General features: G+C 42.6%; 53 protein-coding genes and 3 pseudogenes (1 of these 56 only partly in view). 33 read left to right on the top strand and 23 right to left on the bottom strand.

Going from position 1 to position 57,671, the window contains the following annotated elements:
- The 4 genes from V7K48_RS19930 to fabI all read right to left on the bottom strand — a co-directional run.
- Positions 1–1,449 carry the 5' portion of an SLBB domain-containing protein gene (locus V7K48_RS19930; protein WP_335074931.1) on the bottom strand. 24 nt of this gene lie to the left of the window's left edge, so only the first 1,449 of its 1,473 coding nucleotides appear in the window; the start codon lies at positions 1,447–1,449; its stop codon lies beyond the left edge, outside the window.
- 506 nt (positions 1,450–1,955) lie between these two features.
- On the bottom strand, positions 1,956–2,939 hold the full coding sequence (locus V7K48_RS19925) for an ABC transporter ATP-binding protein (RefSeq protein ID WP_335074930.1): 984 nt from the start codon (positions 2,937–2,939) through the stop codon (positions 1,956–1,958).
- A gap of 214 nt (positions 2,940–3,153) precedes the next feature.
- Complete coding sequence (gene hisB / locus V7K48_RS19920) at positions 3,154–3,795, bottom strand: imidazoleglycerol-phosphate dehydratase HisB (RefSeq protein WP_335074929.1); 642 nt, start codon at positions 3,793–3,795, stop codon at positions 3,154–3,156.
- A gap of 88 nt (positions 3,796–3,883) precedes the next feature.
- Positions 3,884–4,660, bottom strand: coding sequence for an enoyl-ACP reductase FabI (fabI, locus tag V7K48_RS19915; protein WP_335074928.1), 777 nt, complete (start codon positions 4,658–4,660; stop codon positions 3,884–3,886).
- A 379-nt stretch (positions 4,661–5,039) separates the two neighbouring features.
- On the opposite strand from fabI, the gene ntcA reads away from it, so the two are divergent.
- From ntcA to V7K48_RS19900, 3 genes are all read left to right on the top strand, one after another.
- Positions 5,040–5,711, top strand: a complete 672-nt coding sequence (gene ntcA, locus V7K48_RS19910; RefSeq protein ID WP_094347373.1) for a global nitrogen regulator NtcA — start codon at positions 5,040–5,042, stop codon at positions 5,709–5,711.
- A gap of 168 nt (positions 5,712–5,879) precedes the next feature.
- Positions 5,880–7,370 (top strand): DUF3084 domain-containing protein, encoded by a 1,491-nt coding sequence (locus V7K48_RS19905; RefSeq protein WP_335074927.1) that lies wholly within the window; start codon positions 5,880–5,882, stop codon positions 7,368–7,370.
- Between the two features lie 137 nt (positions 7,371–7,507).
- Positions 7,508–7,960 carry a pre-16S rRNA-processing nuclease YqgF gene (locus V7K48_RS19900; protein ID WP_335074926.1) on the top strand — a complete coding sequence of 151 codons (453 nt, stop codon included), beginning with the start codon at positions 7,508–7,510 and terminating at the stop codon, positions 7,958–7,960.
- 121 nt (positions 7,961–8,081) lie between these two features.
- Here V7K48_RS19900 and V7K48_RS19895 read toward each other — a convergent pair whose 3' ends face one another.
- A complete protein-coding gene (locus V7K48_RS19895) occupies positions 8,082–8,345 on the bottom strand; it encodes a DUF3146 family protein (RefSeq protein ID WP_069070640.1) in 264 nt (87 codons plus the stop codon).
- Positions 8,346–8,504: 159 nt separating this feature from the next.
- Here V7K48_RS19895 and V7K48_RS19890 point away from each other — a divergent pair.
- A pseudogene (locus V7K48_RS19890) lies at positions 8,505–8,711 on the top strand (RNA-guided endonuclease TnpB family protein); the annotation flags it as partial.
- A 143-nt stretch (positions 8,712–8,854) separates the two neighbouring features.
- Positions 8,855–9,144, top strand: a pseudogene (locus V7K48_RS19885) (hypothetical protein); the annotation flags it as partial.
- A 215-nt stretch (positions 9,145–9,359) separates the two neighbouring features.
- Here the strand turns inward: V7K48_RS19885 and V7K48_RS19880 are convergent.
- Entirely contained in the window at positions 9,360–10,121 is a 762-nt protein-coding gene (locus tag V7K48_RS19880) for a hypothetical protein (protein WP_335074925.1), read from the bottom strand.
- Positions 10,122–10,282: 161 nt separating this feature from the next.
- Between V7K48_RS19880 and V7K48_RS19875 the strand changes: the two genes are divergently transcribed.
- From V7K48_RS19875 to V7K48_RS19855, 5 genes are all read left to right on the top strand, one after another.
- Positions 10,283–11,149 (top strand): aldo/keto reductase, encoded by an 867-nt coding sequence (locus V7K48_RS19875; protein ID WP_335074981.1) that lies wholly within the window; start codon positions 10,283–10,285, stop codon positions 11,147–11,149.
- A gap of 91 nt (positions 11,150–11,240) precedes the next feature.
- Complete coding sequence (locus V7K48_RS19870; protein ID WP_335074924.1) at positions 11,241–11,792, top strand: GNAT family N-acetyltransferase; 552 nt, start codon at positions 11,241–11,243, stop codon at positions 11,790–11,792.
- An 84-nt stretch (positions 11,793–11,876) separates the two neighbouring features.
- Positions 11,877–12,221: a hypothetical protein gene (locus V7K48_RS19865; protein WP_335074923.1), complete on the top strand. Its 345-nt coding sequence runs from the start codon at positions 11,877–11,879 to the stop codon at positions 12,219–12,221.
- A gap of 382 nt (positions 12,222–12,603) precedes the next feature.
- Positions 12,604–12,930: a DUF433 domain-containing protein gene (locus tag V7K48_RS19860; RefSeq protein ID WP_335074922.1), complete on the top strand. Its 327-nt coding sequence runs from the start codon at positions 12,604–12,606 to the stop codon at positions 12,928–12,930.
- The gene (locus V7K48_RS19855; protein ID WP_335074921.1) at positions 12,930–13,271 is read left to right on the top strand and encodes a DUF5615 family PIN-like protein; all 342 of its coding nucleotides are present in this window, start codon (positions 12,930–12,932) and stop codon (positions 13,269–13,271) included. The genes V7K48_RS19860 and V7K48_RS19855 overlap by 1 nt, the downstream gene beginning before the upstream one ends.
- 28 nt (positions 13,272–13,299) lie before the next feature.
- Here the strand turns inward: V7K48_RS19855 and V7K48_RS19850 are convergent, their stop codons facing one another.
- Together V7K48_RS19850 and V7K48_RS19845 are read right to left on the bottom strand one after the other, a co-directional pair.
- A complete protein-coding gene (locus V7K48_RS19850; protein WP_335074920.1) occupies positions 13,300–14,013 on the bottom strand; it encodes a Crp/Fnr family transcriptional regulator in 714 nt (237 codons plus the stop codon).
- 2 nt (positions 14,014–14,015) lie between these two features.
- On the bottom strand, positions 14,016–15,419 hold the full coding sequence (locus V7K48_RS19845) for an amidase (protein ID WP_335074919.1): 1,404 nt from the start codon (positions 15,417–15,419) through the stop codon (positions 14,016–14,018).
- Positions 15,420–15,685: 266 nt separating this feature from the next.
- Here V7K48_RS19845 and V7K48_RS19840 point away from each other — a divergent pair, with 266 nt between their 5' ends.
- From V7K48_RS19840 to V7K48_RS19830, 3 genes are all read left to right on the top strand, one after another.
- On the top strand, positions 15,686–17,110 hold the full coding sequence (locus tag V7K48_RS19840) for a hypothetical protein (RefSeq protein WP_335074918.1): 1,425 nt from the start codon (positions 15,686–15,688) through the stop codon (positions 17,108–17,110).
- A 284-nt stretch (positions 17,111–17,394) separates the two neighbouring features.
- Positions 17,395–18,957 carry a cytochrome P450 gene (locus V7K48_RS19835; RefSeq protein ID WP_335074917.1) on the top strand — a complete coding sequence of 521 codons (1,563 nt, stop codon included), beginning with the start codon at positions 17,395–17,397 and terminating at the stop codon, positions 18,955–18,957.
- Positions 18,958–19,330: 373 nt separating this feature from the next.
- A complete protein-coding gene (locus tag V7K48_RS19830) occupies positions 19,331–19,522 on the top strand; it encodes a hypothetical protein (protein ID WP_335074916.1) in 192 nt (63 codons plus the stop codon).
- A gap of 110 nt (positions 19,523–19,632) precedes the next feature.
- Here the strand turns inward: V7K48_RS19830 and map are convergent, their stop codons facing one another.
- The 5 genes and pseudogenes from map to V7K48_RS19805 all read right to left on the bottom strand — a co-directional run bounded on the left by map (position 19,633) and on the right by V7K48_RS19805 (position 25,020).
- Positions 19,633–20,460, bottom strand: coding sequence for a type I methionyl aminopeptidase (gene map / locus V7K48_RS19825; protein ID WP_335074915.1), 828 nt, complete (start codon positions 20,458–20,460; stop codon positions 19,633–19,635).
- A 280-nt stretch (positions 20,461–20,740) separates the two neighbouring features.
- Positions 20,741–20,926, bottom strand: a pseudogene (locus V7K48_RS19820) (sulfocyanin-like copper-binding protein); the annotation flags it as partial.
- A 30-nt stretch (positions 20,927–20,956) separates the two neighbouring features.
- Positions 20,957–23,782, bottom strand: a complete 2,826-nt coding sequence (locus tag V7K48_RS19815) for a M16 family metallopeptidase (protein WP_335074914.1) — start codon at positions 23,780–23,782, stop codon at positions 20,957–20,959.
- A gap of 142 nt (positions 23,783–23,924) precedes the next feature.
- A complete protein-coding gene (locus tag V7K48_RS19810; protein WP_335074913.1) occupies positions 23,925–24,368 on the bottom strand; it encodes a VOC family protein in 444 nt (147 codons plus the stop codon).
- Between the two features lie 142 nt (positions 24,369–24,510).
- Positions 24,511–25,020 (bottom strand): TIGR02652 family protein, encoded by a 510-nt coding sequence (locus V7K48_RS19805; RefSeq protein WP_442945058.1) that lies wholly within the window; start codon positions 25,018–25,020, stop codon positions 24,511–24,513.
- Positions 25,021–25,262: 242 nt separating this feature from the next.
- Here V7K48_RS19805 and V7K48_RS19800 point away from each other — a divergent pair, with 242 nt between their 5' ends.
- From V7K48_RS19800 to V7K48_RS19790, 3 genes are all read left to right on the top strand, one after another.
- Positions 25,263–25,790, top strand: coding sequence for a gamma carbonic anhydrase family protein (locus V7K48_RS19800; RefSeq protein ID WP_335074912.1), 528 nt, complete (start codon positions 25,263–25,265; stop codon positions 25,788–25,790).
- Positions 25,791–26,048: 258 nt separating this feature from the next.
- Positions 26,049–26,174: a photosystem II protein Y gene (locus V7K48_RS19795; RefSeq protein ID WP_334689941.1), complete on the top strand. Its 126-nt coding sequence runs from the start codon at positions 26,049–26,051 to the stop codon at positions 26,172–26,174.
- Between the two features lie 173 nt (positions 26,175–26,347).
- Positions 26,348–27,658 carry a bifunctional folylpolyglutamate synthase/dihydrofolate synthase gene (locus V7K48_RS19790; RefSeq protein WP_335074911.1) on the top strand — a complete coding sequence of 437 codons (1,311 nt, stop codon included), beginning with the start codon at positions 26,348–26,350 and terminating at the stop codon, positions 27,656–27,658.
- A 161-nt stretch (positions 27,659–27,819) separates the two neighbouring features.
- On the opposite strand, the gene V7K48_RS19785 is transcribed toward V7K48_RS19790, so the two are convergent.
- From V7K48_RS19785 to V7K48_RS19780, 3 genes are all read right to left on the bottom strand, one after another.
- Positions 27,820–28,011 carry a DUF6887 family protein gene (locus V7K48_RS19785; RefSeq protein ID WP_335074910.1) on the bottom strand — a complete coding sequence of 64 codons (192 nt, stop codon included), beginning with the start codon at positions 28,009–28,011 and terminating at the stop codon, positions 27,820–27,822.
- Positions 28,008–28,163, bottom strand: coding sequence for a DUF6888 family protein (locus tag V7K48_RS35080; protein WP_442949452.1), 156 nt, complete (start codon positions 28,161–28,163; stop codon positions 28,008–28,010). Before V7K48_RS35080 ends, V7K48_RS19785 begins: the two co-directional genes overlap by 4 nt.
- A gap of 360 nt (positions 28,164–28,523) precedes the next feature.
- Positions 28,524–29,822, bottom strand: coding sequence for an ABC transporter substrate-binding protein (locus V7K48_RS19780; protein ID WP_335074909.1), 1,299 nt, complete (start codon positions 29,820–29,822; stop codon positions 28,524–28,526).
- Positions 29,823–30,023: 201 nt separating this feature from the next.
- Here V7K48_RS19780 and pilM point away from each other — a divergent pair, with 201 nt between their 5' ends.
- The 4 genes from pilM to V7K48_RS19760 all read left to right on the top strand — a co-directional run bounded on the left by pilM (position 30,024) and on the right by V7K48_RS19760 (position 35,336).
- The gene (gene pilM, locus V7K48_RS19775; RefSeq protein ID WP_335074980.1) at positions 30,024–31,130 is read left to right on the top strand and encodes a type IV pilus biogenesis protein PilM; all 1,107 of its coding nucleotides are present in this window, start codon (positions 30,024–30,026) and stop codon (positions 31,128–31,130) included.
- Between the two features lie 4 nt (positions 31,131–31,134).
- Positions 31,135–31,911 (top strand): PilN domain-containing protein, encoded by a 777-nt coding sequence (locus tag V7K48_RS19770; RefSeq protein WP_335074908.1) that lies wholly within the window; start codon positions 31,135–31,137, stop codon positions 31,909–31,911.
- A complete protein-coding gene (locus V7K48_RS19765) occupies positions 31,908–32,672 on the top strand; it encodes a pilus assembly protein PilO (RefSeq protein ID WP_335074907.1) in 765 nt (254 codons plus the stop codon). Before V7K48_RS19770 ends, V7K48_RS19765 begins: the two co-directional genes overlap by 4 nt.
- A gap of 219 nt (positions 32,673–32,891) precedes the next feature.
- Positions 32,892–35,336, top strand: a complete 2,445-nt coding sequence (locus V7K48_RS19760) for an AMIN domain-containing protein (protein ID WP_335074906.1) — start codon at positions 32,892–32,894, stop codon at positions 35,334–35,336.
- 425 nt (positions 35,337–35,761) lie between these two features.
- Here V7K48_RS19760 and V7K48_RS19755 read toward each other — a convergent pair whose 3' ends face one another.
- Positions 35,762–36,337 (bottom strand): Uma2 family endonuclease, encoded by a 576-nt coding sequence (locus V7K48_RS19755; protein WP_335074905.1) that lies wholly within the window; start codon positions 36,335–36,337, stop codon positions 35,762–35,764.
- 279 nt (positions 36,338–36,616) lie between these two features.
- Between V7K48_RS19755 and V7K48_RS19750 the strand changes: the two genes are divergently transcribed.
- The 7 genes from V7K48_RS19750 (at position 36,617) to V7K48_RS19720 (ending at position 41,580) form a co-directional block, all read left to right on the top strand.
- A complete protein-coding gene (locus V7K48_RS19750) occupies positions 36,617–37,261 on the top strand; it encodes a Uma2 family endonuclease (protein WP_335074904.1) in 645 nt (214 codons plus the stop codon).
- A gap of 4 nt (positions 37,262–37,265) precedes the next feature.
- Complete coding sequence (locus V7K48_RS19745; protein WP_335074903.1) at positions 37,266–37,496, top strand: DUF433 domain-containing protein; 231 nt, start codon at positions 37,266–37,268, stop codon at positions 37,494–37,496.
- Positions 37,493–37,672 (top strand): hypothetical protein, encoded by a 180-nt coding sequence (locus tag V7K48_RS19740; protein WP_335074902.1) that lies wholly within the window; start codon positions 37,493–37,495, stop codon positions 37,670–37,672. The genes V7K48_RS19745 and V7K48_RS19740 overlap by 4 nt, the downstream gene beginning before the upstream one ends.
- Positions 37,657–37,815, top strand: a complete 159-nt coding sequence (locus V7K48_RS19735) for a hypothetical protein (RefSeq protein WP_335074901.1) — start codon at positions 37,657–37,659, stop codon at positions 37,813–37,815. Before V7K48_RS19740 ends, V7K48_RS19735 begins: the two co-directional genes overlap by 16 nt.
- 695 nt (positions 37,816–38,510) lie before the next feature.
- Positions 38,511–38,795 (top strand): HU family DNA-binding protein, encoded by a 285-nt coding sequence (locus V7K48_RS19730; protein ID WP_010998076.1) that lies wholly within the window; start codon positions 38,511–38,513, stop codon positions 38,793–38,795.
- 26 nt (positions 38,796–38,821) lie between these two features.
- Positions 38,822–39,991, top strand: a complete 1,170-nt coding sequence (gene cobD, locus V7K48_RS19725; RefSeq protein WP_335074900.1) for a threonine-phosphate decarboxylase CobD — start codon at positions 38,822–38,824, stop codon at positions 39,989–39,991.
- A gap of 137 nt (positions 39,992–40,128) precedes the next feature.
- Positions 40,129–41,580, top strand: a complete 1,452-nt coding sequence (locus V7K48_RS19720) for a dihydrolipoyl dehydrogenase family protein (RefSeq protein WP_335074899.1) — start codon at positions 40,129–40,131, stop codon at positions 41,578–41,580.
- A 94-nt stretch (positions 41,581–41,674) separates the two neighbouring features.
- Here the strand turns inward: V7K48_RS19720 and V7K48_RS19715 are convergent, their stop codons facing one another.
- Positions 41,675–42,382: a diacylglycerol/polyprenol kinase family protein gene (locus V7K48_RS19715; protein WP_335074898.1), complete on the bottom strand. Its 708-nt coding sequence runs from the start codon at positions 42,380–42,382 to the stop codon at positions 41,675–41,677.
- Positions 42,383–42,562: 180 nt separating this feature from the next.
- A complete protein-coding gene (locus tag V7K48_RS19710) occupies positions 42,563–44,332 on the bottom strand; it encodes a DUF3685 domain-containing protein (protein ID WP_335074979.1) in 1,770 nt (589 codons plus the stop codon).
- Between the two features lie 143 nt (positions 44,333–44,475).
- Between V7K48_RS19710 and V7K48_RS19705 the strand changes: the two genes are divergently transcribed.
- Positions 44,476–47,511 (top strand): pentapeptide repeat-containing protein, encoded by a 3,036-nt coding sequence (locus V7K48_RS19705; RefSeq protein WP_335074897.1) that lies wholly within the window; start codon positions 44,476–44,478, stop codon positions 47,509–47,511.
- 411 nt (positions 47,512–47,922) lie between these two features.
- Here the strand turns inward: V7K48_RS19705 and V7K48_RS19700 are convergent, their stop codons facing one another.
- On the bottom strand, positions 47,923–48,369 hold the full coding sequence (locus tag V7K48_RS19700; protein ID WP_335074896.1) for a Fur family transcriptional regulator: 447 nt from the start codon (positions 48,367–48,369) through the stop codon (positions 47,923–47,925).
- Positions 48,370–49,490: 1,121 nt separating this feature from the next.
- The gene (locus V7K48_RS19695; RefSeq protein ID WP_335074895.1) at positions 49,491–50,837 is read right to left on the bottom strand and encodes a glutamate-cysteine ligase family protein; all 1,347 of its coding nucleotides are present in this window, start codon (positions 50,835–50,837) and stop codon (positions 49,491–49,493) included.
- A gap of 187 nt (positions 50,838–51,024) precedes the next feature.
- Here V7K48_RS19695 and V7K48_RS19690 point away from each other — a divergent pair, with 187 nt between their 5' ends.
- Positions 51,025–51,495 carry a CRR6 family NdhI maturation factor gene (locus V7K48_RS19690; RefSeq protein ID WP_335074978.1) on the top strand — a complete coding sequence of 157 codons (471 nt, stop codon included), beginning with the start codon at positions 51,025–51,027 and terminating at the stop codon, positions 51,493–51,495.
- Between the two features lie 115 nt (positions 51,496–51,610).
- Here the strand turns inward: V7K48_RS19690 and V7K48_RS19685 are convergent, their stop codons facing one another.
- Positions 51,611–52,570 (bottom strand): glycosyltransferase family 9 protein, encoded by a 960-nt coding sequence (locus V7K48_RS19685; protein ID WP_335074894.1) that lies wholly within the window; start codon positions 52,568–52,570, stop codon positions 51,611–51,613.
- Positions 52,571–52,639: 69 nt separating this feature from the next.
- On the opposite strand from V7K48_RS19685, the gene ispD reads away from it, so the two are divergent.
- From ispD to V7K48_RS19670, 3 genes are all read left to right on the top strand, one after another.
- Positions 52,640–53,323 (top strand): 2-C-methyl-D-erythritol 4-phosphate cytidylyltransferase, encoded by a 684-nt coding sequence (gene ispD / locus V7K48_RS19680; protein WP_335074893.1) that lies wholly within the window; start codon positions 52,640–52,642, stop codon positions 53,321–53,323.
- A 182-nt stretch (positions 53,324–53,505) separates the two neighbouring features.
- Positions 53,506–54,036 carry an SMC-Scp complex subunit ScpB gene (gene scpB, locus V7K48_RS19675; protein ID WP_335074892.1) on the top strand — a complete coding sequence of 177 codons (531 nt, stop codon included), beginning with the start codon at positions 53,506–53,508 and terminating at the stop codon, positions 54,034–54,036.
- A gap of 303 nt (positions 54,037–54,339) precedes the next feature.
- Complete coding sequence (locus V7K48_RS19670) at positions 54,340–54,687, top strand: DUF760 domain-containing protein (protein WP_334971045.1); 348 nt, start codon at positions 54,340–54,342, stop codon at positions 54,685–54,687.
- A gap of 385 nt (positions 54,688–55,072) precedes the next feature.
- Here the strand turns inward: V7K48_RS19670 and V7K48_RS19665 are convergent, their stop codons facing one another.
- On the bottom strand, positions 55,073–56,281 hold the full coding sequence (locus V7K48_RS19665; RefSeq protein WP_335074891.1) for an HhoA/HhoB/HtrA family serine endopeptidase: 1,209 nt from the start codon (positions 56,279–56,281) through the stop codon (positions 55,073–55,075).
- Between the two features lie 466 nt (positions 56,282–56,747).
- Between V7K48_RS19665 and V7K48_RS19660 the strand changes: the two genes are divergently transcribed.
- On the top strand, positions 56,748–57,641 hold the full coding sequence (locus tag V7K48_RS19660) for a M23 family metallopeptidase (protein WP_335074890.1): 894 nt from the start codon (positions 56,748–56,750) through the stop codon (positions 57,639–57,641).
- The last annotated feature ends 30 nt before the right edge of the window (positions 57,642–57,671 follow it).

Below are 57,671 nucleotides of genomic sequence, written 5' to 3'. Positions count from 1 at the left end.
ATTAAGGATAATCCCTAGAGGTCCAGTTACAGTGTTTATGGTATCACCAGTCTTAGCTGCACCAGATCGGTTGACTACCACAACATCATTATTACGGAGTATGGGATTAGTTTGCTCATTAATTCCAGCGGAGAAATCCACTTTTACTATACGTTTAGTGACAGAACCATTAGGGTTGAGGCGAATCAAATCAACAGCACTACTACTAGCTCTGGCATCATTAAATCCACCAGCAGCGAGTATAGCTTGATTTAAAGAGCTATTCGGCTGAACGTCTGTTAATCCTGGTTTTTTAACTTCGCCTACTACACCAACTTGAATGCGTGTTGGAGACAGAGTAGTAGTAGCTAATTGAGTAGCTTCTGCGGGGTTGATTTCAGTTGCTGTCGGAATAACAATTGTATCTCCGTCTTGGACGATGATGTCTTGATTGGCGTCACCACTCTGCAATAGTTGCCAAAGATTAATATCTATAGCTTGTTCTGAGCCGGATCGTGTAGGTCGGCGTAGCCTGAGATTACGAACATCAGCCTGTGCTGTAATTCCCCCAGCTAGTTGAATTACCCGCGTCACATTTGGTAGACCAGCGGGATTGGCAGTGCCACTATTAGTAGCTGCGGTGCCCCCCTGTGCATCTGTGTTACCTGAAGTGACAAGATACGAACCAGGACGGTTAACTTCACCAATAATTGTTACAGTGCGGGGTGTGGTTTGGCTGGCAGCAAAGTTAGCTGCAAATAGATTGCGGGATTCTGCCACGTTGAAGTTGGTTGCTGTTGGTACAACTATGGTGTCTCCATCCCGCAAGGTAATATCCTGTGATAATCTGCCTGTTTGAATGAGTTCCTTCAAATTGACACTGACGGCTTGCTCTGAGGAGCGTCCTATTTTACGCCGTAATTGAACTTGAGTCACATCCGCAGCCAGGGTTACTCCCTGTGCTGTTGTCAATGCTGTTAATACAGTGGGGTATTGCACGCCTGGATTGTCTCCCGCGCCTCCGCTTAAGCTGAGAGTGTAAGCTCCTGGACGTGTCACCTCTCCAGCAACGAAAACATTGATGGGACGAGGCGATAACAAATTGATTGAGATTAAGGGACGTTTGAGGAAGCGAGCATATCTTCTAGCAATTTCGTCAGCAGCCTGTTCAGTTGTTAGACCGAGGACTGACACACTGCCAATTAAAGGCAGGTTGATTGCTCCACCTGGAGGAATTTGGTATTCACCTGTATATTCAGGTACTTCAAATACATTTACACGGATGCGATCGCCGCCTCCTAATGAATAATTAGTATCTATTGGTGTTTGTGTGGTTGGTGATTGTGTAGTTGGTGGTAATGGTCGTCCCTGAGCTAGACTGATACATGGCACAGCGGCATTGACAGCAGTTAACAAAGCCACACCCACAACTGGCTGATTTAGGAATTTAAACAAACTTCTGTTAAGCATATTTACCTGAGACTCTGAAACTACGATCAATAATGTACTGTCTAAACATTTTTATTTTGACTATACCTAAGTATTCAAGTTCCCCGTCACTCTTATTTTCCTCGAAAAGTGTGATTTTCCGGAGGAAATTTGTTTATTGAATTTGAATTTTTAGTGAAGTTAATTTAAAGTTAACATTGCTTGAATAGAGCAATTATCAAAAAATAGATAATTTACGCAACTAAAAGCAGTTTATACAAGAAATTGTCTGTTAACCAATAAAGTACTTCCGAATAAAATTTTCTTGCAGAAGTCAATTTTATAACATTTAAACTGTGATTTTAAATCTGCTATGATTAGCAAAATTATCAACAAGCTCATTAAATAAATACAAATAACCTTAAAAAGAGATTGGAATTTGATTTTGTATGGGTTGGCTTGAGAAAGATAAGCTTAAAAAAGCAGAATTTTTGGGTTTTGTTCCTCAAAGTAACCCAAAATTTACTGTTTGGCAAGAAGCAAGAAGATTAATTCAGTGAGTTATTTTTTCTTTGGATTTGTTGAATAAAAAATTCTTCTAGGGAGTGACGCGACAAGTTCATGGCAATGATTTTACCCTCCATGAGACGAAGACTGGCGAAGAAATCATAGTAATCATCTTGTAGTGTACCTTGCCAGGAACCATCAGGCTCAAATCTGAGAGTGGGTATCCATTTTTTGAGAATTTCCCAGTCACCACCTTGGCCTTTAACGTGATATGTGTTTTTTCCGCCTAAGAGTTCATTGAGGGAACCAGAGCAAATTAATTGGCCTTGAGTGAGGATGGCAATGCGATCGCAAATCTGTTCTACTTCACTAAGAATGTGGCTGTTGAAAAAAATCGTCTTGCCATCTGCTTTTAGCGCCAAGATAATTTCCCGCATTTGGTAGCGTCCTACAGGATCAAGACCAGACATTGGTTCATCGAGAAAAACCAATTCTGGCTCGTTAATTAGCGCCTGTGCCATCCCAACACGCTGTAGCATTCCTTTAGAGTAGCGGCGTAGGAGTTTTTTGCGGGCATCGGTCTGCGATAAACCCACTAATTCCAGCAGTTGGGGAATGCGTTGGCGTTGTACACGATTGGGAATTTGGAATAGCCCAGCCGCTAGCTGCAAAAACTCCCAGCCAGTGAGATAGTCATACAAATAAGGATTTTCCGGCAGATAGCCGATATGTTGCTTAACACTGCGATCGCCTAGTGGTTCACCCAATAATAATCCCCGTCCAGAAGTAGGACGAATAATTCCCAGCAACAATTTTAAAAGGGTGGTTTTACCCGCACCATTTGGCCCCAGCAACCCAAAGGTTTCCCCTTTATAAACTGTTAAAGAACAGTTTTTCAGAGATACGAGTTTTTGATTTAGCCAAAAACCAGTGCGATAGACTTTTCGCAACTCAGAAGTTAGGACTACTGGCGGAGTGTCGATTGTATTAAGTTGAGAATCAGGGTCATCTGCAACAGACTTCATCTCGATTAAATCGCTATTTCCCAGCTTGGTATTAATTACAAGTTATCCGATAGGCTGATAATAACCATCACCACGCAGTGTGTCAATTATCGCAAACAGAGTGAGTGCTGAGTTAGGAGACGCGATTAATCGCGTCTGTACAGGAGTTAAGAGTTTTTTCTTCCTCATCTCCCTCATCTCCCTCTGCTTCCCTTGCTCCCATGTTGCTTGCCTCCTACAAGACGCCCTTAGAACTAGGAATCACGCCAGCCCGACGGGGGTCGATTTCCACTGCCAGCCGCGTTGCCCTCGCAAATGCCTTAAACGTTGCTTCAATAATGTGATGGGAATTAATGCCATCCAGTTGTCGAATGTGTAATGTCATTTGGCTATGGTTCACCAGTGCCACAAAGAATTCTCGGACTAACTGGGTGTCATAGGTTCCTACACGCTGGGTAGGAATTTGCAAGCCGTAGCTGAGGTGAGGGCGTCCGGAAAAGTCTAGCGCTACCTGAACTAAGGCTTCATCCAATGGTGCGAGAAAATTACCAAAGCGGACAATACCTTTTCTGTCGCCTAATGCTTGGTTCAAAGCTTGGCCCAAGGTAATGCCTACATCTTCGTTGGCGTGGTGGTCATCAATTTCCCAGTCTCCCGTGGCTTGGACACCTATATCAATCAGCCCGTGGGAGGCAATTTGGTGCAACATATGATCCAAAAACGGAATACCAGTTGCTGCCGTGCAAGTTCCTCTACCATCCAGGTTGATGGTAACTTGCACATCAGTTTCACCGGTGGTGCGATGAACAGTGGCAATCCGAGGGGTTTTAGTTGACTGGTCGTAGTTTGAATTAACTTGGCGATTGGTTGTTTGCATAGGGCATGGAAAGAGTTAGAAGTTAGGAGTGAGCAGTTGGGAGTTAAAAATTCATAATTCATAACTCATAACTCCTAACTTTATCGCGTCACATTCCCATAATTTCATATCCTGCATCTACATAAAGAACTTGTCCGGTAATACCGCTGGACAAATCACTACACAAGAAAGCCGCAGCATTGCCCACTTCCAACTGAGTGACGGTGCGTCGTAGGGGAGCTACTTCTTCTACATGATGAATCATATCCAAAATCCCGCCTACTGCTGAAGATGCCAAAGTGCGGATGGGGCCTGCGGAGATCGCATTCACGCGGATATTTTGCGGCCCTAGTTCAGCGGCTAGGTAACGCACACTAATTTCTAACCCCGCCTTGGCAACTCCCATAACGTTATAGTTAGGGATTGCCTTGACACCGCCTAAAAATGTCAGGGTGACGATACTACCTCCCTCTGTCATCAAAGGTTTAGCCGCACCACTTAACTGCACCAACGAGTAGGTACTGATTTCTAAGGCAGTGTTGAAGCCAGAACGAGAGGTTTGGCTAAAATCTCCACTCAAATCATCTTTGCTGGCAAAGGCTAGACAATGAATCAGGATGTCTAGCTTCCCCCACTGATCACGAATTACCTCAAAAGTAGATTGAATTTGTTCGTCATTTTGGACATTACAGGGAAGAAATAAGCTGGGGTTGAGAGGTTCTACCAATTCCGCAACTTTTTTCTCCATCTTGCCGCGTTCATCTGGGAGATAGGTAATACCCAGGTTTGCTCCAGCTTTGTGTAGCTGTTGGGCGATGCCCCAGGCGATCGAGCGGTTATTGGCAATACCTGTAACAAGGGCATTTTTTCCAGTCAGATTCAGCATAGAAATTATTAATGCGATCGATCATTAGGAGCATACTAGAATCTGAGGCACGTTTTGTCTTTGTTTTACACAGGATTTGCAAAAATGAATATTGGGAAGAGTGTTTGCTGTGACAAAATTCTTGATTTTTCCTAAAGATATTCTCAAGATATCTTTATTTGTTCTTTAAAAAACCTTTTAAATACAGCAATTAGAAGTACTTATCAACAATTAGTAGCTGAAAGGATCAACAATTATGTATCATTATAAACAAAGAGTTATGAAGCGATTAGTTTGAGTATAGGAAAGTACAAAAAGGTTGACGGTGCTTTATTCATTTTTCGGGTGTATTCTTAGGTAATCAGTTTTTGTTTTTCCGGCATTGGGTAGGGGAAGGGAGATGATCGTGACACAAGATAAAGCCCTAGCAAATGTATTTCGTCAGATGGCGACCGGGGCGTTTCCGCCAGTTGTGGAAACGTTTGAACGCAATAAAACGATCTTTTTTCCTGGCGATCCTGCCGAACGAGTTTATTTTCTTTTGAAAGGTGCTGTTAAACTTTCCAGGGTGTACGAGGCAGGAGAGGAAATAACGGTAGCGCTGCTGCGGGAAAATAGTGTTTTTGGTGTATTGTCATTGCTGACGGGAAATAAGTCGGATCGGTTTTACCATGCGGTTGCATTTACTCCTGTGGAATTACTGTCAGCACCAATTGAACAGGTGGAGCTAGCACTCAAGGAAAATCCAGAATTATCAATGTTAATGCTGCGAGGTCTGTCTTCGCGAATTTTACAGACAGAGATGATGATTGAAACTCTTGCTCACCGAGATATGGGTTCTAGGTTGGTAAGTTTTTTGTTAATTCTTTGTCGGGATTTTGGGGTTCCTTGTGCAGATGGGATCACTATTGATCTGAAGTTATCTCATCAAGCGATCGCAGAGGCAATTGGTTCAACTCGTGTTACCGTTACTAGACTACTGGGGGATTTGCGTGAAAAAAAGATGATTTCTATCCACAAAAAGAAGATTACTGTGCATAAACCTGTTACTTTAAGTAGGCAGTTCACATAAAAGCAATTGGAGAAAGGGGAGTCGGCGCGTGTTGTGTTTTGAAAAATGACACTAATAGCTAAAGGTAAATCTAAAATTGAGCAATTTCAGCTATTGCCAATTTCCACTTCTCCACAGACAATGGTTAAAAGTAGTAGGCTGTATCTGGAAGGATTTCGGTAGCTAAAAATGACCACCGGATACATCCTCATCGCAGCAATTTTAATTTTGGGAGGCGTAATTGCAACCGTGGGCGATCGCATCGGCACACGAGTTGGCAAAGCCCGCCTCTCACTTTTTAACCTTCGTCCGAAAAATACTGCTGTACTGGTAACTATTTTTACGGGTGGTTTGATTTCAGCATCAACCTTGGGGATTTTATTCGCTGCTGATGAAGGCTTGCGAAAGGGAGTTTTTGAGTTAGAGGATATTCAAACAGACCTCAGGCAAAAGCGGGAACAGCTAAAAACCGCAGAAACTCAGAAAAGTCAGGTAGAGAGTGAGCTAAACCAAGCAAGAATTGCCCAAGCCAAAGCACAACAAGACTTGCAGATAATCAATCAATCCTTGCAGGCGGCGAATGCTAAACAACGCCAAACCCAAGTTCAGTTGAACCGCACCATTAATCAACAAACCCAAACTCAAACTCAACTGCAAGGCACTCAAGGTCAGCTAAAACAAGTTGTAACTCAGTACCAAAAAGCTATAGCTGAACTCCAAAGCGTTTACAATCAGAGAAAGGAGTTACAAGCGGCAGTTGGACTACTGAAGACAGAACGTCAACGACTGTACGCTGAAGCTAAAAAAGCCATTGACGAAGCCAAAACAGCTATTGAAAAACGCGATCGCGAACTTGCTAACCGTCAACAAGCTATTGAAGCGCGCGATCAAAAAATTTCCCAACTCGATCAATTGATTCAAAAGCGTAATCTAGAAGTTGCAACGCAAGAGCAAGTGATTGCCAAACGGGAATCGCGCCTCAAAGAATTGGAAGGACAACAGGAGCAACTAGAATTGGAAGTTGCAAGGCTGGAAAAATATTATCAGTCCTACCGCGACCTGCGTCTAGGTAAGCTGGGCTTAGTTCGCGGTCAAGTTCTGTCTGCTGGTGTAATTCGTGTTCTCCAACCTGCTGCTGCTCGCCAAGCAGTGATACAACTTTTGCAAGAAGCCAATCGCAACGCCAACCTCGAATTAAGTGAGCCTGGGGCAAATCCGGCAAATGTGGAGCTACTGCGCGTCACCCAGGATAGGGTTGATCAATTGAGCAAGCAGATTGAGGATGGTCAAGAATACGTGGTGCGAATTTTCTCGGCTGGTAATTACGTCAGGGGAGAAAAGCAGATAGAATTTTTTGCTGATACAGCCCGTAATCAACTGGTTTTTTCGGGAGGCGCAGTGCTGGCCACAACTACTGCTGATTCCCAAACCATGACATCCTATCAGTTACAGCAGCGGCTGGAAATACTGATTTCTGCTTCCCAATTTCGGGCCCGTAACGCCGGAATTGTCGAGAATGTGCAAGTAGACGGGACTTTTCTGCGCTTTGTCACCCAACTAAGACAGTATAATCAACCATTGGAAATCAAAGCGATCGCAGCAGAGGACACTTATACAGCCGGGCCATTGAGAGTAAAATTAGTGGCAATAGTCAACGGACAAATTATTTTTAGTACTTAAAAAATTATTTGTACACTCTTATTAGTAAGATTTAAAGATATTGAACAGCAGCCAAAATTGTTGCTGTGATTGCATTTATTCTTTAGAAGATGCTACGCGAAGATTTCTAATTCTTAATTTTTAATTTCAAATTTATTATGAATTTCCGTGAATTTTCACCAACGCAACCAGTCATTTTGGGGTTTGATCCAGGTCGAGATAAGTGTGGTTTAGCGGTGATGGGACTGGATCGGCAACTGCATTATCATCAGGTCGTGCTGGCAAAAGAGGCGATCGCTACGATTGAGAAACTGCGTCAAAAGTTTCCTATCTCCTTAATGGTCATGGGAGACCAAACTACAGCCAAGCAGTGGAGACAGCAATTATATCAGGAATTGACAGAACCGCTGAATATTATTTTAGTGGATGAGCGCTATACAACCTTAGAAGCACGCGATCGCTATTGGCAAATGTACCCACCCAAAGGGCTAATAAAGCTATTGCCGCAGGGTCTGCGACAGCCACCAAGGCCGATAGATGACATTGTTGCCATTCTCTTAATCGAAAGATACTTAAATCGCCTCACTGAATCAGCAGTCAACCAATTTTAGATTTTGGATTTTGGATTTTGGATTAAAGGAAAAATTTCAAATCTAAAATTCAAAATTGTTAGATTTTGGATTCAATCTAAAATCTAAAATCTAAAATCCCAAATTCAATGGCTTCTAACTTTTAAAGTTCTGCCCGAATAGTAAAAGCATAATCTCCTCCAGGCTCTAACTGATAATCTTGTTGCTCCAAAAATCGACCGAGGGGTTCTTTGATTAAGGCGCGACCCTGGGAAGGCTTGACAGCAAGTTCTCCCCGGCGAAAATGCCACTGGAAATGCCACTCAAACTCACCTGCACTCACTTCACCCTCAAGGAAGCCGTGTTGCCAGGATTGGCGAGTAATTCTGACATGGGCAATGGTTTCTGGCAGACGTTTTGCACTCACAATGCTTTATAAGAACTTTCAATAGGTGCTATATCCCCGCTTTGAAAAGACGGGGATGTAGCACCAATAGCGAATTTATTCGCCTGATTTATCTTACCCTGATCACACATCTTATTTAATCTACGGTAACATAATATTGTGGTAAACAAAGGTTGAGCCATGATAGTTTACGAGTTTAAATGCAAAGGGAAAGACAAGCAGTATAGTGCCATTAACGATGCTATTCGGACATCGCAATTCATCCAAAATAAGTGCTGACGTTACTGGATAGATAACAAAAATGTGGGCAGATACGACCTTACTAAATACTGTGCAGTATTAGCTGAGGAATTCCCTTTCGCTAATCAACTTAACTCAATGGCTCGATAGTCTGCTGCTGAACGTGGATGGTGTGCGACTCGCTCAGTTTTACGCTTAGGACTTACGCACACTCTACGAATTCTCGGCGCTCTTCTCTACGAGAGGCTCCGCCAACGAGACGCTGTGCGTTCACGTAGTGTCTCGCAGAGAAGGCGGTAGCCTGCGGCAAGCCACTACGTGTCTACGATAAATTGAGCTTTTGAGCAATTTTTGTGTAAGTCCTGACGCTAACTGCAAAAATAAGGTTAAAGGTAAAAAAGGTTTTCTTAAGTTTAAGAAAAACTGCCGTTCAATGGAATACAAAACAAGCGGCTGGGCACTTTCTGCCAACAGAAAAGCTATTACCTTCAGAGATAAAATAGGCATTGTCACCCTGAAAATCAAGGGAACTTATGACCTTAACTACTACGACATCAAACAGATTAAGCGTGTCAGGTTGGATTCAATTACCAAACATACAGCGTATTTCAGGTAAATGAAGTACATGGGTAGGGGCACAACATGTTGTGCCCCTACGATTATCTGTACCTTACCTTAGCGTAGCCTAAGAAGAGAAGTTGCCATCTGCTGTAGCTTAAATAGACATCTCAAATAAATCGGGGATCTGTGACTTCAGTCTATGAGCGCAGTCGTATGTAGTGCGGGTAGTATTTATTAATATCTTAGAAATGAATGTATTCTATAAATGGCATATTGGACGCTCCTTTCATCAGTATATAGTGGATTAATTGGGATTTCCTTGAAGGATTTCAGCACAATTACAACCCGATAAAGCTTAGAGTGTTTAAATTGCTTTTCTTGGATATCAAAACGCAGAATATTTTCTAGCGGATGTTCGATAACTTGGTTGCCACGGAGACTTTTACGTTCGATATATACCTTATTGATACTCTTATATAAAGTGCAGATAGTTACAGGTGATGTTGCAAAATAAGCAGCGAGCGCCATAATAATCAATATAAATAAACTTAAAAAAAATAGATAATTCCGCTGATTCTGCTGCACTAATAGGGAAGTTTGCCCAGAGTTGATAAAATCGTTGATTTGAAAGGCAACTTCCTGATTCTGTTGATAGCTAACATGTGACAGCAAGGCAAAGTCTCCAAATGGAGTCACAATCATAACTTGATAAGTTTTCGATCCTTTGCTACCAGTCTTTGTAAGAACGTATGCTTCCTGGAGATCAAACATTTTGAGTTTCTCCATACTTCCCAGCAAATTAAACCGCTTCAATTCACAGTTAATTTGGTTTGGTGAAGGTCGAGTACAACTGAGATTAACTGAAGCAGAATCAAAAACTAGGCAGTAAATCAAAAAGCTTAAACAGATAGTAAAAATGCACCATCCGCTGAACCAATATCTGAGTGGTCGATGCTTTAGCCGCAATCTGGTACGGGTTTCCTCTACAATTTTCATCAGTGCCTGTGTATAGAATACTCAACCCCTAAGTAGAGTATTCCCTTCGTAACCCATTCACTTATCGCCAAATCTAAGTACTAGGGAAGATTTCCGATGAATCCCTAAAAAATCTTTGGCTAGCTAGTAGATAATTGGGGCAGAAAGCTATGGCTAGAAGCATGGAAACCAAACAGCTAGGAAAAAGTGGTATCTTTGTGAGTGCGATCGGTTTGGGTGGTATGCCCATGTCAATTTCTAATCGCCCTCCCGAATCACAATCAATCCAAGTTATTCATCGGGCCTTGGATCTGGGTATTACATTTATTGACACTGCCGATTCTTACTGCAAAGATGAGTCAGAAAAGCATCACAACGAGCAATTAATTCACAAAGCACTTAGTAGTTACAAAGGCGATGTTAGCCAAGTAATTGTGGCAACTAAGGGCGGGTTGATGCGTCCCAATGGCAACTGGACAAGCAACGGGAACCCAGAACATTTGCGTCAAACAATTCGAGTCAGTTTTGAGGCGTTGGGTGGTGCTAAACCCATCGATGTTTGGCAATACCATTCTCCCGATACTAATTACACGATTGAAGAATCCCTTGGAGCAGTTAAAGAAGCAGTGGAGGCTGGTTTGATTCGGTTTGTGGGAGTTTCTAACTTTTCCGTTGAACAGATTAAGCGGGCGCAGGATGTGGTGGATATTATCTCAGTGCAGAATCAATACAGCCCTTGGCAACGACAGCCAGAAAAAGATGGCGTGTTGAAGTATTGTGAGCAGCAAGGATTGACTTTCTTGCCTTGGAGTCCCTTTGGTGGTAAGCGTCGCCATCAGGACTTACAAGATATCCCTGCGATCGCTCAGTTAGCTAAAGAAAAAGGCGTATCTGTGTATAATATCGTTTTGGCGTGGTTGCGTTCCAAGTCACCCGCTATTTTGCCAATTCCTGGGGCTAGCAAGATTTCCAGCATTGAAGACTCAGCACAAGCTATCAATGTGAAACTATCTGATCAAGAAGTGCAAAAAATTGATCAGGCAACTTAATCATTCCACTAGCTTACGTAGATTTAGCAGGGTGCAAAATGTAAAAGTTAAAATTCCTAGATTGCCTGCACTCAGCGCATAGAGAAAAGACATGATCTTAGAAACACACCGCTTGCTAATGCGTGACTTTATAGAGGCAGACTGGCAGGCGGTTTTTGCCTATCAATCTGATCCTTTGTACTTGCGTTACAACGATTGGACGCACCGGACACAAAAGGATGTTTGCGAGTTTGTCCAGATGTTTATTGATCAGCAAAATGAGCAACCACGGACAACGTTTCAGTTAGCTATTGTCCTTAAAGAAGAAAATCAGCTTATTGGTAATTGTGGTATCCGTGTAAACGACGCAAAAATGCGGGAAGCAAATATTGGTTATGAACTAAATACTCAATATTGGGGACAAAGTTATGCAACAGAAGCAGCACAGGCCATTTTAAAGTTCGGCTTTGAAGAACTGGGAATGCATCGTATCTGGTCATGGTGTGTTGTGGAGAATATTGCTTCTGTAAGGGTATTAGAAAAAATTGGTATGCTTCGTGAGGGTCATTTACGGGAAAAAGAGTTAATTAAAGGTAGATGGTACGACAATTTTATTTACGCTATCCTAGACCATGAGTGGAAAGCATCGCGGCTTTGTGTCTAGTTCTACTCCTTTCCTGCTAAAAGAATACTAAAATATTTAAGTGAAAATAAAATTAAGAGCCACACAGTGAGGTATACGTATATTTTGAGAATTAATTGTGGAAAAGACAAAATAAAAATAGTCAACGATATTTTGGGTATTGATACTAACTCTAATAATTGTTATTGGGAGCAAATACTTGTTAAAGAAGCTTTTAACTCTCCAGTAAATTTTGTAGATATATTTTTAAATCTTCTAGAAGACAAATATCAGAAGCTTTCTATACTTGAGGTTCACAAAGATGATATATCCGTCTGGATGTATTACAAATATGAGCAACAGTGTAATATATCATTTTCACCAAAAGATATGAAACGTCTAGGAGACAATCAAATTACTTTATGTATTTCATGCTGGGAATCGGATAGCAAAGCTGACTTTTCACGGTAAGTCCTCAAACCACGAAACAGCGTGGCTTTTTCCACAGTCTAATTCTCAATAACTCTAAGTTAATGAAAATAGGTAACGTAAAAGTTAGGGTTTGAGAAACCCTCAAAATAACCTTTTCCACATCCCGTGAAAAGTCAGGATAGCAAAGATGCTCTATAAGAAGCTTTTCAGATAAAAATGCAAGTTAGCGTATACGGAAAATCTGAAATGGTACGTTACGGAAGCCGTAATACAACACCAGTTGCTACAACGGAAGAAACCTCTGCAACGCACTGACTCCCCTACAGCTACAGCGGTTTTATATTTAATTCAACCCACCTACAGATTTGGCATAAGTTAAAATATTGAATACAGTCTTTTATTATGGGTTGGTAGTAATGCTATGACGCTTCAAAGGTTGGAACCAGAACTACTTGCCTTAACGCCAAACGAGAAAGCACAGGCAATTCAGATACTAGCTCAAAGCTTAGGCAATGCTTGGCGTGGAATTGAGAAAATTCCAGGGGTATGTGGTGGGGATGCGTGTATTACAGGAACCCGTATTCCTGTTTGGGTATTAGTGAATGCTCGCAAGTTGGGTATTAGTGAAGCTCAACTTTTAAAAGACTATTCAACTCTATCTGCAACTGACTTAACCAATGCTTGGGTTTATGCCACAGTATACCCAGAGGAAATCACAACAGCCATTAAGGAGAATGAAGAAGATTAATGGCTCGTTTGTATGCAGATGAACAGTTTCCCTATGAAACTGTAGAGTATTTACGTGATTTGGGGCATGATGTTCTTACTATTCAAGAAGCAGGAAACGCTAATTTAAAAATTCCTGATGATAAAGTTCTTGGATTTGCAAGTAGTGATAAGCGAGTTGTTTTAACCTTAAATCGCAGAGACTTCAAACGCTTGCATCGTTCACAGCCTACTTATGCTGGTATTATTATTTGCACAGATGATGCAGATAGAAGTGGATTAGCACAAAGGATTCATGTAGCAATTTTAGCAGCAGAACCGTTGGTAAGTAAATTGATTAGTGTAGTGCGTCTTGTGAGATGAAAAAGATTTTGGGATCGTTTAGAGCGGATTAGCTAATATGTTCAGGTGATATTGTACCAGAAGCGATCGCATCCAATTTCTCAGCATCAAGGATTATAATCGTTCCACCCCGACGATAGGCAATTACTAATTTCAAACTTTTAATTAACCGCACACATTCTTCATAAGTAATGCCACTACTCCGAGCCATGCGATAATAAGATAATTTTACTTTTAAACACTCACCTTGTAGACTTGATTCAGTTCCCGATTCAGCAGCAAAATATTGAATTAACCTGGCAAGGCGAACAATAGCTCTTTCAGAAACTAATCCGTGGACTGTTTCATGCAATTGCTGAATTCGACTGTTAAAAACCATTAGCATTCGTAACACAATTTCTGGATTTTGCCCAATAGTTTTTAATAAAGCATCTCGCTCTACAGTCAGAATTTCACAATCAAATTCAGCAGTTACAGTTGCTGGAGAAATTCCATTTCCTAATAAAGCAGGAGCCGCAAAAATTTCTCCAGCAGCTAAAGCGCGGAGAATCGTTTCTTTCCCCGTTATTGCTGTTTTGGTAACTTGAATTGCTCCACTAACAACAGCATAGAGTTTTGCTGGTAAGCGATCGCCCTCATGCAGAATAATCTCTCCTTTGCGATACCGTTGCACTTGAGTGTAAGGTTGCAAATTTACTTTATCTGCTGTTTCTAAACCTGCAAACACAATAATTTGTGAAAGTTGTTCCAGGGGTGCCTGCATGATTAGCCTGATATTGCAAAGGCTGGACGATGATCAATCCAAGGGTTAGCCGCTTCTAATTGTGCTGCTAGACTGATCAGGGTAGCTTCAGCCGCAGGTTTGCCAATTAACTGCACACTGATGGGTAAACCCTTACTATCAAAACCTACAGGAATTGCGATCGCAGGTTGTCCAGTTGCATTAGCAGGCGGACAAGGGGCAACCCATTGAATAATATTTTGGAATGTCTCTTCTGGACTCAGCGAAGCCCATTCCCCAACCAGGATCGGTGAATGTAGATAAACTGGCAATACCAGCACATCCACGGTATCGAAAAACGCCACAATCTGTCGTGCCACTATCTGCATTTGAGAAACTCCTTTGAGGTACTGGGCAACAGAACCTGTGCGGGTAAATAGCCAGCGATTTAATGGCTGCAAAGCTTCAACAGGAAGTCCTGATGCAGCCACCCCAGCTTGCCAGACGATTTGAAATGGTTCAATTAAACCGCTAAAATCTGGGGATTTCTGTTCAACTTGGTGGCCGAGTTGTTCTAATAACTGGACTGTTTGGCGGACACCTTGCTGACAGTTGGTGTCAGCTTCTCCCAAAGGAAAAATGCTAGTGTCAAAAGCAATTCGCAAACCACCGAGTTTTGTTTGAGTGGCGGCGAGAAATGATGGTTCGGGATCTGGCAACCAGTAAGGATCGCCTGTGACATAGCCAGATATAGTATCCAAAAGGGCAGCAGCATCAGCGACAGTCCGGGCGATTGGGCCGTTGGCGGCAATTCCAGCCAGGCGTTCGCCTACGGGTGCTTTACTCACTCTGCCCCTGGATGGTTTTAATCCCACCAAACCACAACAAGCCGCAGGCCCCCGAATTGAACCACCGCCATCAGAACCTTGAGCGATCGCACACAACCCTGCTGCTACCGCCGCCGCTGCGCCACCACTAGAACCGCCAGGGGTGTATTCTAAATTCCACGGATTTCTGGCTGGGGGAAAACCCGTAGGTTCACTGTAAGGTAATGAACCTAATTCGGAAGTCGCGGTTTTACCAAGAATAGTAAACCCAGCTTGCTTAATCCTCGTCACAACCCCATCATCATAGTTAGGGATATTGTTCAGTAATGCCGGATTTCCAAAAGTACAGGTAACACCTGCTACAGCGTTGAGGTCTTTAATCGAAATCGGCACCCCAAAAAATGGTGGTAGTTCTGAGGTAGTTGTCAATAATTCTGTTTTGGCTTTGGCATCTGCGATCGCCAGTTCTGCCGTCACTGTAAAATAACTTCCTAATTGGGGATTTAACTGCCCAATTCGTTCTAAATATATTTCCACTAACTCTAGCGGTGATACTTCCCGGCGACGGATTAATTGCGCCAACTCTAGGGCTGGGGTAAATGCTAAATCAACTTCATTCATACGTTAGTAAATGGGTAATTTTGTCTTTCTCTGGGATTTTAAAACTTAAATTGTTACTTTAGCAGGATTTCTGGGAACTATACATTTTATGGCTGCTGAGATTTATGACTCACTTAGGATGCTCAAGATGCAACAGGTGTGGTTACGTTCTTACTCAAGCCATTTTAATTGTTTCGCATAAACTTTCGACAAATCCCTAAGGGGCATTTATGGCTAACCTAGAAATACTTGTTAGTGAACTGCCAACACTGATTCAGAGTCTAAAATTGACTGTTGGCGATTCTAATCAGATTATGGAACAAATTATCCTGATCAATAATGCTCAGGAACAACTACGGAATCTGAAAAAATTAATTGCTCAGGAATTGAAATTTGATCACCTCAAAAATTTTGCGATCGCTACACTGCCTAGAATAAGTACAGTATCTGTTATTTTTATACCTAATATTGAATTAGTAGATCCAGCTATAGCAGAAAAATTTGGCAATTCAGAAACTAAAATTTCATTAACTGATTTACAATCAAAAATTGATTCTTGGATTGAATGGGGTTATTTTTTGCAGGCGATAGCCGCTGATATTCTCAGTGATATTCAGTTGGTCGATCAACTAAATTCTGATATTAATCATCTCAGCCTAACCGCCAATTTTCAGGTAATTGCTGAAAGCTTAAAGATTAACTTAATTTTTGGCAACTATAATCTTTTAGATCATCAAATTCAAAAAATCAGCAATTATCAAAATCAGCTATTGCAATTACAACAAAAATTAAATTATATTTTTAATACTATTAAAAATAGTCATAGCTTATTAAATATTTTATTAGGTGTGTCTGCTTTTTATGGTAAATCTGGCTTCGCCTTAGAGTGGTTAGATGACGACCACGAATTAATTATATCAAGTGATGGTAAATTTCAAGAATTGACAGATATTCTTAATGATTGTGATTTTTTCCAAGAACAAATTGCTGCTTTAATTATTCAGGGCGATACTTTAAGGAAACAGGCAGAACAAGCCTTGAAAAACATTGAACAAGAAATTAATAAAGAACCAATTATTAGCCAGCAAGTAGAAATAGTACCAAAGTTTTCGACACACAAAATAGTGCGTTTGGCTTTGATAGTAGCCTCAAGTTTATTAATTTTAGGTTTTGGTGGTTGGAAAATTAAAGAGCAAAGTCCACAATTGCAGCAAATAATTTTAAGTTTAACTCAAGAAGGAAGTGCGTTCGCCAAGTTTAAATCTGCTCAAAAACTCGGTATGGAGGCTGCTTATCTGGTTCAAAATCCACCGCATCCTCTAAAAGCTTGGCAACAAGCACAAAACAAATGGTATCAGGCAATAAACTTGTTAGATAGTATTCCTAATGAAACATCAATTTATAACCAGGCAAAGAAGAAATTAGCTTACTATCAGATTAACTATAACGCAATCAATCAAAGAGTCTTAATTGAAAAGAAAGCTGTAGCAAACTTAGAATCAGCCCAAAAACTAGCAATAGAAGCTAATTTATTTTTCCATAATTCGCCTCATTCACTACTAATTCGGCAGCAATCAAAAGATAAATTTGAGCAGGCAATTAATTTATTAGAAGCTATTCCAGATAGTACATTTGTCTCTATACAAGCTAAAGAAACGCTTCCTATTTATAAAACTAACTATGCGGCTATCAGTCAAATAATCCAAAAATAAAAAATAGACTATAGTAATCTTATTTTATTTGTGATAAGTAGGTAGGTGGGAAAATTTATAACTATGTCATTGCGTTAGTGTAAGCCTTCCCGTAGGGTACGGAGCGAACGCGAGTGTGTCTCATAGAGAAGCGAAGTGAAGCAATCACAAGAGCTTCAACCTTTTTACATTTCGTTAATATTATTAATTATTAATTTCCGACGATGAAAAGAGGCTGAACGAATTGGGAAACAATAAGGTAGTATCTGGGTAATCTGAAGTTTTTGGTGAACAAAGGCGGATTCATGTTTCAAAACATTACTGCTCAGATTACTTATTCTGACTCACTTCCATATTTAGCAACAGTCTTAGGCGTTACTAGCATAGCCGGAACAATTGGGTGGCGCTGGTGGAAACAAAAGAATACATACAAATCGCTACAATCACTCCCTTCTCCTCCCAAACACTGGCTGTTAGGAAATCTTCCTCAAATATTAGCAGCAGTGAAACAGAAGAAATTATTCCGGCAAATATTTGATTGGAGTCAACAGCTAGGCCCGATGTATGTTATTTGGAATGGCAACAACCCAATTGTCATTTTAAGTAAACCAAAAGTTATCGACAATACCATTGTCAATGGAATGAAAGATGGTAGCTTAATCAGGTCTGAGCGATTACGCAAAGCTTGGAACGATATCAGTGGCCCCATTCTGTTAGGAGAAACCGGGACTGAGTGGCAGTGGCGACGCAAGGCTTGGAACCCGGAATTCAGTTCTAGCAGTCTCTCGAAATATGTGGAAATTATTATCCAAGCCTGCGAACAAGTAATTGAGACACTGAAGGAAGTAGCGCCACCAAAAGAAGTTCAGGTAGATCCTCTGTTTGTAGAACTAACAATGAGGGTAATTTCTTGTCTAGTACTGGGCATTCCCGTGGATAGAAAGAGTACTAGTGATGAGGGGCCACCTTTAGAAGTTCTCAAAGTGTACGAAGCGATGTCTATTGTAGGCTATCGGTTTCTAAGACAAGCTACTGGGGAGAAGATATGGATTAAATATTTGCCAACTAAGAATTCACTTGATTATTGGGCAGCAAGGCGATATTTAGAGGAATTTCTAACTCCCCGTGTAGACTTAGCTTTACGGATAAGAGAACAAAACCAGACGGATTTACCACAGGTAAGTCCTTTGTTCCAGGAATCAATGTTAGTTAAAATCGCTGCCAAAGAACCAAAATACAATCGCAAAACATTAATAGCAGAATCTGTTGAATTCTTAATAGGTGGTACTGACACAACAGCCCATACTTTATCCTTTGCAGTAGGAGAGTTAAGCTTAAATCAAAGGGTTTTTCAGCAAGCACGGGACATCGTTGACCAAGCTTGGCAAACCTTTGGCGGTATTAATACCGAAAGTCTCAAAGAATTAGCTTATATTCGCGCAATTATCAAGGAGACGCTGCGCCTTTATTCAGTCGCCTCCGGCTCGACTTCATTGGAGACTCAACGCGACACTGTAATTGAGGGTCAAGTGATTCCTCGCGGTACAAGAATATCCTGGTCAATGCTTGCTGCTGGAAGAGATCCAGAAGTCTATACTAATCCAGAAGAATTTCTGCCGGAACGTTGGTTAGACAAAAGTAAGGAAACTAGTTCACTGCCAATGATAGATTTTGGTTCAGGGCCTCATCGTTGCTTAGGAGAGAATCTATCAATGCTAGAAGCAACTATGATGCTAGCATTATTGCTTCGGTACTTCGACTGGGAGTTAGTCAACGGTCGTTCTTCTCTGGAACAATTACAGCAAAACCTGTTAATTTATCCGTCCGATAAAATGCCCGTGCGCTTTCGGTTGAGAAATTGGGAGTAAAGCCAGAATAACTAACAAGACATTAGGACTTACGCAAGAACTCTCTGAAACTCTTATTTCCTTGTGTCCTTCTCTACGAGACGCTGCGCGTAGCTTGCTTCTCCGTAGGAGTAATGCGTCCTTCTCTAACGAGACGCTGCGCGAATGCGGTAGCCTGCGGCAAGCCGCTTCTCTACATTCGCGCAGCGTGTTGCAGACAGACACTACGCGAATACGTCTACGTTTTTTCATGATTTTGCGTAAGTCCTATTTAAGTCCTGTTAACAAAAATATGGCGAGTCAAAATACTCATCATTTCCCCAGGATTTGCAGTCGGAAAAAGTGGACTCCACTCACCAACCTCTGCAAATTGCAGGTTATGCAAGTGTGAATTATGCTAATCACCTCTCGACGAGAACCGATTACGAGAATTATGATAGATTATCTGCCAAAAATTGGATCTTCAGAAGCTTTAACAGCGATAGAAGCAGAGTTTGATTCCTCAACATTGCTAAAGCACTCCAAAGCATCAAACCAGCCGCTGCTGGCGAATTTATCAGCCTGTATGCAAGGGACTTCCTTCTAGATCAAAAAAAGTCCTACAACCTCTGCGAACCTTTGCTCAAAAAATAAAAAGGCAAATCGCCCTCTTTTGACGCTTCACCTCTGTTAACAACAGATCATTACAACTAACAATTACACTTTAGAACGGTCAGTCAAAATCTCATAACCAGTCTCTGTCACCAACACTGTATGCTCAAACTGAGCCGACAAAGAATTATCCACGGTGACTGCTGTCCAACGGTCAGATAATGTCCGCGTGTGTCTAGAACCCGCATTTAAAATTGGCTCAATTGCCAGCGTCATCCCCGCACGGAGTTTAACATTTGGCATCTCGCGGGTACGGTAGTTGAATACTGAAGGTTCTTCATGCAGGTTACGACCGACACCGTGTCCAGTGAATTCTTCGACTATACTAAAGCCGTTAACTTTCACATGGTCTTCAATTGCTCCAGCTAGGTCAAGTAAGTATACACCAGCCTTTACTTGTTCAATACCCTTATATAAAGCTTCTTCTGCTACACGAATTAATTTAGCAGCTTCTTGCGTCACTTCACCGACAGCAATTGAAATACAAGAATCACCATGAAAACCTTGGTAATAAGCTCCCGTATCTACTTTTAATACATCCCCTACGCGAATCACTTTCTTGGGACTAGGAATGCCATGCACTGCTTCATTGTTAATGCTGGAGCAGATAGAACCTGGAAAACCGTGATATCCTTTAAAACTAGGTGTTGCACCCATTTCGCGGATACGTTTTTCTGCATGAGCATCCAAATCAGCTGTTGTCATTCCTGGCTTTACTAGCTCGGAAATTTCTTTGAGGACAGTTGCCACAATTGTCGCTGATTGCCGCATGATATCAATTTCACGCGGCGATTTAATTTCAATTCCTCGGCGCTGTTTTTTCGATGTTGTAGGCTGAGTTGTTTGAGGAAGTAAGTTACTGAAAATGTTCATAGGAAATTAATAATTACTGGTGGCTCTGCCGCTGAAGTATCAATGCTTTCTCTAGATTACTTGAGAAATAATATCTATAATTTAAGTTGTTTTAATCCCTGATAGGGATTCTTCCAGTTTAGCCGCTAACGTATACAGAATAACACATTCGCGTACTCCTGATGTCTTGGACTTGAATCAAATACGCCATAACTTATTTTTCGCTGCACACTATAGCACTTAGTTTAATCATCTTTAATTGCAACATTATATAGATGCCAAATACTGAGTCAAATAATTTTTAATTCCTGATGGCAATCTCTCCAGTTATCCCTGCTTCCGTATGTCCCAGTATTGGACAACGCAAGCCATAAGTGCCAGATTTCAGGGGTACAAATACCCATTCTGCTTCAGCACCTGGCTTGAGTTCTAGTTCGTGAATGGCTCCTTTGATTTCTACTTTGCCTGCTTGGACTTTTTGTGTCCAGTTTATATTATCCATGCCCAGTGCCCATCTCTACCTAATGCTTTTCTCTGCTAATACAGATGGCCCAGCAGTGACAACCACGATTTGATCTGGGTGGAGTAACTCACGAGCCGCTTGATTAACTTGGTCAAGAGTGACTTTCTGGATTTTATCAGTGAAGGAGTGCAATTCTCCTTTATCTAGTCCGTACACCTCATTCATCAGAATTTTATCTGTTAATTCTTCTGGGTTTGCCAGGGAAACGTTGTAGTTACTGATGAAGGTGCGTTTAGCTGTTTCTACTTCCAGGGCAGTGACACCTTGTTGATGGATTTGCTGTAGTATTTGGCGGGTACTAGCGATCGCTTTACTGCTATCTTCTGGACTAGTTTGCATCTCAATCATAAATATGCCTGCATTCTTCCCGGTTTGGAAGGAGCTATAAATTCCATAACTCAAACCTTGGCGATCGCGCACTTCTGCACCTAGTCTACTGGATAGGGTATCGCCTCCCAAAATCTGGTTCAATACTAAGGCTGCATGAAACCGAGGATCATAACGGTTAATACTTGTGTAACCCATATAAGTAACAGCTTGGGCTTTACCTGGTAAAACTGGGTTGACACTGACCATTTTCTTCAGCATTGGCACCGTGGGATATTTTAATGTTGGTGCTTGGCCGCTAACTTCCCAGTTACCAAACTCATTTTTAATCAGCGATCGCACTTTGTCTAGATCAAAATCTCCTACCAGCGCTAGCACTGTCGTGTCTGGACGATAATGTTTAGCTTTGAAATCAATCACATCCTGGCGCTGAATCTGCTGTAAACTCTCCTCTGTAGGAAAGGTGTGTAAGGGATGTTTTTTCGGGTAAATTGACTGAACAAATATTCTTCTGGCTACTTCTGATGGCTCATCTAATTCCAGTTGCAGATCACTTAAACTTTGTTGGCGATGCAGTTCCAACTCCTTGACTGGAAAGGTACTATTTTTCACAACATCTGCCAATATCTTAAGGATTATCGGCAAATCCCCTGCTAAACTATCACCTTCGATATGCACACCTTCGCGGTAGACTTCAAAGTTTAGACTCGCTCCTCGTTCTGCCAAGACTTTGGCAATAGTTAAGACATCCTTGCTCTTAGTACCATTTAGCAAATTCTCTGCTACAAAAGCAGCCAGTCCCGCTTTCTTCTCTGGATCAAATTCTGTCCCGGCTTGAATGTGGCCGCTCAGGGTGACGGTGGGAGTACTATTATCAGGTAACAGTAATATTCGCAGTCCGTTGGTAAATTTGAATTCCTGTGGTAAGACTCGTGCGATTGCATCTGTAGTCAAATCCACAGGCGGTAAGTACTTCCCTACCTCAGAAGGAAGCACAGGTATGCCAAAAGAGAAATTTTCTGTAGTTTGGGCTGAGTCTGGTTTGTCACTAATCCCTGTTATCCGCTTTTGGGTTGGTTCAAAAAAGCCTACTGTCCGGGCTTCTTTTGTGAGGTATTTGTTAATCACAGCAACAACATCCGTCGGCTTCACCAGACGGACAGCTGCTAAATAGCGGTCTGTGTAGCGATAATCACCAGCAGTTGTCTGATCATTGCCCAATCGCATCGCTTGAGAAGTGATATCACGGTTACTCAAAATTACATCTGCTGTTAATTGGGTTTTGGCTCGTTCTACTTCCTCAGATGTCACGCCTTTTTCTGCTAGATTGGCGATCGCACTACTTAACACTGAGTCAATTTTTTTCAAATCTTGTTTAGATCCAGCCGTCACCAACACCTCATACCAGCCAGATTCTCGCAAACTGGTAACGGATGCTGTAACTTCACTAGCTAAACCTGATTCCACTAATACTTGATAAAGGCGAGAATTCCGTCCCTCTGTCAAGATATAATCCATCACATCTAGCGCAGGCACATCCGGTTGATTCACATCCGGTAGCGGATACACAACTTGTAACAGCCGCCCTGCTCCCGGTTCTCGCAACACTATGGGAGTTCTGAGTGAGGTAGATGGGGTAAAAACATTTTTACTCCTAACTCCTAACTCCTCACTCCTCACTTTTTTTGGTAATTTCCCAAATACTTCTTTAATTGTTTCGAGGGTATTTGCAGTTTGAAAATCTCCAACAATCACTAAGACGGCATTATCAGGACTGTAAAAGTTGCGGTAATATTTTTGTACCTGCTCAACTTCAAATTTTTCGACATCAGCTTTGGTGCCACCCACAGGCAACCCATAAGCATGATTGGGAAACACTGCCTGCATGACGGCGCGGTTGAGACGATATTCAGGACTATTTTCGTAACCCTGCAACTCGGAAATTACCACCCGCTTTTCACTCGCCAGTTGCTCTGGCTCAATCTGGGAATTTTGCATTCTGTCTGCTTCCAGCACTAAGAGCGCTTTCAGCTTGTTTCGTTCTACAGTACCGTAATATGCAGTTTGGTCATAGCTGGTAAAAGCATTGGAATCACTACCTAAAGCACTAAATAAACGTCCAAATTGAATCGGACGATTATTTGTACCTTTAAACATCATGTGTTCTAACTGGTGAGCAATACCATTTGTGCCCGGTTCTTCGTCGCCTGAGCCAACCTTGTACCATACCTGCACCGTCACCACTGGTGCAGTATGCACTTCCTTTGTCAGGACAATTAGACCATTCTCCAGCACTGTCTTGCGGACATTTTCTATCAGTGTTGAGGGCATTATTGTTTTTGCTAGCAAGGTTGACTGGTATTTTTCTTTGTTAAATATGGCTGCATGTTTGCTATGAGCAGGTTGATCACTCAACAAAAAAACCGCTACTAGCCATAAGCTAAAAAATAATAATGACAAGGGATATTTATAAAATCTGAAAAATCTATACATGTATTTAGCACATATATCTGTAAATTAAGTTACATAGTTATTTTGGAAAGTGACCAGAGTTTAATTTGGCAAAAAAATCTGTTACCTCAGCAACAATACAGAAAAACAATATATTAGCAACAAAGGTAATAAAAAAGCTAAATTATGAGAGTTTTGCTAAAACTCGAATAAATTCCAGAGGTAAGCCATCGGTATCGGCGATGAAAGCCACTTCGTAAATGCGATCGCCTATTTGCTGTTGTGTCGGTTCTAAAAGTACCTTCAAAGGTTGTAATTCTTCGGGTTGACTCTCAGCAGCAAGTAACACACGTTCTTGTAAATTTGTCAACCAGCTAGGTAAATCTGGTGTAATCTCAGTTAAATCGAACGAGAGATGATAGTATCCCACATAATGTTCGTCAGCAAATGCATCTGGGGCTGGTTTTGGTTCGGGAATTTGGATCAGTTCAATTCTGCCGCCCAATCCTTCCATCCAGCAAGCCAGAGTGTAGCCTGTAGTAAAGCGTTCCGAAATTGTAAACCCTAAATATTCATAGAAAGCGATCGCTCGATGAATATTTGCAGTCCGAATAGAAGCGTGGTGCATAACAAAAGTTAGGAATTGTGAGTAAAGTTAGGAGTTATGAATTATGAGTTATGAATTGAATTTAACTCCTAACTCCTGTACAGACGCGATTAATCGCGTCTGTACTCCTAACTGCTAACTTTTAATGATTTAACCCCTAACTTCACTCAAATAACCTGAAATAGGGGTAGCGTACAGGGACGCCAGGCTCTTTTTCTAAGTCAAAATTAATCACTTCCCAACAGGGATCTTCTGAGGTATCAGGGCTAAACTCCACGGGTAAGCCATACAAACGGGCAGATGTAGCTTCCGGCACTCCTGAACGCCAAGGTGTGCTGCGTTCTAAGTAGCCACTCATTAATTCCTGATAGCGTCGAGCAATAATCACTCTTGTTGCTCGATAGCCTTGGGTATAAAGCTTATCTAATGCTTCGTGAATTTCAAACCGAATACCATCGGGATGAGTATGCTGTCTATACCATTCATTATTCCACCTCCGCCAATGACGCCCCGATTGCAAATGGATTAACTCTCCATTTTTAGGATTAGCTTCAAACGCGCCATGACGTGGACACAAATAGGTATCTGTTAGTGTCAGCGCCGGAATAGTCTGGCGACAATGGGGACACTGTATTTCAGGCCCAAACATCGGGTACTGCAAGCCTGGATTCATCATGAAGTGCGTACAAACATAATTTTGTCTTCACCAGCACTAGTGGGTTGGATTATACACTTCGGCTCTGCCACTTTGGGTTACTTGCTCACAACTGCACAGACACGGAGTTGCAGCAGGAACATAGTTAACTAGTGTTTTCCTCAGCGTAGAGGCTTGACGTGTGATATCCTGGTTGTGCAACCAGCCTCAAAGGTTGGAGTTTCTCTAGTGTTCCTGGGTACCATAATTAATATTCTATCGTGTCTACCGCTTCTTACTGGATATCTCCCGATTTTTCTGAAGCTGCCTTCATCGCAGCCAATGCTATTGTTATGGGTTCGGTAAATATCGCAGCAGGGGTAAGCATTTGGTATGGAGCAGTGGTTAGGGGAGATGTTGAACGCATTGAAATAGGCGAATGCACAAATATTCAGGATGGAGCAATTCTACATGGTGATCCTGGTTTTCCGACAATCTTAGAAGATTATGTTACCGTAGGGCATCGCGCTGTAGTACATTCCGCTTACATTGAGCGTGGAAGTTTGATTGGCATTGGCGCAGTGATTTTAGACGGGGTACGAGTGGGTGCTGGTAGCATTATCGGTGCTGGTGCAGTGGTAACTAAAAATGTACCACCTCTGTCCCTAGTTGTCGGTATTCCTGGGAAAGTGTTACGGCAAGTAACAAACGTTGAAGCCGCAGAACTGATTGAACACGCTAAACGTTACCAAAAGTTAGCTTTAGTTCATGCTGGTAAGGGTACTGATATCGGCTTTAGCAAGTCTTAGGGAGTGGGGAGTAGAAAGGCAGGGGGAGCAGGGGGAGCAGAGGGGACAAGGGGGAATTATTGAACAAGTGTCTCCCTTGTCTCCCCCCTCTCCCTTGTCTACCTTGTCTCTTCTCCATGCCCCATCCCTAATGCCCAATATTCCATAATATAAATATTCTTTACATATGTAGTTGGAAAAATTGCCCACTTCAGCTAAAAATAAAAATGAGAGCAGTTGACAAAACTTTAATTTCTACTTAAAAGAGGGGTTCTAGATATGGATATCGATTTCCGTATAGCGATCGTTTTAGCACCAGTCGCCATTGCTGCTGGCTGGGCAGTGTTTAATATTGGCGCTGCGGCTTTAAGACAAATTCAAGGCTTTTGGGATAGAGAAGCCTAAATTCGCCTCAATATCATCACTCTTTAACCGACTGTTTATGATCACAGAGGCAGTCGGTTTTGTTCATATCGATTAATGGGGCATTGGACAATTCAATTTTGGATTTTGGATTAAATTTCAATCTAAAATCCAAAATCTAAAATCTAAAATTCTTACTCCCCACTCCCGCTTCTGTGGATATCGATTCTGTAATACAACCTCTTCAACGCTTTGGTGTCCATCTGGGACTCGATCGCATTGTCAACCTATTGGCAAATCTCGGTAATCCTCATCACCAAATCCCGGTAATTCACGTTGCTGGCACTAATGGCAAAGGTTCAGTCTGTGCCTATCTTTCCTCAGTACTTACAGAGGCTGGTTATTGTACAGGACGCTACACTTCTCCCCATTTAGTCAATTGGACGGAACGTATTTGTCTGAATGAACAGCCAATTTCCTCTGAGGAATTGAGCCAATTATTCCAAAAAGTCCAAGCGGCTATTCGCCCTGATGAAGAATCGGCAACTCAGTTTGAAGTAATTACCGCGGCAGCTTGGTTATATTTTGCCCAGCAGCAAGTCGATGTGGCTGTGGTAGAAGTCGGACTAGGAGGGCGCTTAGATGCTACCAATGTCTGCTTGGAACCCTTAGTTACAATCATCACTTCCATCAGCCGCGAACACTGGCAGCAACTTGGGCCTACCGTCTCTGATATTGCTAAAGAAAAAGCAGGTATTCTCAAACCTGGATGTCCAGTTGTAGTTGGGACATTGCCATCGGATGCAGAAAAAGTTGTGCGATCGCGTGCTTTAGAATTAAAATGTCCGATTTTTACACCTCAACCCGCCCGTCAACTAGCCTCTGGATGGGCAGAGTATCAAACAATTCAAAATTCAAAATTAATTAAATATCCGTTACCATTAGCGGGACAGATTCAATTAACTAATTCAGCTTTGGCTTTAGCTACTTTAGAAATTCTCCAAAAACAGGGTTGGCAGATTTCTGAAGAAGCCATAATTAACGGTATGGCAAAAACTGAATGGCCAGGGCGGATGCAATGGACTACCTGGAAAAACCATAAATTATTACTTGATGGCGCTCATAATACCGCCGCTGCCCAAGTTCTTCGCCAGTATGTTGATAGTTTAGACGCAGTTAACCACAAGCCCGTCAATTGGGTTATGGGAATGTTTTCCGATAAGGATCATGCGGATATTTTTGCCGCCCTGCTGCGGCCAGGCGATCGCCTTTATTTAGTACCAATACCAGTAGAACCTTGGCCGGGTCGAACTTCTGCTGATCTACACGAATTAGCAAACCTAGCTCACAGCCTCTGTCCAAAATTAAGCGATCGCCAACTACATCCAGATTTATTCACAGCACTGGAGACCGCAACCTCAACCGCTACCACAGACGATTTAATTGTTTTGTGTGGTTCACTTTATTTAGTAGGCGATTTTTTACTGAGATCAAAGGAGGTGAATCGAAAGAAGTTTATTCACTAAAGGTGGCAGAGGACGTACTGTATGTAATTGGCAAAAAAGTTAGATAAAGAACAACGGGCAAGGTTGGTCAGGCTGTTGTTTGACGATTTTTTAAGTGACAATAAATTAAGTGATTTTCGGATTGCAGAGCATCCTAAAAAATTTTTCAGGATGTTTTACCGCTATCTTTGACCCTGGTTGACTCTCCTTTCTAATTCAGCCTTAGCCTCTTCAATTGACATTGGCTGTGGATTTGGATTGGCTGCGTGCAAACAATCGACATAAGCGTGAAATACTTCACTGTTGTTAAGATTTTGCAACACGTAAGCTCGTAACTCGGTATCAGTCATATGTGCAAAGTTGGGTTGTGTCATTTTGTAACTACCTCTTTGTTGGAATAAATTTCTATTTCTATTGTGTCTCCTACCAACATCACTATACGTTTTGTCCTTTCGTCCATCCGCACTAAGTTAATTGGTCGAAGCAAATTGCTCATTCTCACCGACATTCGGTAAAAGCTTCGCAATTATTCTATTGTTGGTTCCAATTCGACCTCCATGCTTGGAACGTGAAAGAAATTAGAGCTAATTTGTGCATTATCGACCCGTTGCGATCGGGTTGTTAGTTTTATTCAGTTTTTAACCTAGATTCCGCACTTCGTTTTATAGTATACAAATACTACAAAATTTGGACTAATGGTAGTTGAATCGCGATGTCTAGGACGGGCTACGCCTACACCAAAAGCCTAGAATATATCAGTGTTAATATTTAACGTTAAAAACGGTTTTTTGTAGTATTTCTTGAAGATTAAAAATGGTGAGTAGGGAATAGGGAGTAGGGCATGAAGAAAACAAGGAGGAATTTTTCCCATGCCCAATGCCCAAATTTATCTTTGATTCCACTCTTGCGCTGCATCTTCTACAGCTTTATCTACAGTTTTATCCTCTAACATTGCTGCTTGCAAGTTCTCGTAAACTGCCTTTTGCAGTTTGTTAAAATCCTTCAAAGTAGGGGTTAATATTTCTGCATGTTGCAGTTCTTTAGCACTGATAACTCGCGCTTTTTCTATTGTTGAAGCATTGGCTGGAACATCTTTAAAGTAACTATCAGACAATGCTTTGACTGTAGAAGGTAGGACATTTGCAGCTTTAGCAAAGGCTAACTGATTTTCGTCATTGGTAACAAATAAAGCAAACTTAACAGCGCTGTCTGGTTGTTTGCTCTCGCGGGGAATAACTATGTTCATCACCGCGACATTTTTCTTACCTGTGTCACCAGTGAGTTGAGGTGCTATTTCCGAAGCTTGAGCAATTTTTGGGGCATTATTAGCGATCGTTTTCAGAAACTCTGGCCCAGAAGCTAAAAACGCAGTCTCTCCAGATTGGTATAAATCGATCGCGTGGCGATGTCCTTGGGTCAAAGCTTCTTTCGGAAGCAACCCTTTTTTATACAAGTCTACCCAATACTGAAACGCTGCTTTCCCTTGTGCTGAATTAAACGCTGCTTTCCCTTGTGCATTTATTAGGGTGACTCCCATTTGCACGAAAGATTCCAGCACTTCACCGGAATCTTGCGGTACGAAAGTCACAAAAAAGGCATATTTCCCAGTCTTATCTTTAATTTGTTGGGCTGCTTGTGCCAATTCTGCGTAAGTTGCGGGTGGTTTATTGATACCTGCCTGTTTTAATAAATCAGTGTTATAAATGGTTAGCCTTGTGGTGAGATACCAGGGAACCCCAAAACTCTTGCCATTGAGCGTGCTTGCTTCCCAGATATTCGGTAGATAGGAGGAACGTACATCGTTTGGGACTTTCGCATCCAAATCTAACCAGGCATTTCGTCCGGCAAGTTGGGAAGCGAAACCCGGATTGAGGTTAACTACATCAGGTGGCGTTTTTGCTGAGACAGCTGTTAAAATTTTGTTCTCCATCGCTGCCCAAGGTACATCAACCCAGTTAACCTTTATACCTGGATTTTGTGATTCAAAATTCGCAATTAGGCTTTTGAAGTAGTCGCTAAATTGAGGTTGGAGTTGCATCGTCCAAAACTCAACAGTTGCCACTCTGGAAGTAGCTTGTTTTGTACCTGTACTAACATTACCTGTGCTGCAACTTACAATCCAACTGGTTAGTAAGCCAAGCAGTGCCAAAGCAACAAGTTGTTTAAATTTTCGTAATTGAATCATTTTCCCAGTATTTTTACGCTTGCTCAGTGTGAAAAGCTTAGGCAGAATTGTCGAGGTTATCGGCTAAATAAATTACCTAGCACAAAGTCAGTTTTTTAGTATCATTTAAATTTCCAATTTAGCAGTCCAGCGGGCACAACTGTGGTAAAAAGTTTCACTAGTCTGTTTGGCAAATCGAATAAAGGGGCCGGCATTGAACTTGTGGTAAAAAGCTTCAATGGTCTGTTTGGTAAATCGAATAAAGGGGTTGGCATTGAACTTGCCCCCGAACGGGTAAATATAGTTCAGTTACGCAAGCAGGGTCAAGGCTTGAAACTAGAAACCTTTACATCGGTAGCAGTTCCAGAAGGCATAGTTACCGATGGTCAAATTAACGACCCTCCAGCAATGGCGCAATTAATCCAGCAGGGGCTAGCTGAGAGCAAAATCAAAACTTCTCGTGTTGCCACTGGTGTACCAGGGCGAGATTCCATCGTTCGGATCATACCAGTGCCAGCAGAGTTAGATGACAAAGAACTGCGAGAAATGGTGCTGAACCATGAAGCAGGTTTGTATTTACCCTATCCTCGTGAAGAGGCTGATGTCGATTATCAGAAACTTGGGTATTTTGTAGATGAAGATGGCATTGAAAAAGTACATGTACTCCTAGTAGCCACCCGCAAGGAGATAACGGATACCTATATAAATACATTCGAGCAAGCAGGATTAGAAATCGATGTTTTAGAAATTAACAGTTTTGCTCTGATTCGGACTATTCGCGATCAACTACGACAATTTGGACCGCAAGAAGCAGCAGTACTAGTTGATATAGAGTTCGATAGTACAGAAATTGCCATCATCGTTAACGGAGTGCCGCAATTTTCGCGCACAGTCCCAATCGGCACTTATCAAATGCAAACTGCCTTAGCAAGGACAATGAGCTTACCCACATCACGAGATATGGAATTGTTACACGGAATGATTATTCCCCCAACTCTTATAGACGGTGGGAAAACCGGCGTTACCGAACTCGATCCTGGTATGGCAGCCATATTGCGAGTATTGGGCGAACTAACAGATGAACTGCGCCGTTCCATCGATTTTTACCTCAATCAAAGTGAAAATTTGGAGGTAGCGCAGATTTTATTAGCTGGGCCAGGAGGTGGACTCCAACAGCTAGATGAATTTTTTACCCAACGATTGAGCTTGCCAACCACCCAAATAGATCCAATCGGGGCTTTGTCCTTGGAAGTTGACACTGATAAATATCCACAGGTACAACGCTCTGGCTTGGCGATCGTACTTGGCTTAGGAATGCGGGAGGTGTGAGAAAATGTACAGTTTAGATGTTAACTTTCTTAAAGATCGCCCAGCATACCAGAAAAAGCCTGAGAGAAAGGGAGGAATAGCCCTAAACTTTCCTACGGGAAATCTGACACCAGTCTATGTGGGAGTTGCACTAGGTGTAGGTCTTCCAGCTTTATTGGGAGTTGGTTGGTGGTTTTTGCAAGGAAAGATTGTTGAATTAGAAGGGAAAGTAGCACAACTAGACCAAGAAAGCAAGAGATTAGATACAGAAATAGGAAATATCAATAAAATCAAAGCTGAGACGAATGCAATTAAAGGGCAAACGCAAGCTTTAGTGACTGTATTTGACCAGATTCGTCCTTGGTCAGCAATGCTGCAAGATTTGCGCGATCGCACCCCAGCGGCAGTGCAAATCGAGAACATCAAGCAAATCCCACCCATTGCGGCAGTGGCAGGTCAGCCAGCAAACAATCCCGCCGGTGGATTAGAAATTACCGGATTGGCTCGTTCTTTTAACGATGTCAATGATTTCTTATTGAGTTTACAACAGTCTCTGTTTTTGAAGTCCACAGAAAGCAGAATTGTGACAGCAACATTAGTAGATGCTCCCTTAATACCAAGTATGGGTCAACCTACTCCTGGTGTAATAATTAAGCCACCGCAAGTAGTGAAATATACTATTCAATCGAGCATGAGCGATGTTCCAGCTTCGGAATTAATTCGGGAGTTGGAAAAAAAAGGCACAGTGGGGTTAGTGACTCGAATTCGTAATATGCAACAAACAGGAGTCATTCCAAAATGACGCTGAGTGATGATTTAAATTTTGCCGAACATGGTGGGGAATTCGATCAGGCAACGCCATCACCACCCGTGGTCTTTGGTATTGCCTTCACACCAAAAATTATTGGGATCTTGGTGGGGGTAATTGGTTTAGCGGGAGCAGCTTATATATTGTTAAACCTGCTAATGCCAGCTTGGGAAAGCTATCAGCAGCAGCAAGCCAAAACCTCCGAACTGCAAGCGCAAATTGAGCAAAAAAAAGCGAATCTTAAACAGATTGATCAAGTTAAAGACGAACTAGCACAGGCAAAGCAACAAAAAGTTCAGGTTTTAGGTTTATTTGCTAATGAAAAAACCTTAGATACATTGCTGTTGGATATCAACCGTTTAATTGACTCTGGCAATACTCCAACTTCTATTAATGCAGTGAGAGCCAAACTGAAGAAATTTGTGCCAGTTTCCCAAAAACCAGAACCGATTACCGATGGAAGTCTAGGACTACAGGTTGACGGTAAGCTGCAACGCAGTAGTATTAATGCTGAAATTACAGGAACTTATGAACAAACACAATCGATAATTCGTAACATTGAGCGGTTACAGCCTTTGTTAATAGTTAAAGATTATCAAGCAACTTTGGCTCCTGTAGAGTCAAGATCCCTATTAGATAAAACGCCGATGCAGGTAGGCCCAGCAGCGATTGATACATCATTCCAGTTGCAGGTATTGATGCCACTTAGTCCAGAAGAAATAGCCGCAGCAGCTAAAACTGCCCCGAAAAAGTAGTTAGGAGTTAGGAGTAGAGACGCGATTAATCGCGTCTGTACAGGAGAGACGCGATTAATCGCGTCTGTACAGGAGTTATGAATTGTGAAATAGAGTTATGAATTGTGAGTTATCATTCCTCATTCTTAACTCCTCACTCCTAACTTTTAAAACTCAGCACTCATAGCCAACTACTCAAAATTGTTTGTAAACAAGGTTTTATTAGGTGAGGAATGAACTGTGAAACAGCTTCACGGTAATAGTTTTATATTAGGTACTGCCGCTTTTGTATTTTTGGCGGCTCAACCAGTTTGGGCACAAATTAGTCAAGTTACTAATGTACAGTTAAATCCAGTTAATCGTGGAATTAATGTTACTTTGAAAACTTCTTCAGGGTCGCGCCCCCAAGTTTTCACTACAAAAAGAGGTAAGGCTTTAGTTGCAGATATTATCAATACTCAATTACGATTACCACAAGGTAATAGTTTTCGTCAAGATAGCCCAGCACCAGGAATTGCCTCTGTTGAGGTTAATCAGCTTGATGCCAATAGTATTCGGGTGACGGTAACTGGCAGCAGCAACGTACCTAACAGTCAACCGCTGGTGCGATCGCAAAATGGAATTACACTCAGCTTTAGCCCATCCGCAGGCACTATAGCATCAGCACCAACGCCAATAGCACCAACATCCACAGCACCACCTGCTACTACTCCAGCCCAACCTGGTCAAAAGCCAGGTGTTCTCGTTCCCAACCCAGAAATCACCATTAACGGCCAACCAGCACAAGCTGCTGGGTCAGGTCAACCTCTGAGTCAGGCTCCACCTTTCTTACCTAGAGCCGTCGCCCCACCAGTGGGAGATATTGCTATTTCTGCTACCGATGCTTCTCCTAGCAGCATTGACTTAGGAACTCAGGAACGTGTACCCCGCTTAGTATTGCGAGATGCACCCGTGCGTGAGGTTTTGTCACTGCTTGCTCGTGCTGCTAATTTGAACTTGGCTTATATCGGAGGAGAGCAAGCTGCTGGAGGTAAAGAAGGTGCTGCTACTAATGCACCAGCAACCTCTCAAACAATCTCTCTAGATATAGAAAACGAGCCAGTGCAAGATGTATTTAACTACGTCTTGCGCTTGAGTGGTTTAGAGGCTAACCGCAGTAATCGCACAATTTTTGTTGGGCCTAAACTACCTAATTCCACCCGTGACATGATTATGCGTAGCCTGCGGCTTAATCAGGTCACGGTCGATGTTGCTCTGAACTTTTTGGTCGGTTTGGGGGCAGAAAGTGCTGTCAGCCGAGAACGGCAAGTTACCAGCGTTAGTGCCATACCCGTGGGTACTGGGGTTGCTCCTATCACCCAAAGTCAGACGACCACGGAAACCAAAATTGAACGTCTAACCCTTGAGGACTCTAAATACACAACGCCTTTACTCCGAGGTTTACAGGCATTAGGAGACCAGCGCACTAATTCTCTAACCTTGATTGGTTCTCCCAGACTAGTTGAGATGGCGATGGCTCAACTAACTCAGCTAGATATCCGCCGTCGTCAAGTGGTAGTCAATGTCAAGATTATCGATGTTAACCTCTTGAACACCCAGGACTACAACACTAGCTTTTCCTTTGGGGTTGGTAACAATTACTTCACTAATGATGGCGGTGCAGCATCTCTGAATTTTGGTGGTTCTAGACCAGCTACTAGAGCTGAAGCATCAACCAGTGTGACTAGTACACCAGTCATCCAAAATCCTGTTACAGGAACGCCTTTTGTTGACCCCAACACAGGCGTAGCTATTCCAGGAACTACTCCAGGTACGGTAGTAGTAAACGCAAACGGCAGCATCACTAGAGTTGCAAACCCAGGAAGTGCCACTTTCTATCAACCTACTGCGCCTACTGGCAACCCCCTACAACCAGGTTTCACTAATATCACCCCAGCAACCGATAACATCATTACAAGAAATGCTGATGGCACATCAAGTATTACACAAGGTACCCTTGGTACAGCTACTACAGCTTTGCCAAGTTTATTCCAGTTTCCTAAGCGTCTTCTCGCTAGCTTGCAGGCTCAAGTACAAAATGGCAACGCCAAGATTTTGACAGACCCGACATTAATTGTGCAAGAAGGTCAAACCGCTAATGTCAACCTGACTCAAGAAGTGGTAGGCAATATTAAAAGGGAAATCGTTCGCGATGCAAATCTTGCTACAGAAACGATTTCAGCGGAAAAAGACCGAGTAGGTTTAACCCTAGCTGTCAAAATTGAGCGGATTGACGATAATGGTTTTGTCTCTCTATCGGTAGCTCCCGTTGTCAAGGCACCCCAAGCTCCAGCTACCATAAATGTTGGCGGGGGTGGTAGCCAACAAATATTCTTGGTATCTGAACGCTCTCTTAATTCTGGATCGATTCGTTTAAGAGATGGTCAAACACTAATTCTCTCAGGAATTATTCAAGACGCAGACCGGACAACTGTCTCTAAGATTCCCATTTTGGGTGATCTTCCGCTGATTGGTTCGCTGTTTAGAAGTACAAACAGACAGAATCAGCGCAATGAGGTGATTGTGTTACTCACACCTCAAATTATGGATGACTCTGAGAACTCCTCCTACGGCTATAATTACACTCCCAGCCCAGAGGTGCGGCAAATTCTTGAGCGTCGGGGGTTGAAGCTTCCTGGTAGGTAATAAAAATAATGGCTAGGTAAGTCACCTCTGGCTCAAATCCTCGAACCTCTCCCTGCTTTGAACTAAAGTTCAAGTCTGTCCCTCTCGCCCGTCGGAGAGGGACGGTTTTGCATAGTAAAACTAGGGAGAGGTCTTTTGATTTAGCTAATTAGACAGACACTATATGAAGCGTTAAATTCACGTTAAATAGGAAAAACAATGATTTGAAAAAACATGATTTTTCAGCTTTTCAGCCAAGATTCAACAGATAATGTTCTGACTTGTTGAATACGTTGAAAGTCGCGATCATCTGAGACAATGGCAAGATTTTGTTGCAGAGCGATGCTTACGGCAGGCTACGCCAATGCAGCAATCCACAAGTCATTTTCACTAAAACCTAAATCAGTTATTTTAGTTTTGAGAACTGAAGTCTACACTACGAACTTTTACCAAATCAGTTGTATCTTGAGTACAAAACCAGGTAAAATATTTTCCCCGGAAATAGTTTGAGGAAATTTTAAAACTTCCACATTTTGTCCTGGACGATAAATTTCTACTTCTTGTTTTTTTGCGTTGAGCAACCAACCTAGACGACAACCATTTTCGATATACTCTTGCATCTTATTCTGAATTTTTTTTAAGCTGTCATTAGGTGAAAGGATCTCAATGACAAAATCAGGACATAGAGGAATAAACTTTTCTTTTTGTTCTTTAGTCAAAGCATCCCAACGAGATTTTTCCACCCAAGAAACATCTGGAGAACGGTCAGCACCATTTGGTAAAGTAAATCCAGTTGATGAATCAAAAACTTCGCCCAATTGATTTTCGTAGTTCCAGAACCATATTTGAGCATTAATAGTAGAATTACTTTTTCCTGTTTCTCCTCCCGTAGGTGGCATTATAATCAATTCTCCTTGGACATTGCGTTCTAATTTTAAATCGGGATTTTCTTCACACAATTGATAAAACTGCTCTCTTGTCAGTTTAATTACAGAATTGAGGTTTAATGTAAGTGCTGTCATAGGAGTATCTCCCCTTTTTGTTCACTGACTGGGCTACAAACCTATATCCATTTTGTTCTACACCACAATAAAAGGGGATGAAATGCTAACTTACAGCAATGCCGAAACTGACTGAGAGGTATTTCAAGCTAAAATTCGGCAGATTTGGGAATATCTTGTCAGGCAGGATGGCAATGGTAGTAGCCCTCCAGTGTAGCTGCGTTGGCGTAGCCCGCCGTAGGCATCGCGTTCAAAAAATCAAACTCATATCCTGGTAAATACCCAATGGAGAACTAAACTATGGTGGCAATAACAACATCCACAGAAAATAGGGTTTTACTCCAAAACATCAGCTGGCAAACATTTAAAACCATGCTGGCTGAAATGGGTTCAGAGCGAAACTCCCGATTTGCTTATGCCAATGGAACGATAGAAATTATGATCCCACAAATGCCACACGAGAACTCAAATCGCTTAATTGAAGTTTTTGTTGGTGTCCTGTGCGAAGAGTTGGGCCGGGAAATTAAACGTGCTGGTTCGCTAACTTTAACACGAGATGATTTAGAGCGAGGAGCAGAACCAGATAGTAGCTACTACATTCAAAATGAAGCGCTAGTTCGAGATAAAGAAAATATTGACATAGCGATCGACCCACCCCCAGACCTGGTGCTAGAGGTGGAATATTCCAGGTCTGCAATAGACAAGCTTAGGCTTTATGCTGCGATCGCAGTTCCTGAATTCTGGCGTTATAACGGCAGTGTGTTGCGAGTTTACACGCTTGCAGGTGGGCAATACTCAGAAGTCGAAACCAGCCCTACTTTTGCGCCTGTGTCGGTCAAGGAGATTCCTCGGTTTATCCAAGAAGCTAAAAAGAATGGAGAAATTGCTACTACCCGTGCTTTTCGGGCTTGGGTGCAACAAAAAATTTCTGGTGGGAAACAGTAAAATCATGACTAAAGCTACTCTAATGAGTCGAATTACGCAAAATCCTGGGCAATGTGGAGGTCACCCTTGTATTAGAGGAATGCGAATTCGTGTAAGTGATATTTTAGAAATGCTGGCTGAAAATGTGAGTCCATCTGAAATTTTAAAGGATTTTCCTGATTTAGAGCCAGAAGACATACAGGTTTGTCTGTTATTTGCCGCGCAACGCACAAACTTTCCTCGATTGACTGCATGAATATCTGGATTGATGCTCAACTACTTCCAATCTCGACAGTTTGGCTAAACAGCACTTTTGGAGTCAGTGCTACAGCTTTAAAAGATTTGGGCTTGCGAGATGCTCAAGATGTAGAAATCTTTGGTTGTGCGCGTGGGGCTTTCGCAGTGATTTTCTTGATTTGGCTTGTCGATTAGGGACACCTCCACAAATCCTTTGGATAACTTGTGGCAACGTCACAAATAGTAACCTCCGGCAGATTCTTACGGCTACATTTCCAGATGCTTTAGAACGTCTGCTACAAGGTGAAGTGATTGTAGAACTCAGGCCAGAAGCCTAGTGGCTGGTCGTCATCCGATTTTCAAAAATGCTTTGCAACCAATTAATCGGCTGTAGAGGAGTACATCTGTACGCCCCAACTCATGTATCTGTAGCAGGGATTTCGTAAAATAGTAAACTCTTCCACAAAAACCAAAGCATAATTAGGGCGCTCATGTTGCCCACCTCACAAGACTTTGATTAAATTTAGATATGCAAACTAGATGTGGAACAGCTGATCAGATATCGCTCTTAGAGCTAATATTCGTATTTTGATATTAAGGCAGGACGAAATATTTACTGAACTTATGACTATTTTTGAGAAAAATTGGTTAATCTCAGCAATAACTCTTCAACATCAGTAATTAATCATAACAAACACTAACCATCTCCCACCTCCCCACTTCCCTGTTTCCCTCGCAATCGCGGTATTTACTAGGTATTTTTTCCTAGTTTTGGGGTGGTTTTTAGGGAAACAACTACCCTAAAATTACAAAACATCCTGAAATCTATATAAATTAATGGTTTCATCTATCCACATCAGGCTACAACACCTTAGAATGATTCATTGAAAAGTCGAGCCGATGGGATGTACAGCCGTTTTGAGTAAAAATACTCCCAAAGGATGATTTTTGTATTTCTGCAAACAAAGATTTCAGTACAGATGTGTCAAGGTACATCCGTAAAGAATCTCAAGTAAACCTTCAGGAGTTTGACATGAACAAAGGCGAATTAGTTGATGCCGTAGCTGAAAAGGCTAGTGTTACCAAGAAGCAAGCGGATGCAGTCTTAACTGCCGCTTTAGAAACGATTATTGAAGCAGTTTCCTCTGGTGATAAGGTAACGTTAGTAGGATTTGGCTCATTTGAATCACGGGAACGTAAAGCCCGCGAAGGTCGCAACCCGAAAACAAACGAAAAGATGGAAATTCCTGCAACGAGGGTTCCTGCTTTCTCGGCAGGAAAACTGTTTAGAGAAAAGGTAGCACCCCCAAAAGCATAGGTTCTGTCTTAGGGAACCCTTTTTTAATGCGGCAACCTGCACACGGGGGAAATTTAGCCTGGGCAGCAGCACTGGCTGGCTGTTCCCCTGACGCTATTCTGGATTTTTCTGCTAGCATCAGCCCATTGGGGCCTCCAAACAGCGCGATCGCTGCAATTAAGTCCCAAATTGGTAATCTTAAGCACTATCCAGACCCAAATTATAGTGAACTGAGACTAGCTCTCAGTCACTTCCATCAATTGCCGCCTGAGTGGATTCTGCCGGGTAACGGCTCCGCAGAATTACTCACTTTGATCGGTAGGGAATTAGCTCAATTAGCCGCGACAATTTTAATAACTCCAGCCTTTGGCGACTACTACCGAACTCTGAGGGCGTACAACGCTAAAGTGCTGGAGTGTCCTTTGTCATTGGTGAGCCAGTGCGGTCTTCTCCCAAGGGGAGACGCTAAAAGCGATAGCGCAGCGTTAGCGAGTCCGCGAGCGTCTGGGGGTTTCCCCCATGAGCAACTGCGAACCCGAAGGGTGATTAATCATTGGTCATTGGTCATTGACAAAGGACAAAGGACAAAGGACAAAGGACTATTACTGAATAATCCGCACAATCCAACCGGAAAGCTATTTTCACGGGACTCTATTTTGCCCTACTTGGAGCAATTTGCTTTGGTTGTGGTGGATGAAGCATTTATGGATTTTGTGCCACCCAATGAGGAACAAAGCCTGATTCCGGTGGTGCAGGAATATGCGAATTTAGTAATATTGCGATCGCTGACCAAATTTTACAGTCTCCCAGGACTGCGATTAGGATATGCGATCGCCCACCCTGACTGTCTAGCTAAATGGCAGCTATGGCGTGACCCCTGGCCCGTAAACACGCTAGCGGCAGCAGCAGCAATTGCGGCACTCCAGGATACGGAGTTTCAGCAGCAAACCTGGGCATGGCTACCACCTGCACGAAACCAACTCTTTCAGGGTTTAGCTAAAATCCCAGGATTGCAACCCCAAGCAAGTGCTGCTAACTTTTTACTGGTTGAGTCCCAAAAGTCTACTTCGCAGTTACAGCAACAATTACTCAAGTATCACCAGATTTTAATCCGCGATTGCCTTAGCTTTAAAGAACTAGGCGATCGCTTTTTCCGTGTTGCTGTACGTTCTCAGTCCGATAACCAACGCTTACTAACAGCGCTAAAAGAAAGTTAGGAGTTATAAGTTAGAAGTTAGGAGTTATAAGTTGAAGAAGGGTTTTAATTCTTAACTCTTAACTTCTAATTCCTAATTCCTAACTCCTAATTCCTAATTCCTAACTCCTAATTTCTAACTCCTAACTCTAAATTCACGTGATCGTTGACTACGATGTCGTAATTATTGGCGGCAGTCTTGCTGGATACTACGCTGCCCTTGCTGCAACCCAACTACGTGCTACAGTTGCCCTGGTGGAACCTAAAGTAGACTATGAGTTTATTCATCACCATGCTCTTACCGAAATCGGTAAACTGGCGCAGAAGTTAAATGATGCCGCTAGTTTCGGTATTCATGCCATACACACTGATAGCTCAAAAGAATGCCACATATCTATGGCATGGCAAGAAGCGATGCTCTATGCTCAATGTGTCGCCTCAAATCTCCAAGAACAGCATTCTCCAGCCATCCTCGCTGCACGGGGAGTCGATGTCATCGTTGGTAGTGGTCAATTTCAATCTTCACCCCAACAGGCTTTTGCTATTAATAATCGCCTATTACGCGCCCGTACCTATTTGCTGGCCAGTGGTTCGCGTTCAGAAATTCCGGAGATTGAAGGATTGCAAGCCACTGGCTATCTAACCCTATCTAATATTTGGCAATCCTTAGAGGGAGCGACATTACCCAAAAATTGGGTAATTATCGGCGGTATTCCCCAAAGCATTGAAATCGCTCAAACTTTAGCGCGGTTTGGTTGCAGTGTGACGCTGGTAGTCAAGCATCCCTATCTTCTACCCCATCTTGACCCTGAGATAGCCATACTGCTTCAGGCGCAGTTGGAAGTCGAAGGTGTACGCGTCCTCACTGAAAAACCAGTAACTCAGGTGAAGCTAATTGAGGATAAAAAGTGGATTCAAGCAGGGGATAAGGCCATTGAAACTGATGAAATTTTAGTGGCAACTGGACAACAGCCAAATATTGAATCCCTAAATTTAGCAACAGTAGGCGTAAAATGGCATCGGCGTAGTTTAGTGGTGAATGATAAACTGCAAACTACTAACCACCGGATTTACGCTTGTGGTGATGTAATTGGTGGTTACGAATTTGCCAATATTGCTAATTATGAAGCAAAAATTGCCCTGAACAATGCACTTTTTTTTCCCAGGTTACGAGTAGATTATCGCTCTATTCCTTGGGCGATGTTTTCTGTACCGATGGTGGCGCAAGTGGGTTTGACAGAGGCTCAGGCAAAACGCCAATTTAGTCGAGATGAAGTTTTAGTTTTGCGACAGTATTTTAAAGCAGTGGCAGTAGCCCAACTTCGGGACGAAACCACTGGTATGTGTAAATTAATTGTGCTACGCAACGGCGAAATTTTGGGAGCTTCGATATTGGGAGCAGAAGCTGGAGAGTTGATTAATTTGATTGCTTTGGCAATGTCACAAAAAATTAAAGTCAAAGATTTAGCAAATCTATATTCCGTCTATCCTAGTTTCTCAGAAATTTTGGAACAAACGGCAAGAGAGTGGAGTAAGCAGAGGTTAAATAGCAATATTGCTTTGCAAGAGTTTTTAGAAGGCTTCTTCCATTTTCGTCGCAATTGGAATTAGGATTTACGCACTGAAGCCTGGAACCATGATCCCCCTAACGCCCTTTTGAAAGAGGGGAACGAGGAAACGAGGTAATCTTCCACAAATTTTTGGTTTAAAACCCCTGCATTACTACCCACACGACCCCAGCCGCTACTAGAGGCACGCTGAGGTTATCTGTACCGTGGGGTGAAACTGCCTCTGCTAGGGTTGCAAAAGTAGCAGTTACCACCGCCGTCAACAAGGCCCATCCTAAACTTAAAGGCGTTGCTAGGGGACTTAGCGACGAACCAGGTAGCAGCAACAGCACTAAGAAAATCACCACTATACTTGCTACAAACATTGCTGCTGAACCCTCCCAGGAACGTACAGAATTTCCCACTTGGTACTTATGCTGCCCGAAGCGTCTACCGATTAATGCTGCTAGTGCATCTCCCCAGGTCATCGCCATTATCCCAGCTACAGCGATTGGGGCGCTATCTACTGGCCCGTCTGGTCGCCACAATAGCCCGAAAAGCAGCGTCACTGAGATAGCGAAATAAACTGTACCAGGTGAGCTATCCTGGGTATCCATTGCACCGATGATTCGGTAGCGGTAAAACAGGTAGTTGAGTCCGATAAAAGTAGCAAAAGGTATAATTCCGATTTCCCAGTGGTTAAACAGCAGCAGGACGCCAAAAGCCCACATCCCTGCACCAATATGGATTACCTTGCGGGTCAAATCCGGCTTCACACCAAACAGCCTACGCAGTCCCTCGCCAATGACAAGCAGACCAGTAGCGTAAACATAAGAAATTGCTAGCCCGATAAAATCATTTGTCATTCTCCGCGTCTCCGTGTCCCCGCATCCTTTTCTTCACTCTGACAATTCAAGCCTACGAAAAACCTAACCCCCTAACCTCCCTTCCTGATGCAGCAAGGGGAAAATTTAAAATCTCTCTCTTTCTAGGAGAGAGAAATAGAAATGAGGTTTTCCAGATACCGTGAAAAGTCAGCTTCTTCTTCATTTGGGTCGATCGCTATTTCGTCTCAGGTTCTTTTCTACTAACGATACGCTGCCAATACCTTGAAGAATACCACGACCGATTAAACCTAAACCCCTGCCAACTATTTGAGTCAGGATAAAGACTATACCGCTACCTACAAAAGCTAATAATGATTTTAAACGCGGTGCGATCGCATCACTAAATTCTAGGAGCAATGTCACTACTAAAGGAATATTAGAAAGTTTGACTAACTCCTGATTTCGAGGAGCATAAACTGAAGTAGTGGCAATACCACGAGGTGCAATTACAAATAATTCGTAGCGACTTTCAAAAACTGCTTTTGGCTCATCTATATAATTTTTTAACCGATATTTCCATGACAAATCATTTCTAAACCTTTCAATTTCTCTTGTAGAAATCAATTGACGCCCATAAAAGTTTTGCTTAATTATTTCTACATCTGCTAAAGAGTTTAGTAGTGGTTGCACTACCCCATTCGCTACTTGAATCAACAAGTTCTCTACAATCATTAAGGCTTGGGACTTGGCTTCAGCACTTACTACTGGATAAGATGCATTATCAATATTCAATTCTGTTTGAAAGAGCAGATAACAATACAACTCAAAAACTAGTGGAATTTTATTGAGAATATCTCTTTGCACAACTTCAATATTTTGCAACAATAAATTAACAATTTCTATATTTTGATTTCCTAATTTTATCCGAGAAAATTTTCCAAAAAAATCTGTAGTTGCTGCTTGCCATAAATCGCGTAATAGGGAAATTTTTACTTCATATAATTGATTTATTTCAATTTTAGAAGCACGCAATTCATCCAACTGTTGAGCCAACTTTTGTAGGATAAGATAAAGTAATTCCCGTTTTTTATCTTCACGAAATATGTCAATTTCTAAAGGGACATCTGTGACATTAAGTAAAGAAAATTGAAGTTTTGTAACGCAAGATGCAAACAAGGCAGATTGTAGTGTTCCCGGACTAAGTAAAGGTGACATAGTTTGCCTTTGTTGAATGGCACCACTTAATGAAGGAGTGAGAAGTAGCTGATCAGCAACCAGGATATCCTTCTCTTGCCTTTCTTGTGGTGAAACCAACAATCGATTTAGCAACCAACGAGCTGCTAGCAGTTCTCGCCGCCGTCCAGCTAGAATTGCTTGATCTAGTACTGGTAGTCCAGGAACTTGTAATTGTGCTGTTACTGTAGCAAGGGTAGCATCAATGTGAGCAATTCCTGACAAACGTAAATTATTTCGCAGTCTAAAGAAAGGGAGAGGGGAGTGAGGAGTAGAGACACGATTAATCGCGTCTGTACAAAAGTTAGGAGTTATTATTGCTTCCGTGTCCTGGAACCAATAGGAACCACCATCCGCAACTTCTTGCATAGCGGTGACTAACTCAGGAAGTGGTGTGCCTTTGGGGCAGTAGCCATTAATACCAACAGATTTTGCAGCCAATAGCAGTCCTTGTTCTTGAACAGAACTGAGGAGCAAAATTGGCAGGTTGGGATATAAGGCTCTGAGTTGCCGACAGAATTGTAAACCTAGCTGTTGACTGGTGATGGAGCGACCATTACCGAATTCCAAAACTACCAAATTTACCTGATTAGGGTCTTTTTGGGCAATTTCTGCTAAAATTTGCAAGGCAGCGGTGTCAGTTTCTACTACTGCGATCGCTTCCAGGTTAGGAATTGCTTCCAGACCTACCCGTAATCCCAGACGAAAAATTGGGTCTTGGTCGATTAACAATAATTTTATCGGGCGATCGCTCATAGTCTGCTCAATTACACAAGCATTGTTTTTTACCAATCAGAAAACAGTTTTTATACAAAACTTTGTCTTCCCCATTGTTACCTGTTTTCGCAAACTGATAAATCGATCATAATTGCCATAGGCAGCCTTCACTGTGTAATTAAATGAACCTGAGTATTCGGCACTGGTTGGCAGAACGCTATATCGCAATCAATCAAATCAAAGGATTTTCAGCGGGACAATTAGCAGGTATTGCCTTCCGTATTGTTCAGGATATGGAAGTCAAAAGCCTAATGCCTTTTGATATCTGTACTTTGGTAGAGGTCTTAGAACTGCCCTTAGGGATTATTTGGGAAGAAATCAGGGTCATTTCCCATTTGACAGAAAACCTATTGCGTAGCCTCAGCCAAAAAAAACCATTAAAACGTAACGAAGGTACATGGCTAGCATTTCAAATTGCCTATCTCCAGGCTTTGCAAGCAATTCTAGAGCAAGAAGCAAGCCTGCAAAGACCGTGGCTAGATCGGGCAAGTATACCCATCCACCCATATATACTTAAAGAGCAAGTGGGTAAACTCACTCTCCAAGATCCGCAACTGCAAGGATTGCTGAAAACTCTCAGCCCAGGTAAATTGACTGATACTCAAGCGGAACAAGCACTGTCTTTGGTTGCAGATTCATTACTGGTGCAACAAATAAATAACGCTGCCATCGCTTGGTTTGTCGCCAATGGTGCAGAGGAACCCGAAGCTAAACTCATAACACAGCGTTTGGGCAACTCACTCCCTGGTCACTTACTGGTAGTCGTTACCGAGAATGCTGCATCTTTAGCCCAACTGCAAAAATTTTTCCGTTTGGGGATTTCATTATCTCCTGATTTGATCACCCCAGAAGTTGGTTCTAAAATCGGTGAGAAAATTGATTTGCACCGAGAACATTATCGTGCAAGTTTGATTAAAAACCTGAGTATGCCGTTGCTGATGGAATCCTTTGCCCTTAAGGATATCTATGTGCCACAACAAGGTTTACCAATAGAGGAAAGTATTTCTGAGCAGGATAAAAAAACTGTTAAACCAGTTGATTTAAAGACATGGGCACAGCAACAGCTAACTGATTTAGAAACGATCGCTGTAATTGAGTCGGAACCTGGTTATGGAAAAACTAGTTTTTGCCAACTTTGGGCAGCACAGATAGCACAAGAATTTTACCCTAGTTGGATGCCTATAGTAATTAGGTTGCGGGATGTAAAATATGGTAAAACTTTAATCGAAACCCTGAATTCTGCTTTTGGTGTTAATCTTTCAACTTGGTTAGAGCAAGAAAATCTCTCTTGTCTGTTACTGCTGGATGGTCTGGATGAACTACCCCCTTCTGCTCAGGGTATAAGGTCCCAAGCAATTTTTATTCAGCAATTACTAAACTTTCAATCTCAGCACCGACACAAAATTGTGCTGACAAGTCGGTCAACGACCTTACCGGAAATCGCCTCAGAAGTATCGCCATTATTGAGGCGAATTATAATTCAGCCGTTGGATGGAGAAGAACTCAAACAATGGTTTCAGCAGTGGGCAAAAGTGCAATCATTGCCCATCGCTCAAAATTTCTTTACATTATTAAAACAGGCAGGCTTATTTGCCAGCCAATCAAAGTTTCTAGGATTATCTCTCCTTGTCCATCAACCCCTAATGCTGCATTTGTTGGGCATTTTGCACCGCGACGGACTCCTAGATGATCAACTATTGCAGTTAGCTGCTAATACCCAAAATTCTTCTCTATTATGGGAAATTTATCATCGTTTGAGTCGAAGGTTGTTGGGCTATCCGCTAATTGGCGGCATGAAGACAATGCTACTGCGTTCAGGATCGGCTCATATCCACCGAACTCCAGAAACGATCGCTAATTTACTCGCTGGTCGTCATCCCCAAGATTTACTTGAGCAGATGCAAGCGATCGCTCTCAAAATTTTACACTCGCAACGTCATCAAATTAGTTTGGCTGAGGAATTTAATCCTCTCCCAGAGTTTTATTTTAAAATTCGGGATTTAGAAAGCTCAGGGGAAAGTAGTTTAGTTGAGTTTTCGCATCTCAAGTTAGGAGAATCTCTTTGTGCAGATGCTATTGCTGCCCAACTTAAATTTCTGACTCAGTGCCAGGATGAGGCTTATGGTACGCTCACTTTTGTGCTTGATTCTCCCAGTGGTGTAGCCCAGCATATTTATAATTTACTAGGTTACGGAATACTTAGTCAGGAAATTGAAGAACTGGCGATCGCCGGATTGCGCCGGCAGCAAAAGCACAAATTTTCCTTTGAAGTTTTGTTTCAACGTCTTTTGTCTTTCTGGCGTGCTTATTGTCAAAGCCGTTGGTTAGATGAGGGGATAGCCCACAAAGCTTTGACTCATTTTCACGCATTGCAAAACCCTGTGAATGTTGAACAGGTGAATGCTGCGGTAGGACTGAATGTGTTTTTATTGCTTTGTGCTTGCTACCGAGAAACAAAAGTTCCTTTTTGGCCTTGTGGGAATCCAGTCAATTTGGCAGAATTCAATCCAGAGGCGCTGAGTGCGCTAATTGCTAGGACAACGGTTTTGCATAAAACTGCCTTTGCAACCCGAATCAAGTCTTTGGCTGGACTCAATTTATCGGGAGCCTGTTTATTGCAAGTAATGTTAGCTGAGGTAAATCTTCAGCAGACAAACTTATCCAATGCGGAGTTAATCGGGGCGAATTTAGCTGGAGCCAATTTGCAACAGGCGAACCTCGCAGGCGCGAACTTGCAACAGGCGAACCTTGCAGGTGCAAACCTCAAACAGGCAAACCTTACAGGCGCAAACCTCCAACAGGCAAATTTGATGGCGACAAATCTTAATTCAGCAAATCTCACCAATGCCTGCTTATTTGATGCAATTCTCGCTGAGAATGATCAAAAATTGGCCGCTGATAATGGTGCTTTGTGCTCCAAAGAGTCGTTTCAAAGACTGAAACATTTGCGTAGTTTACCGCCGCAGGCATCGCAGGAGCCCTTCTTAAACACCGTAAAAATTACGGCAAACACAGATATTAATTGGAACAAGACCCCTACCAGCAGACTAATTGAAAGCTGCGAAGGCGCGATTTTACCAATAGATTTATATGATGATGATACCGATGATGAGACAGTTTTTGGCAATAATTCGATTGATGATAGTAATGATTATTAGGTTTTATTGCCTAGTAAAGCTAGAATCCAGATTTATAACTCCTGTACAGACGCGATTAATCGCGTCTCTACTCCTAACCCTCTTCTGTCACTCTCCGAAAACATTTGCCATTTTTGAATTCTAGAGCTTTTGTATAGCAAGCGATCGCGCGATTCTTTTCTAATAACAAATACAAGACCCATTTTTTTCTAATAGTATAGCTTGTATTGATTGCCTCATAAGGCTTCTAGCAATCGTCCTCCCGGAAAGTGACAGAAGAGGGCTAATATCATGTCCGCTTGATTGCTTATTAAACCCGAAGAACCCCACCCCCAACCCCTCCCCGCAGTCGGGGAGGGGAGCTAAAGCGTAGCTTTTGCGGGGTGGGGTTCTTTTATTATGGGTAATTTGGCGGACATGATATAACTCCTATCAATCTTCTTGCGGGTTGCGGTAGCCAAAAAAGTTAATACTGTACTCAGTAATCCGCACTCCTGTTTGTTCTTCTATTTTGCGGATAAAATCTTCTGGCAGCTCTACATGAATATCAAGAATTTGATTTGTATCTATACAGTTAATATGACTATGGGAGTCACTGATATTACCGTACAAACGCCCATCACAGCGTTCAATACATTCAATAATGTTTTGACTGGATAATGCTTCTAAATTTTGATAAACAGAGGTATGACCGATCTCTTTACCTAGTTGGTTCAAGCGATCGTAAATCTCTCTAGCAGAAAGATGTTCATTTGCTTGCCAAAGTAATTCCAGAATAAAGCGACGCTGACGACTGACGCGCATACCCAAGATTTGACACCGCTCAAGGGCATCTTCTAGGGAACGAATTGGTCTTGTAGAAATTGTTTGTTTTTGCATATTACAGCTTGTTAACTGTTAAGGGAATTTTCCCATTTCAATGTTTATTGGTTATTTAATATATGCAATGATATTGCACACCGCTCTTTTACCTGTACTTGTGTTTTGGCTTTTGATATTGCGGAAGTGACAGGTGGCGATAATGATTTTTTGCTTGTTGAGGGCTACTTTGTCAGACCTTAATCTAAAACAAACTCATTACAACTTTAACTTAAAATTGCTGTAAATGTCCACCTTGGCGTAGGCGTTGCCTTTTCCAACTAGGCTAATTCTAATCACATACTATGTTAATGGTGTAGCAATTTTTATTTAAATATAAGTAATTATTGTAATTATAAAAGTAATATTTAAGTGTAGCCAAATCCGGTGTACGTGAATTGCGTAGGCGTAGCCCGTCGCAGGCATCGCCAGCAGCTCATATCAAGGCTTGTAACTAGATGTATATTTGTTGTAACGAGCGAAAACTAAGCAAAAGTATCAAATAAGTTTGAGAAGATTAGACTTGTGTATAAACCTTGTATAGGTCAGCAAGAAAGTTTCATCCCAATTCGCTATAAAGATGCACTTAATATCTATTAAACGAACCGCCCTTTGGGTGAGGTAAGGGTAGCGCAGCGTAAAGCCTTCTCTTCTCCCTACAGCCCTTCTCTACGAGACGCTCCGCGAACGGGCATCCTACGGCAGGCGCTAGCCTCTCCCTTTGGGAGAAGGGGAGACGCTGTTCGCGTTTGAGAGGCTTGTCTGCGAGACGCTGCGCGAACGCCAACGGCATGGCTTCTCTACGAGACGCTACGCGTAGCTTGCTTCCCTGAAAGGGTACGCTTAGAGCGACGTAGGAGCGTCTGACTCGCTAACGCTGCGCTATGCGCTAAAGCCTCTCCCTTTAGGAGAAGACTGGCTAACGCTGCGTTAACACCAGTCGCCTATAGCGCTGGTTTACCAAGTACGCCAAGGATAAAGAGTAAGTATTAAGGGACTTCCAAAAAATAAATTACTCAATAAAAATCAAAAGCCCACATTTCAACAATAATAATCATTGTAAGGGGGTAAGAGGTAGTTGCCAACGGTAACCACCTCTTACCCCCTCAAGTCTTTATGAAAAACTTTCCACTCTGTTTCGATTAATGCTGCTGTAGTAACAATTCTTCATTAGCATCCAACGCTGTTAGGGGATTTTCTGTGTCTATCCATGAAACCTGTGCTTCTAGCTTGTCACAACATTCACGCACTAAACGTAAACCGTCATCTAATGGAAGTTGAGCAGTTGTTGGGGTAAACTCTTGCAATATCCCAGCTTCTATCGTCTGATAATGATCGAGGTGTTTGCTCAATTTCGCTAGAAAATTTGCTCCTTCGCCACCCGCAGCGCTCGCAAACTGCAAAATTGAATCGACATAAGCCTTAACTTTAGGGTTTTTAACTCCCTCTGTAGCTGAGGTATAGAGCAATTCACCTGATAGATATTCAAAATCTGGTACATATAGGCGATCGCCAACTAGTTCAAATATCTGCATTTCTTTCGCTGGTGTAACTGTTAACTTCTCACGCCTGACTCGATCAGCCGCCTTCTCAAGCAGTGTAATTACAGTTAAAGTTACTGAAGGATAATTACTATCTATACATCTAATTTCCACTGTGCCGAGATTGTTGAGTCTAACTGGATTCCAAGCTGACTTGAGTAAACTGACTCCTGCTTCTTTGAACAGGTTCGGTTCAATTCCGGCTTTTTCCATCGCTTGCAACCAAGCATAATAACGAGCAAATTGCTGTTCAACTAAATCCTCCACACTCAATGCATAAGGCATGAGTCCGCCGACTGGCTGTAAATCAGTGTAAACTCCTTCCCAGCCAAAAGTTTCACTACCTCGATAACGAGTTGTGTGCGCGGCTAGTCCGATCGCCTGTCCTTCATAAAAGGGACACGCCCGCGCCAGAGAAATGAGTGCTGAGTCGCAAGCTGTAGCTAAATTATAAATATTTAGTAGTTCTTCTCGCTCTTTTGATGTCGAGTTGTAGGATACTGCAACATCAGGGTCAATTACCCCAGGTGGGACTTCCAAATGTAGGTGTGTACCTGTACATTTGCCGGCGTGTAAAAATTTATCATAGCCGACAGTCCGCGCTTGGATATGGTAATTGGGCTGATCGCGCATAACTGGTGTAATGTGCAAAGGGTAGGTGGACAGAGGGTAAAGGCGTAAACCCATCTGTTGCGCCACAGAAAGCGCCAATTTGAGATTTTTGAGATAAACTCTTGCTAGTTCTGTACCAGTGTCCGCAGGAGGTGTGTTAATTTCTACCATGCTTTTGACGAACTCTGGCACAAAGTACTTTGGGTTTAAACCTTGTGTTTGCGCCATTAAGTGACAGCTTTCCAAAAACTCATCGGCGCGCTCGCTCAGAGAACCAGTCTCATCTACCAGAAAAAATTCTTGCTCAAGACCAATACGACGCTTTAATACATTCATCTAGACCTCCACAAGAGCATAATATTTTACCTGCTGCAAAAGCACTACAAATTTTCATTCCAAAACATCCAGTTATAAGTACCTTTGGTTTGTGCAACTAAAGGTCAATCTAGCGTCAATCCCTGAAAGCTGCTACTGTAGATTGTCGATCCTACAGTTGAGCATCAAGAAAGTGGCTGCTGAATCAATAACAATCGCGATCGCACTCAATAATGACTTCATTAACAATCTGGATCTGTCGCCTGCGTCAACGGTGATTGAACAACTGCTGCAAGATGGGGCTGCATCTCATGAACAGCAGCTACACTTTGATATCAAGTACGATCAAGAACCTGGCGATCCGCGGGAACTCTCAGAAATTCCAGAGGTGCGGCTGTGGTTTGTGCGTCTGGATGCCAAATATCCCTGGTTGCCATTTTTACTAGATTGGAAAGCTGGAGAGTTTGCTCGTTATGCCGCCATGCTTGTACCACACCAATTCAGTTCCCAAGAAGGCATTCAGTACAATCCTGAAGCTTTAGAAATATTTTTGATGCACAAAATCTTTATTTTAAGTGATTGGCTCAAACAGCAGGGCATCCCCAGCCTCTCGCGGCTGAAGTCCATGGCCCAAATGCTGGGTTATGAATTAGATGATGCTTTTTTTGAAATATTTTAAGATTGAATAACCGCAAAATCTAGCTGTCACATCCAGTTTTGCGGCCATTCAACAAACGCATAATTACATTGGATATCCAATAGACTGATTGCAGAAATTGGGACAAACTGTTGATTTAGCCACCCAAAATTCTCTCCAAAACTGCGTTTGGTGAAACATCCGCTGTTTTTCCTGTGGGGGATTCAATGGCCAGGAATTTATCGTTTCTCGGCAGCAACTTAGCTGGATCGGTGGGTCCAAATAGGGCGATGGTATAGGTTTGAACTGCAACACTCAGTTGTAGTGCCGCACTATCAGTAGACAACATCAAATTTGCTCCAGCAATTATGGCAGTTAACTTGCCAATATTATCTGGGGCAGTCACCTTGATATCTGGAGAGGAGTCCAGAAGCGATCGCACAAACTGCTCATCGTCAAGTCCCTTAATGACCACCACAGGCAAATCTGGCTGCTTGTGTTGAAAGGCTTGAATAATTTGCTGCCACTTTTCGACAGGGTAGATTTTATCCAGTTCTTTAGCTTGGGATAACTGGCCAGAACCGCCATGAATCAAGATATAGCCTGTTTCATGCACCCCTAAGCGTTTCTGTTCCTTCTGTGCCCACTCAATATCTGGTTTTTGCACATTTACTGCTAACTCTGGGACAGGGGTTTTTATGCCCAATGGTTGCAGCAAATCATGATATATTTCCGCCGCATACTGGGATGGTTTGAACGGCACAGCATGGGTAAGGAAAACCGAACCTTTGCCTTGGTAGCCAATGCGTATAGGAATTCCCGTCAACCAGAGTAAAAGACCCACCAACCAATTTTGCTTAACAGCAATGGCAACATCGTATTCGCGATCGCGAATTGTGCCCACCAAGTTCCCCCAATCTGCCAGACTGTTACGGTCTTTAAAATCAAAGTTTAGTACCTCGTGAACTGACTTGCTCACTTGGTAGGCAGCCTTTGACCGGGGTTCAACAACGACATCTATCTGAGCGTTAGGGTTATGGCGCTTCAGGTCATCTAGAGTCGGAAAGAAGAGAATTTGGTCGCCAATTCCGCCAGGTACAAGGGCTACTACTCGCATAATATTTATTGACGCTTACTCGCTCCCTATTTTAGGGGAAAATATATAGCTTAAAGATAGAGGAATTCTGTGTATTTACTAATTCCAGCTGCGGGAATCGGAAAAAGAATGGGGAGTAACCGCAATAAACTCCTACTCTTAGTGCGATCGCAACCAATTATTGCTTGGACTTTATTAGCCGCAGAAGCCGCCAGGACAATCAGTTGGATCGGGATTATTTCTCAACCTGCTGACTGGTCTGATTTCCAAGCAATTATCGCCGATCTGAAGCTGACTAAACCAGTGGAATTGATTCAAGGCGGCTTCACCCGCCAAGAATCTGTTTACAATGGCTTGCAGGCGCTACCAGTAGCCGCAGAACAAGTGTTGATTCATGATGGGGCCAGATGCCTTGTTACACCAGATTTATTTGACTCTTGTGCCCAGTCCATTCGCCATTGTCCTGGTTTAATTGCTGGTGTACCCGTCAAAGACACCATCAAAGTTGTCGATGAACAAGGCATAATTCAAAAAACACCCGACAGACGACAACTGTGGGCGGCACAAACTCCCCAAGGATTTGATGTCAAGTTGTTGAAACAGTGCCATGCTGAAGGTGTCCGTCAAGGTTGGGAAGTAACCGACGATGCCGCTTTATTTGAAAACTGCGGCCAGAAAGTGCGAATTGTCGAGGGAGAGGAGACAAATTTAAAAGTGACTACTCCACAAGATTTAGCGATCGCAGAATTTATCCTCATGAGTAGAGGCTTTTGAGGAAAATGAACAGGCAGAGGCGAAACTTTCTCTAGGTCTTTCCCCAATACCCAATTTGAGAGTGTCAAAAAACATTTTGACAATTTAGGATACAATGCCAGACACTTGTTGATTGTTAGTTGTCATCTGCGAATGACTAGTAACTAATGACTAGTAACTAATCACCAATGACTAATGACTAAATGATTACAGCCACAGCGACGAAGATAGAAGCAATTCTCTATTTGAAGGGTAAACCCTTGTCGCTCGGCGAAATCGCCGAGTATGCCGCGTGCGATCGCGCCGCTGTCAAAGAAGGCATAATTGAACTAATGGACAACTATGCCCACCGAGATAGTGCCCTAGAGGTAATAGAAACCCCAGATGGTTACAGTTTGCAACTAAGGTCTGATTTTTATGATTTGGTGCAAACCATAATACCAGTAGAGTTGGGTGTAGGTGCATTGCGGACTTTGGCCGCGATTGCTCTCAATAGTCCCATACTCCAGAGCGACTTGATTAACCTGCGAGGTTCAGGAGTATATCAGCACGTTCCAGAACTCGTCGAACTTGGTTTCATCCGGAAGCGCCGAGACAGCGATTCTCGCTCCTACTCACTCCAAGTAACGCCGAAATTTCATCAGTATTTCCAAATCGAACAACTCCCGCAAATACTTTCCACCAGCCAAAAGGAAGAACAACTAGAACTAGAACTAGAACTAGAACCGAAATAGGACTTACGCAGAAGAAATCCCCCAACCCTCTTAAAAAAGGGGCTTTTTAGATTCCCCCAATTTATCGGGGGGTTAGGGAGGAGTGCACGAAGCGCACGCTACGCGAACGAGGTTTCATGGTTTCCAGTGCCTAAGTCCTACGAAATAAAGGAACAGGGAGAGTGATGGAGTGGAAGTAATTTTGAATGAGTGAATTTTGAATTATTTGCTCTCTCCTCTTAAAGGCTTATACGCGTGATGAATGCGCTACCCTTGTACTATGGTTTAGAGTAGAGTTAGCAATTAAGCTAAATAAAACTGCCAATGGTGTTTAATCCTGACTTTTTGAATGACAACTCTGAGGAACACCCTAATCAACTTCTTTCGGACCACTCTGAGGACTACCCCAATCAGTTACTCAAATATCTACAGCATCAGTCTCCTGATGTTTTAGCGAGGATCGCTCAGTCCGCTAGCCCCGAAATTAAACAAATCATCTCGCAAAATGTCCAAGGGTTAGTGGGAATGCTACCGACAGAAAATTTCAACGTCCAAATTACAACAGATCGGGATAACTTAGCTGGGCTTCTAGCGTCGGCGATGATGACGGGGTATTTTCTGCGTCAGATGGAACAAAGAATGCAGTTAGAGCATTTGTCTAATGGTCAATAATTAATAGTCAGTAGTCAACCAGTCAACCAATTTTGGATAATGGAATTGCCGATAGCGCAGCCTCTTCTCTACGATAGGCTGTGCCAACGGCTCCGTGAGCCTCTTTTAGATTGAAAGAGACCACCCTTCTTTGCAAGACGCTACGCGTAGCTTGCTTCCACGTTCGCGGAGCGTTCCGCAGGAAAGTGGTACGACTACGCTCAGGGTACGGGGCAAGCCGAATTTTAAATTTTTGATTTTGGATTTGTTCTGCCCACGTTAGCGCAGCGGGACGTTCGCGTTAGCGTCTCCAAGAGTTGTCCAGGGCGGGGCATGAACCGAAATAATTTTTAATCTAAAATCTAAAATTTAAAATTGGCACTGTCAAACATTCTGGGACTATTGACTACTTCCTTTCAGGATAAGCTCCTGATTGTACTTTGAAGGTTTGAATTTTACCGCTGCGGTTGACTTCGATAGCTATTATGTCCCCAACATGGCTGGACTCTACCAGCTTTTGAACTTGGGCTGAAGTTTTGACTGGTTTACCGTTAACTTTTTGAATTACATCTCCAGGAAGCAGTCCTCCACGCTTGGCTGGGGAATCATCTGAAACTCCTTGAATCACAATCCCAGCTTCCTGCTGAATGTTGAGCTGATTTTCTTGATTAATCTGCTGTTTTCTGATCGGAGAAAGGTCTGCCATTTCAATACCCAAGAAGGGATGTTCCACATGCCCTTTGGTAAAAAGTTCATTGGCGACGCGGGCGGCGGTTTCAATGGGGATGGCGAAACCGAGTCCTTGAGCATCAGCGCGGATGGCAGTGTTAATCCCAATCACTTCGCCTTGAGCGTTTAACAAGGGTCCACCAGAATTACCTGGGTTAATTGCGGCATCAGTTTGGATAAAGCTGACTCGCTTATCTGGGACACCAACTTGAGTGCTGGTGCGATCTGTAGCACTGATGATACCAATAGTAACAGTATTATCTAAACCCAGAGGATTGCCAATAGCGATCGCCCATTCTCCTGGTATTAAGTTTTGCGAATTGCCAAGTTTCACAGTCGGTAAATCATTCGCTTTTATTTTCACCACTGCCACATCTGTCACAGTATCAACTCCTACCACCTTCCCCTCTAAACTCCGACCATCCTTGAGGGTGACTTGTACTGTATCTGTATCTGCTACCACATGAGCATTGGTGAGTAATTCTCCATCTTCGCTCAAAATAAATCCCGATCCTGTACCCCGCTCAATCCGTTCTTGAGGAATTGGTTGCTCATCCTCTCCAAAGAATCGCCGCAAGAGGGGATTTTTCAATGCGTCAGAGATCGGATTGGCGACTTTACGAGTGGCATTAATTCGCACCACAGCCGGGCCAACTTTTTGCACTGCCGTCGCAATAAAATTCACATTATCGCCCCCAGTAGCCCCAATCACTCCGTTAGAAGCATTTGGAACTACGGATTCTGGAGGCGAAGCCATTGTTATATTTCTTAACTGTTGGAACGAGCGATTTTGTGGCAGGAGATAGCGACTGCCAAACAAACCTGCACCACCGCCGATCATCAGTAAAAACACATAAACGCCCAGTTGCTTTAAAGATAACTTCATAATCATTCTGCTCAAGGACAGCAATGCAGTTGCTAATTTCTAAGTGTAGTCAAGCTAACGGCAAGTGGACAGATCAATTTGCGAGGAATTGGGGAATCGATTTTAAATTTTGGATTTTGGATTTTGGATTTTGGTGAAGCAGCGCGGTCTTGGGGGTTTCCCCCATGAGTGACTGCACCAAGCCGAAGGGATTGACCCCGACCACTTTTTGGCTTGGGCAAGCCGAATTTTAAATTTTAGATTTTGGATTTGTTCTGCCCACCTACTCCTACGGAGAAGCAAGCTACACGCAACAGCAGGAAGTGCGGGGTAGGGCATGAACCTAAATAATTTTTAATCTAAAATCTAAAATTGGCACGGTCAATAATCAATAGTTGTCCTTCCCCTGCTTCCCCATCTCCTCATCCTCCCACTCCTCAGTCTTCCCATCTAAAATCTAAAGTTAATGCGCTCTTGACATGTATACATGACTTTACCTTTTCGTCAACTGTTTCTCTGTAGCTTAGTTAGTGCCTTGGGCCTAGTAAGCATACTGCCAAACACCAACAGCGCCAACGCTGCTGTCAGTGGTTGCCCAACTCCAGCCTTATCTCGCTTCCGACGCCATAAAGTTGTTCGTGGCGAAACTTTGGAGAGCATAGCGCAGCACTACAATCTCATACCTACAACTATTATTGGCATGAATCCAGCTTTGCAAAACGGTGCGATCCCTGTCGTTGGTAGTGTACTTCAAATTTCTCCCTACAATGGGGTTGTAGTCGAAGTGCCTCGCGGTGAAACTTGGCGAGAAGTAGCGGCAAAATACAAAGTTCGTGCTGATAGCCTTTTTGAGGTGAATGGCTGCCAACAAGACCCCAGAATCGTGTTTGTTCCAGGGGTAAATTGGTCGCCTGATGGTGTTGTAACGAAGTCCCCTTTACCTACTGATGCGGGTAGGCAAAACCGTGCATCCCTGTCGGGATATCCCTTGGCACAAGTAGCAAGTGTAGCATTAGCTTACGGTTGGCAAATTAATCCTGCTACAGGAGAAGTTTTCTTTCATAGTGGTGTTGATTTATTAGCAGCAGTGGGTACTAATGTGCTGGCGATCGCGCCTGGAACCGTAGCCTTTGCCAATGACCAAGGTTCCTATGGCAAGTTGGTCATTATCAACCACAGTGGCGGACTCCAAAGCCGTTATGCTCAACTTGACAATATCAAAGTTACTATCGGTCAGCAAGTGAAAAAAGGAGACTTACTGGGAACGGTAGGCACTAGTGGAAAACCAAGTTCCAGTCAACCCCATCTTCATTTTGAAATGCGTTCTAGCTCATCTCTGGGTTGGGTAGCGCAAGATCCCAAGGGTTATTTGAAGAAATGAGGCTTGTTTTGAAACGTATAGGCGCTTCGC

Source organism: Nostoc sp. (assembly GCF_036919615.1).
In the GTDB taxonomy this organism is placed as follows: Bacteria; Cyanobacteriota; Cyanobacteriia; order Cyanobacteriales; family Nostocaceae; genus Nostoc.
Note: the sequence above shows the minus strand (reverse complement) of the source record. Positions and strands in the feature narration are given on the sequence as shown.

Coding starts and splice junctions, on each gene's coding strand:
- V7K48_RS19730 (WP_010998076.1), top strand. CDS start 38,511: ATGAACAAAGGCGAATTAGTTGATGCCGTAGCTGAAAAGGCTAGTGTT.
- V7K48_RS19880 (WP_335074925.1), bottom strand. CDS start 10,121: ATGAAAATTGTAGAGGAAACCCGTACCAGATTGCGGCTAAAGCATCGA.
- V7K48_RS19700 (WP_335074896.1), bottom strand. CDS start 48,369: ATGCAAAAACAAACAATTTCTACAAGACCAATTCGTTCCCTAGAAGAT.
- V7K48_RS19685 (WP_335074894.1), bottom strand. CDS start 52,570: ATGCGAGTAGTAGCCCTTGTACCTGGCGGAATTGGCGACCAAATTCTC.
- ntcA (WP_094347373.1), top strand. CDS start 5,040: ATGATCGTGACACAAGATAAAGCCCTAGCAAATGTATTTCGTCAGATG.
- V7K48_RS19785 (WP_335074910.1), bottom strand. CDS start 28,011: ATGACACAACCCAACTTTGCACATATGACTGATACCGAGTTACGAGCT.
- V7K48_RS19750 (WP_335074904.1), top strand. CDS start 36,617: ATGGTGGCAATAACAACATCCACAGAAAATAGGGTTTTACTCCAAAAC.
- V7K48_RS19860 (WP_335074922.1), top strand. CDS start 12,604: ATGACGCTTCAAAGGTTGGAACCAGAACTACTTGCCTTAACGCCAAAC.
- V7K48_RS19815 (WP_335074914.1), bottom strand. CDS start 23,782: ATGTATAGATTTTTCAGATTTTATAAATATCCCTTGTCATTATTATTT.
- V7K48_RS19715 (WP_335074898.1), bottom strand. CDS start 42,382: ATGACAAATGATTTTATCGGGCTAGCAATTTCTTATGTTTACGCTACT.
- fabI (WP_335074928.1), bottom strand. CDS start 4,660: ATGCTGAATCTGACTGGAAAAAATGCCCTTGTTACAGGTATTGCCAAT.
- V7K48_RS19660 (WP_335074890.1), top strand. CDS start 56,748: ATGACTTTACCTTTTCGTCAACTGTTTCTCTGTAGCTTAGTTAGTGCC.
- V7K48_RS19875 (WP_335074981.1), top strand. CDS start 10,283: ATGGAAACCAAACAGCTAGGAAAAAGTGGTATCTTTGTGAGTGCGATC.
- V7K48_RS19755 (WP_335074905.1), bottom strand. CDS start 36,337: ATGACAGCACTTACATTAAACCTCAATTCTGTAATTAAACTGACAAGA.
- V7K48_RS19835 (WP_335074917.1), top strand. CDS start 17,395: ATGTTTCAAAACATTACTGCTCAGATTACTTATTCTGACTCACTTCCA.
- hisB (WP_335074929.1), bottom strand. CDS start 3,795: ATGCAAACAACCAATCGCCAAGTTAATTCAAACTACGACCAGTCAACT.
- cobD (WP_335074900.1), top strand. CDS start 38,822: ATGCGGCAACCTGCACACGGGGGAAATTTAGCCTGGGCAGCAGCACTG.
- V7K48_RS19805 (WP_442945058.1), bottom strand. CDS start 25,020: ATGAATCCAGGCTTGCAGTACCCGATGTTTGGGCCTGAAATACAGTGT.
- V7K48_RS19765 (WP_335074907.1), top strand. CDS start 31,908: ATGACGCTGAGTGATGATTTAAATTTTGCCGAACATGGTGGGGAATTC.
- V7K48_RS19850 (WP_335074920.1), bottom strand. CDS start 14,013: ATGCAGGCACCCCTGGAACAACTTTCACAAATTATTGTGTTTGCAGGT.
- V7K48_RS19845 (WP_335074919.1), bottom strand. CDS start 15,419: ATGAATGAAGTTGATTTAGCATTTACCCCAGCCCTAGAGTTGGCGCAA.
- V7K48_RS19770 (WP_335074908.1), top strand. CDS start 31,135: ATGTACAGTTTAGATGTTAACTTTCTTAAAGATCGCCCAGCATACCAG.
- V7K48_RS19780 (WP_335074909.1), bottom strand. CDS start 29,822: ATGATTCAATTACGAAAATTTAAACAACTTGTTGCTTTGGCACTGCTT.
- V7K48_RS19810 (WP_335074913.1), bottom strand. CDS start 24,368: ATGCACCACGCTTCTATTCGGACTGCAAATATTCATCGAGCGATCGCT.
- V7K48_RS19665 (WP_335074891.1), bottom strand. CDS start 56,281: ATGAAGTTATCTTTAAAGCAACTGGGCGTTTATGTGTTTTTACTGATG.
- V7K48_RS19705 (WP_335074897.1), top strand. CDS start 44,476: ATGAACCTGAGTATTCGGCACTGGTTGGCAGAACGCTATATCGCAATC.
- V7K48_RS19740 (WP_335074902.1), top strand. CDS start 37,493: ATGAATATCTGGATTGATGCTCAACTACTTCCAATCTCGACAGTTTGG.
- V7K48_RS19925 (WP_335074930.1), bottom strand. CDS start 2,939: ATGAAGTCTGTTGCAGATGACCCTGATTCTCAACTTAATACAATCGAC.
- map (WP_335074915.1), bottom strand. CDS start 20,460: ATGAACATTTTCAGTAACTTACTTCCTCAAACAACTCAGCCTACAACA.
- scpB (WP_335074892.1), top strand. CDS start 53,506: ATGATTACAGCCACAGCGACGAAGATAGAAGCAATTCTCTATTTGAAG.
- V7K48_RS19745 (WP_335074903.1), top strand. CDS start 37,266: ATGACTAAAGCTACTCTAATGAGTCGAATTACGCAAAATCCTGGGCAA.
- V7K48_RS19795 (WP_334689941.1), top strand. CDS start 26,049: ATGGATATCGATTTCCGTATAGCGATCGTTTTAGCACCAGTCGCCATT.
- V7K48_RS19670 (WP_334971045.1), top strand. CDS start 54,340: ATGGTGTTTAATCCTGACTTTTTGAATGACAACTCTGAGGAACACCCT.
- V7K48_RS19905 (WP_335074927.1), top strand. CDS start 5,880: ATGACCACCGGATACATCCTCATCGCAGCAATTTTAATTTTGGGAGGC.
- V7K48_RS19855 (WP_335074921.1), top strand. CDS start 12,930: ATGGCTCGTTTGTATGCAGATGAACAGTTTCCCTATGAAACTGTAGAG.
- V7K48_RS19710 (WP_335074979.1), bottom strand. CDS start 44,332: ATGAGCGATCGCCCGATAAAATTATTGTTAATCGACCAAGACCCAATT.
- V7K48_RS19870 (WP_335074924.1), top strand. CDS start 11,241: ATGATCTTAGAAACACACCGCTTGCTAATGCGTGACTTTATAGAGGCA.
- V7K48_RS19830 (WP_335074916.1), top strand. CDS start 19,331: ATGCTAATCACCTCTCGACGAGAACCGATTACGAGAATTATGATAGAT.
- V7K48_RS19900 (WP_335074926.1), top strand. CDS start 7,508: ATGAATTTCCGTGAATTTTCACCAACGCAACCAGTCATTTTGGGGTTT.
- V7K48_RS19695 (WP_335074895.1), bottom strand. CDS start 50,837: ATGAATGTATTAAAGCGTCGTATTGGTCTTGAGCAAGAATTTTTTCTG.